Source organism: Planococcus halocryophilus, assembly GCF_022489025.1.
Taxonomy (GTDB): domain Bacteria; phylum Bacillota; class Bacilli; order Bacillales_A; family Planococcaceae; genus Planococcus; species Planococcus halocryophilus_A.
Window position 1 is genome coordinate 1 of sequence record NZ_JAKVTG010000008.1, and the last position, 57671, is coordinate 57671.

Consider the following 57671-nt stretch of genomic DNA (forward strand, 5'->3'; position numbering starts at 1 on the left):
TCGTCATGGCTAATTCAATAAAAGTCGCTAAAATTTCGAGCGCAGATTTTAATGAAGAAGCATTAACCTGGACAGTCGAAGAATTTACGGCACAAGATTTCGAGGCGTTTGGTGTAAAAGTAAACATTTGGTTTTTTTTCGATTCTACTGTTTTGAATATCCCGTATTCAGAAAAATCTTCATAAAAAATCACCATTTTAAATGCAAAGGCATTAAAATGGTGATTGAACAAAGCTCTTTATTTCTCGTTCTTAAAAGCTCTTTCATGAGTGAATAATAAAGGCAAACAATTTTACAACAAATCCGACTTGAATCGGCTAGTTAACAGGTGGTTTCGCAGCGAACAATAACGTTGGCTGTTTAGAAGTTATTTGAGAATTATTTGGGTATCTGACACCCAAACAATTCTTCAATCCACAGTGAAAAAGTCTTGAGAAATATCATACCCAAAAATAAAATATTCCTCTAGTAAAATAAAAAAATTATTATACCTTCTAATAACGTATTGTTCATTAATAAACGCTAATAAATAAAAAAATTCGGCCACAAGATACAATTTCCAACTACTATATACTAGTTATATTCCACTTTGAAAATGTAAAAAACTGCCCCATCATTTATCTCAACAGTCTCCTTACATAATTTTATTGCACATCTTAGGAGCCTGTTTGATACAAAGATTGAACTTAATGATTTATTAAATTCGTTCATTATACAAGAACTGTCCGACCTGTTCTTTTCTTTGTTAACAAAGAATCAGACCCAACAACTTCAGGTTGTTTGCCTGCAGGAACTGCTCTCTCTTTCCCCCATGTTCTAATACTCTCTATCTGTTCTGGACTTGTCTGGGAAAGCGGCACAATATTTTGAAAATAATCGATAAATGTTTGTTCAGTTACAGAATCATCTCCCTTTACTACCGCTTGTTTAACCACTTCCCTTACTGCAGCTTCTAAATCTGATCCAGCAAAACCTTCAGATAGAATAACTAATTGCTGAAGCAATTCATTGGACAACTCCAACTTCATTCCCTTTTTAACATAAATTTTAATAATTTGCTCTCGTTCTTCGGGAGTCGGCAAATCTACAAAGAATAGTTCATCAAAACGTCCTCTTCGCAATAATTCAGGTGGTAGTTGAGAAACATCATTAGCTGTAGCCACTATGAATACTCTTGCTAGACTTTCTTGAAGCCAATATAAAAATTGTCCTACTAATCGAGTCGAAGTTCCTCCATCTCCTCCGCCAATGGCTCCTGCCAAGCCTTTCTCAATTTCATCAATCCACAAGACACAAGGAGCGACGTGATCAGCAGTAGAGAGAGCCTCTTTCAACCTGGACTCGCTTTGTCCCAAATATTGTCCATGGATAGTAGATAGGTCTAACCGATAAAGTGGTAAATTCCACTGTGAAGCTATAGATTTTGCGGACAAAGACTTACCACAGCCCGGAACACCTACTAATAGTATTCCTCTTGGTGGGCGAATGCCTCTATCTCTTAAATCAGCAGTCAACAATTTCTCATTTGCGTGAAGCCACGTTTTAAGACCTTCTAATCCACCAATAGCATATTCTTCTTTAATATGAACACGTTCTATGCCGGATATATCTGAAAAAATACGATCTTTAGCATGCATCAATTCCTTTACATCCTCGTTGGTTATAGAACCATTTGCAAGAAGCGTTGCAATTACATTTTCAGCTTCTATTTGACTTATTCCTGCTAAAATGGCTGCAGCTTGTTTTTCTTCCTCAAGCTCCCATTCAATAAGCATTTCGCCACGATAGCTTGAAATTTGATCTTGAATAATTTGAAGCATTTCGTCTTCATTTGGCGGATTTAGTGCAATGGACATCCCCGATCTCTGTAGCGGTCCCCACACTGACTTATTTGTGATGACAATAATACTCCCTCCAGTTTCAATAGCCATCATAGCTAGATCTTGAAATTGACGAGCAAGGGGAGAATCATCCTCCAGATCTTGAACTTCTGTAAAGATAAAAGTCAAATTTTGCTGTTGACTGATTTTGTGATTAGCGTAATCTAGTCCACCCATCACTGAGCGATCTTCATTTACAACCCTATTCGAATGGATATCTCTTGTCCCCTGGGATATAGTGTGACTGAAAATTGGTAATGATAATTTATGAGCAATTTGTGTTGCTATTTCTAAAGCTCTTTTATGCTCAGATGTGCGAATAGTGATAAAAGGAATTCTTGCTTTCAAATATCTCTCAAGTGTTTCATAACAGCTGACTGCATCATTCATTTCCAAATCACCCTCCTTCTTTTACTCAAACCCATTTCCTTCGATTCTAGTTCCACTTTTAATGGCGTTTGAATCTTTTTAGGCATAGAGTTCCCATATGTTCGTTCCATCTTATGAAAATCTGTAATTGGATTATTTCTAATCGTCACCTTTGATTGACCCGTTCGATCAGTTTTCGCACTTTCCTCAAGTGATTTTTGAGCTGTATCTGCAAATTCCATAAGTATTTTTTTCAAAGCATCTCTTACTTCCTCAGGAAGAGCAGGTAAACTTGCCAGTCTCATAAGATAAGCTAATCTTTTACGCATTAATAAAATGGCAGTTACCAATAAGGTTTCGTCATTTCCGCTACGATTCAACCCCGTTTGGAATTGATCCGAAGCAATTTTCAGTCTAACTTCCATTGTCTCGTAAATTTTTTGCACGAATCGTTCCGCAACACCGGGTGTCCACTCAATACTGCCAAGTTCCATCGATAACATAATTTCCTCATCTGTAGTTTCTGATTTGATAGACTGCAAGCAATCCAACCATTGGGAATATGTTGTAGGTGGTGTCATGATAATTTCGTCCTTTTCCTTCTTATAATATTTCCTGGTGGCTTTAAATCCCATTCAGGAAATTGTGTAGCAAGTGCATTATTGACAGTTTCTTTTTCGATTTCATTCATAATTGCTTCCTCAGTGTTAACTGACTTTATTGGCGTCTTTTTTCTAACCAATACACCTGCTGAATTTTCATTTGTATTCACAATATTTCCCCCCTCAACTTAAGATAGCACGTGCGTTACCGTAGCGTGAAAACGAATATTGTTCTGGATTAACTGCTTCTAATAAATCACTCACTTTTGAAGCATTGGCATCTTCTTTAGCGTATTCTTGTCTCCAATCAACTACTTCCGCTAACGTAGCACGTAAAAGAATCTTATCGTTTTCGAATTGTTCCTTAGCGATTTGAGAGATTTTTGCTTTTCTCTTTTGCATCTCTTTATACCCTAAATAAACATAACCTGCAGAAAATATAGCTAAAAACAATAAAATAGGTGTACTAAAGCCCATATAAATAAACATTATTGTAGCAATCATTCCTATATAGTGTGCACCTTTAAACTTTACCTCAGAGAATAATAGTTTTTTCTCTCTGTCTACATGTCTTTCTAGAGACTTTACTAATTCTTCCTCATTTTCGCCTGTTTCAGTTACTCCATTCCACTGCTTAATTTCTATTGCTATTTCTGAGGGCACAGAAGCTCTATTGTCTGCGGTAATGTCATCGTGAGCATTCTTAATCCACTCTTTTGACCATGCAATTGAAAATTTTTGAGTTGTCAGTGATGCATTCGAAATTTCAGGTTGCATTGCAAAATTGGTTAACAATTGAGTAAATGATACTCTTTCTTCCAACGACTTTTCATTATTAAAAAGAGTCTGTGCATGTCCCTCGTTACCACTTTGTTCGATAATAAGGGATAAGAGTCTCTCTTCTTTACGAAGTGGTAATTCTTCTTCATCAAATTTTGTAATCAATGTGTCTAGCATTGCGTCAACTGCAAACGCAATAGTTTTAGAAGGACTTACTTCTTGGCTAAATATATCTTCAAAATAATCATGAATATTTTCATGAAGTTTTGCTCCTTCAAGACTAGATTTCAATTTTTCCCAGGTAGGACTGTAATCAGCTAAATAGGGATACATATCGATATCTTGTTCTTCAATTTTAGATTCCAATGCAACTTTCCATTGAGCATTTTGTTCTTCCACAAATCCTACTTTCTGAGACAATTCAGTAATCCAACTTTCAATCTGTTGTCCACATTTTGATCGAGCATCGGGACCAAAAATACCGTTTGTGAAACCATCGATCATCACAACAATTTCTCGTTCCAACTCTTCTGGATTCTGCAAGCCTAAATAATGATTTAACCATTCACTGCTGGCCTGGTATCGACCACCACGTCTCGTAACCAAAGTGAAAAATAGAGCTGTCTTCTCACTATCACGACGTAATGCCTCCATCATAGATTTATCTGCCAATTCTTTATTGTTACTCAACCAAGCAGATAGCGAAATAAGGCATGGAGCGAGCCAGTAACGTGGGGATGACAGCATGTGCTCTTCTGAAGCATTTGCTACTGTTTCTTTTTTTACTAAACCAACATCTACAGCTTGAAGAATTCCAGTTACTCGGCGTCTAACTTCTCCATAATGGCCAAAATCACTTTCTATCTCCTGACGAACTTTCACAATTCTTGTTTCTGCTAGTTGTAAATTTTTCCCTAAAAGATCTTTTTTTACGTATTCTTGGAATTCTTGAATTAGTTGCTCCAAGTTTGTTCGTACTTCATATAAATCAAGATTTACTGAGCTTACTTGATCTGTTAAATGAGAGACTCCACTATTTAATGCACTCAAACTGTTTTCAATGTAATCTAAATTAGCATAAGAAATTTGGCTATCTGACATTTTCTCACCCCTTAATAACTGCTACATCGCCGTTTGTAGAAATGGCACGCAGTTCATTGTTGTATACTTCTATAAACTCATAGCCTGGATGCAGAGCTAGGCTTCTTGCACGTTCCATCGAATCAGGCAAAACTTCGCCTCTTTTATAATGCTGTAGTATATCCAAACTCATATCAAGAGAATGTACAGTATAGGGATTTCCTAAATAACACTTTGATACTATACCAATTAGGTACTGACTTGGTGATAAATCTGGAAATTCACTTCGAATGGATTGTTTCAATTCATCTATATGCTGTTGTTTGCTTAGCATACTTCCTGCATCCAGTTTAGTCATCACCTCTATATATTCGGATGACCTCTTTTGCCTTAAACTCTTATCTAAAGCTAAACCAGATAATTCACTGACCCGGTTAGGTTGTTTGCTTAAAGAAAAAGTTTGATTCGCAGGTTGTTTAACTTTGGGATTAATAATTGATCTTCTCATCCGTACCCTCCTAGTCACTTCTTTTTTTGTACTATATCAAGCTCTACTGAATCTTTCTTTAATAAATAAGAAAACATAATAAACTTTCTATCCTTTTTTTCAAAGGAATTCTATACAAAGAAATGTTAGGATTATTTTTTAATATTCTTTATATTTCGCTTGCAGGAATTATTCTTACGCTTTTACTTATTATTAAGATAGGTTAAGGTTGGTACTATATTAAGGATTTAGTTAAGCACTAAAGTACCGTACTCAAAATTCAAAAAAAGATATTTCCATTTCTTGAACTGTATATTTCTTATTCAACATTTTAGTATAGTCAGTGTTACTTTAACTAAGAATAATTCTTTTTCTCTTACGTTAAAAAAACCTTTAAGCAGTTCTTATGTATGTTTCCAGTACTACGGTTTTCTTAACCCTGTTACAGTTTGATAAATTGCATGATCAGTTTGACTACAAAATATACTAGTCGATCAACTAATGGTAAGAGTAAAAACACATTTGGTGTGATTCGGTTAAGTCCACTCTATCCCCAAGAAATCCCTCCAAAGAAGTTCTCCCGAAGAGGAGCAGCCAGAACCCTGAGCGTCCTATATAACTATTAAATTTCCAGATAAATAGTGTACACTCCATAATCATCTTTTTAATGAATACTTTTATCTTAATACTCTGCTTAAATTGAAGTTATCGCAAATTAGATCGCCAAATTATCGGTAAATCCAAGACATGAAGCCTTTTGGCATTCGAAAGACCTCTAAACGGCATATACATCATAATGATCATGACATTTTATCTAGTACTCCTCCTCTCATTAATACTATTTTACTGTTAATTAATCTGAATTAAAAGATTTTTTTATACTAATGAGCATTTAAACTTATACTGACTTATTCACAATTCTAAGTCCCAAAAGCAAGTGCTAAGAAAATAGTAATCAAAAAAACAGACTGATTCGACTACAAATCCTATTTGATTACGCTATCAACAATTAGATGGAGAAAAGTCGTTGGTTGCGATAAATATACCCACTCTAACAAGCTTATCGTTAGGAGTTCAGTATCGGACAGGTAAGAAAGCAATTTTAGTAGTATCCGAGATGGCATCTTCACCAGCTATGGCATCTACCGACCTTAACACTCAATCAACAAATAAACCTGTAGCTATTACAAAAACTACGACATTTCCAGATGTGAATGCATTCAAAGGTGAAGTTAACTACCTGACAGGGAAAAGAATTATCTTGGGATTCCATGACGGAAAGTTTAATCCATCAGCTAGCATTAAACGGATCATGCAATCCGTATGATTATGCGTGAAATGAACTTTAAAGACATGTCTGCTCAAAATTCAGGATTTTCAGGTATGACAATAGCCTTGAAGTATTGGTACCCTATCCATTTCCATAACTACTTCATAGCTACTTCGCGAATGCAGTTGATTTGATGACAGTATTTGGCTACACAGAGTACTTTATTGAAGCTTTCGCAAAGATTAAAACTTTGTATTCCATCAAAACAATTTTTGAATTAGTTGATGTAATGTAACTAAAAGCATTTTTTAATAAAACTCCTTTATTTAGTTCTAAACAAAAAGACAACTAGCTTTTGAAAGCCGGTTGTCTTTTTGTAATTTCATGCTCCTAGTGAACCACACAATTCAGAATTGTATAGAATTCTTCCTTTCCTCGGACATAATCTCTTAAAATAATGCTGCATTCCATCCGCTTTCACCAACTCAAACCTGGACTTCTCCGACAACTCCCCAGCGCCCTTTGTCTTTCTTAAAATCTTTCAGCTTGCCATTCCAATACTCCACGTACCGCTTGTCCATATCAGTGGATGTGAAAAACTGGCGGTGTTGTTCCTGTGTTAGGTAATAGGCCGGCAGTTCCTTTATTCCCATACGCCTCGCTTTTGCTACGCGGTGGTTGCCGCCGATCAGCCGGAAAAATTCTGGACGCATGCGGACCATGATGATTGGCCGGGTCAGATCTGCTTTCGGCAGGAACTCTTCATCCAACTTTGATGAATCCGCTCCCAGCCCCGGCGGTCCAATCTGTACAACAGACCGTTCAACTTGATCCGGATTTTCTTGAATCCATTCAGTGGCACGAGTGACATGCCAGTTGAATGGAAAGCCGCCGAGCATCTCGTCCCCTTCAACTGCTATGTAAGGAATAAAGTCCGGATTCTCTTTTAGTTTCTTCATGCAGCGCACCTCATTTTTCTTCTATGATAATTTCAGAATAGCATATTTCCTGGATGAACGGATGGATTGTTAAGGAGTCCCTTTCTTAATTTCAGATTATTTAGACAAGTAACTCAACATCCCTTATACTGAAACGGTACGTAACAATTCCAAAGAAAAGAGGGGTTCTCATAAGCAATTACATTTACAGTGTCGGCATGAGCGGATTGACCGGTCAGGTGATTCGCGTCGAGGCGACTGTTCGGGAAGACAAAGAACAATGCATTATTATCGGCTTACCTGATGTGTCGATCAAAGAGTCGCGTGAACGGATTTTGAATTGCTTACACGCACTGAAAAAAGATATCGACATGAAGAAAATCACCATTCACTTATCCCCTGCCGATGTGAAAAAGCAAGGTACTTCATATGACGCGGCAATGCTTTTGGCGGTGCTGCAAGCGATGGCGAAAAAACCGTTGGACATCCCCGATAAGACTTGCTTTATTGCCGCATTGACGTTGAACGGTGAATTGACGACGTTTCACAGTATGATTCCAACAATCTACCAAGCCATATTACTCGGCTTTAAACGCATTTACATTCCACCCATTGAAATCTCCCTTTTTGCACAAGCTGCGGATGTCGCCTTGATTCGTATGCCGGACATGCCCTCTTTACTTTCCCACTTAGCTGGAAATACTTCCCTGTTTGATGAAGACCTCACACTGTTAACACCCGAAACGTTCTACGAAGATACTGAAAAAGTTCCTCACGTGTGCTTTTCCGCGATTCGCGGTCACGAGGAAGCGAAGCGCGCGCTATTACTTGCGGCAGCTGGTGGTCATCATGTGTTGATGAGCGGTCCCCCGGGTTGCGGGAAAAGTTTGCTCGCTAATGCCTTTCATACGATTTTGCCTGACTTGGCACATGACGAAATGTTAGAGGTTTATAGTATTTACCAGATGGCCAAGCAAGCTCGTTCGTTGTCAGAACGTCCACCATTTCGCAGTCCGCATCATTCATCTTCTGAAGGTGCGATTATCGGTGGCGGTCGTTTCCCGAAGCCTGGCGAAATGTCGCTGGCGCACCGGGGAGTATTGTTTTTAGATGAGTTAGGTCATTTTCCGCGTCGTGTGATTGATACGCTGCGTCAGCCCCTCGAAAGTGGGTTTGCCGTGGTGAATCGCGTTGAAGGATCCGATCAGTTTCCAGCAGCTATTAACTTGATCGCCGCAACCAACCCGTGTCCGTGCGGTTATTACGGCTCCCATGAAAAATATTGCACGTGCGGCGATAAAGCTCGCTTAAAGTATATGCAAAAAATCACAGGTCCGATACTTGACCGCGTGGACTTTGTGCTAGAAATGAAAAACCAAGGCGTGTTGGCTCAATTGACAGCTGTTACGTCTGATGAACTGCGCATGCTGACAACAGTTGCACGCACTCGGCAACGCGTTCGTTACGGCGCTAACTACACGAATGCCATCGTACCGATTAAGTTGTTTGAAGACAAAACGACTTTTTCACCGGCACAACTGGCACGGATCGAAACGGTGAGTTTTCAAGAAAAGCTAAGCAGTCGTGCCACGATGAAAATTCTTCGATTGGCACGAACCATTTCCGATGTCGCAGACGAAGACCATGTAACAGATGCCGCCATTGAGGAAGCACTCGACTGGAAAATCAATGCGTCTCGATCGCATCGTTCGTTGATGAGGTGAGCCATGACACGAAAACGAGCGTTCAACCCTCATTCTTATTACCATGTCATCATGCGCGGCAATAACCGGCAACCGATTTTCAAAACGAAAGAAGATATGTTTGAGCTCAAGCGGGCATTTCAACATATTTATGTAGATTACCCGTTTAAAATTTTGGCTTATTGTTTTATGACCAACCATTATCACATTTTGATCAAAGCCGAGCGTGATCCCCTCCATAAAATCATGGGACTGGTCAATCGCCGGTATTCCATGTCCTATGCCAAGCGTTATCGACACATTGGACGAATATACCAAAAGCGCTATTTCGCGAAAGAAGTCGATTCGCGTCTTGGCCTTCTCACGGTCAGTAGCTATATCCACCGCAACCCGATTCAAACCAAAAAGCCGATGGTGGAGCGATTGGAGCTATATCCGTATAGTTCGTTCCCGTTGTATTGGGACGAGTCACTTCCGGCTCCGGCTTTTTTAGACCGAGAGCTGTTGAAAAGCTTGCTGCCGGAGCCGTTCGAGAAAAACAACACAGCCTATTGTATGTATTGCCTGACTTATGCGCAGAACGCAGAAGAAGATTCGCATGTGGAGGATATGGAGCCGCCGGTGATGTAGCGTTGATCAATTGCTCTTCTGATGGCTTTACTGGAAAACATTCTCCAGTTGTTCCCTGTGTACGGCTCAGTTATAACTATTTAGTTTTCTCCATAAATACACAAATGCCATCTTCGAAATCGATTGATTTCATTGAAGGTGGCATTTTCTTTATGCAAGTTCTTTGTATAGGTGGAATTGTTTCGTTCACAGGGGCGCGGTTTTTCATGACTTAAGCGCAGAACGCAGAAGAAGATCCGCATGTGGAGGATATGGAGCCGCCGGTGATGTAACGTTGATTATTTGCTCTTCTGATGGCTTTACTGGAAAACATTATCCAGTTGTTGCCTGTGTACGGCTCAGTTATGACTATTTATTCCTCTCCATAAATACACAAATGCCATCTTCGAAATCCATTGATTTCACTGAAGATGGCCTTTTCGTTATTCAATTTCTTTGTATAGGCTAAATTGTTTCGCTCACAGGGGCGCGTTCTTCCCCGATATAGACGGGCACATTAAATTTCTTTAACATTCGATAGGTTTCTTCATACTCGTAAATGTATTCTTGCGGTAAGCGTCAAATAGTGAACACATTCTAATAGAAGATTCTTCGTGAGATACTCTTTCCAGATTTGAATTTCTGGGAGGAGTTTTTTTGAAAAGAAAAGAGAAAGAAATATATTGGACAGGTCAAATCAGCGAATACCGGCAAAGTGGAGAACCCTTGGTTCAGTGGTGCGAGAAGAATGACATCAAAATCCACACGATGAAATACTGGCTGCGCAAACAGTCGCCCGTATCCAAAAAATCGCAAGAGACCGCTTGGGTCTCCTGTCTGGTAGAAGAACCTTTGAGCGAGACGACGCTTACGTTGAAAATAAAAAATGTGGAAATTGAGGTGATGAGTGGCTTCCAGGACGAACTGTTACTGAAGGTCCTTCGGACACTTAATCAATTATGATGAATGGCCGAATTGTCGAGCGGGTGTATTTGGCTACCGGACCGACAGACCTCCGAAAGTCAATTGATGGGCTCGCGGTTATCGTCCAGGAATTATTTCAGCTCGATCCTTTTTCCAACGCGCTCTTTGTGTTTTGTAACCGGAAGAACGACAAGCTCAAGATTTTATTCTGGGATCACAATGGCTTCTGGCTCTACTATCGCCGATTGGAAAAAGGGTTGTTCGATTGGCCGGACCTTGGGTCCAACCAGCCCCTTCCAATCACGTCTCGGCAGTTGAACTGGTTGCTTGATGGCCTGCCGCTGAACCAACGTCAGGCGCATCCATCCGTTGCGGCGAAAAAAATCATTTAGGTCTATTTGAGGCAAAACTTTTGTGCTATTCTTAGACTTATGAAAATAATGGACGGAAAGACCTCACCCACAATTGAAGAATTGGAAAAGAAGAACGCGCAGCTAGAGAACCAGATGAAGACACTGGAGTTGAAGGTGCAGTGGTACGAAGAGCAGTTTCGATTGGCCCAGCAGAAACGCTTTGGTGTATCCAGCGAAAAGACGGACGAAAACCAGTTGACGCTTCAGCTTTTCAACGAAGCCGAAATCTCTTCTTCCGTCTTATTGGCGGAACCGACAATGGAGACCATCAACTACACGCGCAAAAAAATTGGCGGCCGTGCAGAAAAACTGAAAGACCTGCCGGTCGAAACCATCCATTACTACCTTTCTGATGCAGAGAAGGTCTGTTTGGCATGCAATCACGAACTTCATGAAATGAGCCACCAAACCCGGCAAGAATTGAAGGTCGTTCCGGCGCAGGTCAAAGTGGTGGAACACGTTCAGCACATTTACAGCTGCCGTCATTGTGAGAAGCATGCCATCACGACTCCCATCGTCAAAGCGAAGATGCCAAATCCAGTCATCCCAAAGGGATTGGCTTCACCTTCCGCAATCGCCTTTGTCATGACGCAAAAATTTGCGGATGGTCTTCCGCTTTATCGTCAGGAAAAGCAGCTGGAACGGATGGGCATCCCGTTGAACCGCCAGACCCTCTCGAATTGGATGATTTCAAGTACGACCCGCTGGTTGCGCCCGTTTTATGATTTTCTCCACCGTCAACTCCTGCAGGAAGAGCTGCTTCATGCCGATGAGACCAGCCTGCAAGTTCTCGATGAACCCGGCAAGACAGCACAATCCAAGTCGTACATGTGGCTCTATCGCACGAGTTCTGTAACGAAAAAACCGATGGTCCTTTTCGATTACCGAGCGAACCGATCGAGTAAAAATCCGAAGGATTTCTTGAAGGGATACGAAGGCTACCTCAACGTCGACGGATATGCCGGTTATGAATCGCTCGAAAATGTGGAGCTCGCGGGCTGTTGGGCACATGCCCGTCGGAAATTCGATGAGGCGCTGAAGGCATTGAAGAGCCCCTCATCAAGTTCCACCCGATCGACGATTGCCAAAAAGGGCCTCAACTTCTGTAACCAATTATTCGCGATTGAACGAAAAATCAAGAAGTTGGACGCCAAAGAGCGATTGAAAATAAGACAAAAAGACAGTCAGCCTGTGCTGGATGCTTATTTGGCTTGGCTCCATGAACAAAAAGAAATCATTGCGCCGCAATCAGCCACCGGGAAAGCCATCACCTATTCGTTGAATCAATGGCATAAGCTGACAACATTCATGAAAGACGGACGCATCGAGATCGACAACAATCGTGCGGAACGGTCAATTAAACCGTTCGTCATTGGACGAAAAAATTGGCTGTTCGCCGTTTCGACAAGCGGAGCGAATTCCAGTGCCATCATCTACAGTCTCGTAGAGACAGCCAAAGAGAATGGCTTGAATCCATTTTTCTACCTTCAATTTCTTTTCGAAGAACTTCCGCAGCTGGACATGACGGCGGACCTGAACCTCGAGCATCTCATGCCGTGGTCGAAGGAACTTCCGAAAGACTGTTATATCCAAAAGAAAAAATAAAAAATGCCTTTCCGACAAAAAATCGGAAAGGCATTTTCTTTTCTAAGAAACCAGGTGTTCATCATTAGACGCTTACCACCATTGAACTAAAGTTTCTCCACTTTCCCGATATTCACTGATTTGACCTGTCCAATATAATTCTTTCTCTTTTCTTTTCAAAAAAACTCCCCCCAGAAATTTAAGTCTGGAAAGAGTATCTCATGAAGAATCTTCTATTAGAACGTGCTCATTATTGGACGCTTACAAAACTAAACTGCCAATCCCCGATTGAGTATCGGACAATGGCAGCCTAGGTACTTTTTCTAGTGTCTCAAATCACTGGATCAGTTCAATATTATTCGGTGCCTCTCTATGCATCTACCGGCATAAATCTCCGCAACTGGTGGCTCAAAAATCCGCACAAGTGGCTTTTTCATTCCGCAATACTCATACTTTTAGTATCCTTCCGGATTTTCAACCTGCCACTTCCAAGAATCTTGACACATTTGCAATAATGTCTTTTCGGCCTGCCAACCTAATAGCTTTTCAGCTTTTTCTGTATCGGCATAGCAAATACCGATATCGCCCGGTCTCTTATCAACAACTTTATACGGAATATCCTTTTTAGACACTTCTTTAAAATTATTAACTAAATCTAAAACACTATAACCTGTTCCTGTACCTAAGTTAAATGTTTCTATACCTTCATTTTCTTCTAAGTATGAAAGAGCTTTTATATGTCCTTTGACTAAATCAACTACATGAATATAATCGCGAACACCTGTCCCATCTTCGGTATTATAGTCATCACCAAATACCTGAAGTTCTTCTCTATTCCCTATAGCCACTTGTGTTATGTAAGGCATTAAATTATTAGGTGTTCCTAAAGGATTTTCACCAATTCTTCCACTTTCATGCGCACCAACTGGATTGAAATACCTTAATATAGAAATTCTCCAAGAATCGTCTGAAACGTATAAGTCCTGTAAAATCTCTTCTATCATTAATTTAGTCTTCCCATATGGATTAGTTGCTGATAATGGAAATGATTCAGAAATTGGTACTTGATTAGGATTCCCATAAACAGTGGCTGAAGAGCTGAATACCAAGTTTTTAACATCATATTTCTTCATTACTTCGATTAAATTTAAGGTGCCTGTCACATTATTATTATAATAAAGAAGTGGTAATTCCACAGATTCTCCCACTGCCTTAAGCCCCGCAAAATGCATAACAGCAGTTATTTTTTCCTTCAAAAAAATCTCATCTAAAGATTGGATATCAAGTAAATCAATATCAAAAAACGGAAATTCTGTTCCTGTTAATTCTTTAACTCTATTTACAGATTCTATTTTACTATTAGAAAGATTGTCTAGAACTACTATTTCATAACCATCTTTTAATAACTCTACAGCTGCATGGCTTCCTATAAAACCTGCTCCACCTGTTATAAGTATACTCATCTCCAACCCCCTTTAGTATCAACTATTTTGAAAGTAATTCTAGATAGAACGATATGAATTATCAAAATGAATTGTTCGATATGCTTTATCTATTATTTCAATCTATTAACTTCTCTATTCACTTTTAATACTTTGCACTTTCTACAGTTCTTTTTTCCAATAACTTTTTCTCAAATAAATCCAGTAGTTGTTCTTTTAACTCTGGACGTTTCAATGCAAACTCAATCGTCGTTTCGATAAAGCCAAACTTTTCACCCACGTCGAATCGTTGACCATCAAAATCATAAGCATACACAGACTGCACTTCGTTAAGCTTTTGAATCGCATCCGTCAATTGGATTTCTCCACCTGCACCTAACTCATGTTCTCCCAAGTATTCAAAGATTTCCGGAGTCAACACATAACGCCCCATAATGGCATAATTCGAAGGCGCAGTTCCAGCTTGTGGTTTTTCAACAAATTTGTTTACTTTGATCAATTTGCCATCAACAGAAACAGGGTCAATAATGCCGTAACGGTCTGTGTCTTGTTCAGCCACTTGTTGTACACCGATTACACTTTTACCTGTCAATTCATGCTGATTCATCAATTGTGCTAAACATGGCTCATCATTTTCAACAATGTCGTCACCTAGTAACACGGCAAAAGGTTCGTCACCAATAAACTTACGCGCCGACCAAATCGCATGCCCTAATCCAAGCGGCTGCTTCTGACGAATAAAATGAATTTCCACTTTAGACGTTTCCAGAACAGAATCCAACATATCCATCTTGCCTTTTTTCATCAACGTATCTTCTAATTCAAACGCGTGATCAAAATGATCTTCAATTGCACGTTTACCTTTACCTGTTACGATGATAATATCTTCAATACCGGAAGCAATGGCTTCTTCGATTATGTACTGAATCGTCGGTTTATCAACGATAGGTAGCATTTCTTTTGGCATTGCTTTTGTGGCTGGTAGGAATCGAGTTCCAAGCCCAGCAGCTGGGATAACAGCTTTTTTTACTTGCATATTAACACCTTCTTTACTAATTTTCACTTCAATTTAATTTTCAAATAATAAATTAGAGATTTTATTATTAGCCCTATGTAATAAGAGGCACAATCATACAAATATATTTAGTTTTATGATTTATCTAATTTTTCAAAAAAATAATCTTCTTAAAAATTCTTTCTAACCTTTAAGCAAATTAATAAACAGAAAATATATCTCTAGTGTCATGATTTAGTTGTTAACACTTACAATAACTCACACATATTATTAGGTTCTATTATTTAAATTATTTTTAACACTTCAGAAACTTCTCGTCTAATTGACGCTGCTACATTTAAATTTGTTGGTAAATGACCAACTGCAATCATCATCATAAGAACTTCAGAGTTATCAATTCTAGCAACTTCCTTTAGTTTTTTTTCTGCATTATTAGTCAGTGCAAGATTTAATGGACACGTGCCAATACCTAATGAATGAAGAGCATATATTAGAGACATTGAATACATTCCACCATCAATATAGCTTTGATTGCGCTCTCCATGACCAATAAAGTGATCTAATTTACTAGTTACAATTATTATCTTATCAGCTAAGTGACCGAATCCTCTATTACCATTTTGATGTTTTAAAATTTCATTTTGGATTTCTTTATCACTATATACGTACACTCTACTCGATTGTCTATTACATACAGATGGAGATTTCTGTGCAATTAAAACTGCTTCTTCAATAATACTTAAATCTACCTCTTGATCAGCAAAATTACGTATACTATACCTACTATATGCAAAACTCTTAAAATCAATTCTATTTTTTTCAATATCCTCTTTCTTTATTTCAACTATGCCCCCCTGCATATTATTTAACCTGAGTGAGCTTTCTAATTTTAATATCCTATTTCCGAGATGGTTAAGTTCTACCCCGTTATTTTCATTATATTTCACGTAAGCTTTAAGTGTATTTAAAGCTACAATCGCCACTTTTTCCCAACCATATTTCCCAACGTAATTTTCTAATATTACTGTTAAATGTTCTACTGCTTCATAGCCGAATTTCAATCTTGTTTTAGGAAGAGATAACCCCTTTTCTATTTTATGATAATAAAAAATTAATTCAGATTCGGACATTGATCTATTTTTATTTTGTGAAATAGTAGCTGAATATTTACGATATTTATCTATATCGAGAAACGCTTCTCTTAACAATTGATAATTTTTATATATTTTAGTACTAGTAATTTTAGGTATTAAATTCTTTATATAAGAGTTCAAGAAAGATCACTTCTCCTGCTTTTAATTGATTTAATTTTTACATTCTTTTTATTTAGAATACTCTTCAGTATATTTTTTTCATCAACATTGAAAGCTGCAAAATATATAAATATCATGAAAAATAATGTGAAAATTAGTATCTTTAAAATCATATGAAGTATAGTGTCAGTAATAATAAAATTTAGAAACATTCCGAATGCTAGAGTTACTAACATAGGGATAGATATCCGAAAAATACTTTTCCAAAAATTCAAAATATCTAACTTCACTTTAACAAAATAGTAATAGTTCATAATTATTATATTCCCAATCAATAATGATCCTGCAGTTGAGTAAGCTACACCATAAATCCCGTATTTTAAAGCTAATAAATAGCTTATCACTATATTCAGCATTGCAATAACCAAGTATATTACTGACCTAAACATGTGTAAATCTAATGCTTGTAATATAGTAATTCCCACATTTTGAATCAATGGTATTGTTAGTGGAAGCATAATTATTAATATTATATAGTAAGCATCTTCATAGTTAGAACCAGCCCATATTGTTATAAAAGTCTTTCCAAACAAAATAAATCCACATAGAATGTACCCAATTATTATAAATTGCAATCTTCCAACACGAATCATAATATTACTGAGACTCTGTTTGGTAGCATTATTTGCAACCATAATAGACATTTTCGGCAGAAATAAATTACTAATTGAAGTAGAAAAAAGCATATATAAGTTTATTAATTGCATACCTATAGCATAAACTGCAACCGGTAGTGTACCAGCTACTGCACCTAAAATAAATTGATCTGTATTCCAATAAATAGTATTAACAATGACATTTAGAAAAATAAAAAAGGAATAGCCTAGTATCTCTCTTAATAAAGGAAAGTCTATTTTCCCAAAGTGCAAACTTATATTTAAGTACTTATAACAATAAAAAACATTGAATAGTAAACATGCAATGTTGATGCCACTAGTAATAATAACCATAGATATAGAGCCATGTCCTAAAAGTAATAATGGTACGGTAATGGCTGGGACTAATAAAGAACGTGCAATTGTAACCAATTTAGAAACTATAAATTTTTCATAAGCCTGCATTATTGAACCGAAGACTGCTAATGGAAAAGAGAGAGCAAAATTTACAATTAAAATTATTACCATTACTTTTGCTTTTTCTAATTCCATATCAGCTAAATTCGATCCAAATATGCTATCTATTTTATTATAAAGAAAAACACCAGTTATGATTGTTGCTAAACCAATCAACGAGTACAATATGAAAAACATTCCATTAAGTTTCGCTTCTGCGCTTCTATCTCCGATCGCCCTATTTCTAGCATTAAATCTAACAATTGTATTACCTAAACCCATATCCATTATGCTAAAATAAGCAGCTATAGAACCGATAAGTGCATAAAGACCATATTCCGCCTGTCCTAATGCCCTAATTATTAAAGGCGTATAAAATAGAGCAATTAAAATGGTAATGAACAATGACAAATAGGATAAAATAGCTCCACTTTTAAGTTGGTTCATACTTACACAACTTCTTTCATTTTACATTATTATCAGATAACAGTGAAATTTCATTGAGTGTTTTAAATATAGTATCCTGGGCTGAGTTGTTATTATTGCTCATTGTATCTTGAATTTTAATGTACTCACTTTCAATAGTACTAATAATATTTATAAATTTAGATTTCATTTCTTCATATCCTAGATGTCTAACATCTAGAATAAATTCATTTAAATCATATCTCTCACCAATAATTCCCCAATACTTAGAACTATAGGACAACGCTATAGCTGGTATTTCACACTGTATAGATGAAACAATTGGGTGCATCCTACTTGAAATTACAAATAGGGATTCTTGTATATAATCTCTTACTTCATAGGGATACATTTCATCATTTTCAACGAGAATACTCTCTTTGTATCTTCCTTTTACAAGATTAAATAGTTCATTAGTTATTATTCTGTCGTCTACTGGCGCAGGTTCCAATACATGAGCAAGTAATACTAACTTCTTGTTTGGATATCTATCCATAATTGTATCGATCATAAATAAATTAAAATCAATCCAATCTTCTCTATTACCTTCTTTTGAATATCTATATATGAGTTCACTAGGACAATATGTTATAAACTGTTTTGTTCTAATTTTTGGTTTTTGTCTTGTTAATGGAAGTAAAGCTAAATCGTCTGTAATGGATATATTTTTTAGACCTAAGCCTTTTAAATATTTATATGTTATTGGATCGCGCGGATACACTCTATCTATATTACTCAAAAGGTTTTTCATAATTGGTTTTCTGAAGGAATGGTATGGCCCCATAGTTTGACCTAACATTACTACTTTTAAACCCGCTTTCTTTAACAAGTTGAATTTCAATGCATGTATTACAGGTCCTCTCCAGCCATAGTCTTCTGTAAAATCATCTCCGCCTAAAACTATTACTAAATCAACTTTCTTAGCAAAATCTGATATAGTATTTTGTATTCCTGCATAAGTTAGTAAGTAGTTATATTTGTTACTGTTTTCTTTAAAAAGAGCATCAAAAGGTTTAGAATAAATATCATTTATTCCTGTCGCTTCTTTTAGCCGGTCTATATGTTTATCATTTAAAGTTTCCACAAAAAAATTATTTTTTTGTGGCGTTTCTTTATTGAAATAACTTATAAAATTTTCCCCCATCATCATTGATCCATAATTAAGTGTATTAGAACAGTTATATATATATATATTCATATTTACCCCTTTTTCATACTATAATTTTTAGCAGTTATATGATAATTACTTTCACAAAAGTTTTGTCAGTTGAATTAGAAGTGATACTTCAAAGGTTAATATTTAAAAGGGGAATTTAAATTTATCTTTTAAATATTTAAGAATTTTATAAAAAATGCCGTATATCAAAATGTTCTTACTGGCTATTTTACTTTCAATATCTTTAATTATAAAATAGCTCTTATAATTCTTCATCTTCTCTATAACACGTTCTTTAATACCTGGATAAGTAGTTTCTAAATTATTATATATTTGAGACATCTTTTTAGCAGAACCAGTTTTCAAACCAGACTTATAAACATATAAAAAGTTATCGATTATATATAAATTAATCGCTTTAATTAGTTTGGGTTCTGTATTAAATCGCTTTACTAACAAGGATTCAACATTCTCTAATGCTAAAACACTATCGAACTTTCTTTCTTTGAAAGTTGTACTAACAGAATTTTTCCTTATTAGATAAAAAGATAATGTATCAGCAATAAAATGGACTTTTCTAGCGTAAATCAGTGATGAAAATATAAATTCTTGATCTTCACCATTAATTAATTTTTCATTAAAGAGCAATTTGTTTTCAGATAGTAGTAATTTAGAGTAAACTGCACTACCTGTCCAAATCAATTGATTCTTTTCTATTAAAATTTCTTTCAAGACATCTATTCCGCTGTCATATTTTTTATTTTTATCCAGGTAGAAATCTAAGTACTTTCTTAAAGTATTATCATTGATATTAATGTTATTAAATGCCCAAAATACTATGTCTACATTATTTAAAAGTTCAGCTGAAATTCTATACATAAAATCAGTCTCTATAGTATCATCACTATCAAGAAAAAAAATATAATTGCCTTGAGCTTTTTCTATTCCTTTATTTCTCGCACTACTTACACCTGAGTTTGTTATATTAATTATTTGGTAATTGATATTTGTATTAATTAATAAATTTTCTGCAATTTTAGTGCTATTATCTATTGAACCATCATTGATAATTAACAATTCATATTCTAGCGTATTCTTTTTTTGCTGAATTATCGACTTTATACTTTTTTCAATATACTCTTCAACGTTGTAAACAGGCATAATAATCGTTAAATCTAATATACTCACTCACCACCATATCTTGAATAGAGAAAAACTTTGATTCTTCCGTTAATATACTTACGTTGTTCACTTGAAGATATGTAAGATAGTATAACAAAGAAGTATTTTCTCAAGAATATTTCATTACTACTTAGAAGGGCTTTCTGCAAAAAGACATTTGAATAATTAAACGCTTTTTGTTCCATTGATTTTGTTGCAACAAATTTGTTAAATTCTTTAATCATGAAATTGTCTTCTTTACCTTTTTGTCTTCTTAGAAATAATTTATAGGCATATCGATGAGCTTTTCGTTGAATTATTCCTGCATATGAAAATGTATTTCCCGGACGTAACCTTATAGAATAACCATAATAATCATCTATATTTGTATATTTTAAACCTAGTGAAGTCATTCTTAGTAAAAAATCGTAGTCTTCCACGTATGGTATATTTCTGTATCCATTCAGTTTTTCATATACCTCTCTTTTAGCCAGCCAAATATGAAATACTGGATTTGCCCACTTTAACGTTTTCATAATGAGTTTTTGTTTACTGGGCATAGTTTTAGTTTTAAATTCAAAACCATTTTCATCAATTGATTTAACGCTACATCCTACTAAAGAAAACTCTGGATTCTCTTTTAAAAAATGTAATTTTTTTTCTATTCTTTCCAAGTCAGAAATATCATCCCCATCCATGCGGCAGATATACTCCCCTTGACTTTGTCTGAAAGCAAAATTAAGTGTTTCTACTATTTTCATATTTTCAGAATTTTTATAAATTTTAATTCGATTATCTCTTTTTTGTAATTCATGTAGTAATTCATAAGTATTATCATTTGAACAATCATCTACAGCTATTATTTCTATATTTTTATAAGTCTGATTTAATATAGACTCTACAGCTTCAACTATATAATTTTCTACATTATATACTGGTATTAGGACTGATACTAACGTCAACTGATTTGCTCCCTTCAACTAAAAATGATTTATACTTAATCAATAAAGGAATAAATATCCAAAAATGCCTTGATGCAAAGTATTCAACCCCCATGGATTGGACTAAGTAAGCAACTAACCCCAATGACAAAAACATATATAATACATCATTATATTTATTCCAATTTAATATATACTTAATAAAGATTAGTGTGAACGCGAATAATCCAACTATCCCCATTTCTGAACTAATAGTAAGAAATAAATTATGGAAATGAGGATTGGGAATTAGGAGTTTTGAATTTATATACTGATCAAATACTATACTCGAATTTCCAATACCTACACCAAATATAGGATTTGAAAGTGTCATGTTAAGTCCTACTTGCCAAAGTTCATACCTGCTCATGGCAGAAACATCTGAATCAATAGCTTTATAAAAAGAAAAAGTTAAAGGGAATAATGATAATATAACTATAATTTTTATAAGTATTCTGCTATAACTTTTAGATTTATGAAATAGAAAGAATATTAAAAAAGCTACGGCACCCCCTAAATAAGCACTTCTCGACATAGTTAGAATCAATCCTAATAGCTGAATAGATAAAATTAAATACTTATATTTAATTGAAACATGACTGCTGAAAGCTATACCTAGAGTAATGAAAATACTTATAATTAGATACGTAGCCAAATTATTTGGATCTTCGAAGAAAATACTATTAGAAAATTTTAAAGTATAAAATTCTACTACACTTAAATTGTTAAATTCTAAAAGTGTCGATATTCCATTTCCATTAAAGAAGAAACTTAATATACTAATTATCGAAGAACTTGTTGCTGCAAATATCCATACTATAAGTATACTAAATATATCTTTTTTATTTTGTATAGATGAATATACAGCAATTCCTGTAAATATCGCTAAAAGAAATCTTAACAAATCTATTGAATTTTCTACAGAACTAAATCTAAATGCGTTTATTAAAAAACTTATTATTACAATTAATAAAAATATAATTATTGGGAGTATAGTCTTAATTTTGTGTTTCTTTTCTTTATTAGAAAGTATTTTTAAAATCCAAATGAGAAAAAATAGTATAGCAATAATATCAGTTATCCTTATTCCGATTCCATTTAGAGAAATTATCTCTAACCTAAAGGGGATTAAGAATATTAAAGTATAGACTAATCCCATATCTTTATATTTTGCAATAAGTAAAAAAGCGGCAAAGGAAATTGCTAATAGAATAATGAGCTCCATCATTTCACCTTAAATTTACTGTAGTATTCTAAATATTCATTCGACATCCTATGACTTGAGAGTTTAAATTTTCTAGTTGCTCCGCCTACATAATGATCTGATTTAACAATAGCTTCCCTAATGCTTTTTTTAATATCTTCATTTTTTTGTCCATCATACAAAAATGTTTTATCATCATATATACTTTTCACTTCTTTGTGTGGAGAAATATTCGACCCTACAATTACCAACCCTGTAGCCGCTGCTTCTAACATAGCCATAGGTAATCCTTCTGCTTTTGAATTAGATATAAATAAATCCGCTGACTTTAAATAATCACCTACATTTTGAACAGGTCCTAAAAATCTTATATTCGCATTCCTATACTTTTCTAACTTACTAGCTAATTTTCCATCACCTAGAACCAAAAAAAGAAAATTTTCTTCAGCATCGAATTCTGAAAATATTTCACATAGCTTTAAAGGTCTCTTCCTTTTAATTAAAGCTCCAGTAGATACTATTATTTTTTTATCAATTGGTAATCCCAGTATTTTTCTAAGTTCCTTTTTTTCATTTAGGTCAACTATTTTATATATATCCGTATTAACACCATTTTGAATAACCGATACTCCATTAATATTTGCTGATTTGTATTTCTTAGCAATAGAGTATGAACAAGCAACTTTGTTTTTAATCCTTCTGATAACTAGCATGTGATTAATAGCTAATAGTGTCCCCGGAACTACACCATAGTATTTAGGATAATCATCAAAAGGATAATTATGAAGAGTACTAGTATGGATAAATTCTTTTCCTTTATTTAAAATGTTAATGTATCTATCACTTCTAAAACCATGAGTATGAATTATATCAGGTTTTATTTTCTCTATAACTTTTCTAAGTTCTATCAAATATACATTTTTTGTATTTTTCCTATTAAAATTAAGTGAAATAATATTAATATCGAGCTTTTTAAATTCATCTATCATGGAATCTTCATTTTCTGGTGATAATGTAACTATTATGCATTCATGAATACGACATACTTCTTGAATAATATTATAGAGCACGTTAATTGGCCCACTTTTTTCTAAATTAGAAACTGTATACATAATTTTCATTACTATAATTCCCTTCTTAGAAGCTTTATATACACTTGCTTTCTAATTTTATTTGGTAAAAGCACTCGGAATACTATCCTTACAAAGAATCCTTTTATATATTCATAGTTCGAAATATAATTTATATCTCTCATATATTTATAAATAATATTCTGAATATAAAAATACTTCAGTCCACCTCGCCTCAAGTATGTATTATCATTAATACGCATTTTCACTAGTGGTTTATCAATATTCGCAAATGTGTATCCCTTTTCTACTAACCTAATCCATAAATAGTAATCTTCATTTAATTTAAGTTCAATATAACCGCCTACTTTTTTAACAATACTCTTTTTAAAAACAACTGTAGGGTGATTCATAGAATTTTTTTTCTTAAATGTTTTTTTTATTTGATTATCAAATAAAGGCACTTTTTTTATATATTTACTTTCTCCTTCATTGCCAATAAACTCTTCTACATAGCTACCTAAAATATCAACATTAGGGTTTTTTTGAAGATATTCTAATTGAATTCTCGCCCGATCTTTTAAAGATATATCATCAGTGTCCATTCGAAAAACTATTTCATTGTTACAATATTCTAATCCATAGTTAAGTGCTACTCCAAGACCAGAATTTTTCTTTAGGGCATAAACATTGAAGGTTGTATATTTTTTCACAAAAACCGCAATAATACTTTCCAATTCTTCTGTAAGAGGCCCATCTTTAATTAAAATTACTTCATCGGGCTCTATTGTTTGGTCATAAACACTAATTAAACTTTGTCGTAAATTCTCAGGTTTTTCTTTTTTATATACAGACATTAACACTGAGTACTTTTTGTAATTCATGGATGGGTCTCCTGCCTTATTTTTTTCTGTATTCTTCTTGTTCTACAACCAAATTACCGAAAATTTTATTTAGAATACCTATTCTATTTCCAAAAAGCTTTATTATATCTCCTAAAAATTTCGAAAGATATATATAATGACCATTTTTTTTTGCTATTTCTTTCACCATTTCACTAGTATTGACGTAGTTAGCGTCTTGCGGAAAGTAAAGTCCGCAAACTCCATTTTCAATGTATTCTTTAACAACATTACTAAGCTTGTCAATATGTATCATGCTTCTTCTATTTTCAATCATTGGAAAAACAGAAATTTTCAATGCCATTTTTTCAAGTTTCGAGTAATTTCCTGGACTATTTGGTCCGTATACCATCGGTATCCTCAATATTACAATATTGAAATTCACAGAATTAAGTCTATTCAAAAGCTCTTCGGCTTCTAATTTACTTTTACCGTAATTAGAATTTGGAACAGGCTGAGTTTCTTTAGTTATAATAACGTCTTTTTCTATATTACCTACTTGCCCATATACAGCAAGCGTGCTCAAGAAAACAAAAGATTTAACTCCTTCATCTTTCGCCTTTAAAGCTAACTGATGAGTCAAATCTCTATTAATTTTGTAATACACATTTTTATTTTCATTCGTTTCTTTCTTATGGACTATTCCAGCAACATGATAAATAGCATCATAGCTAGAAAAATCACTGGATTTCCACTCGTCGTTTCGAACTGATATAAAATCTATCTTCCAATTACAATTAAGTTCACTCATTCTCTTTTTAAATTGTTGACCTGCGTAGCTATTTTCACCAGTAACTAGAACACGCATATTTAGTACACCTCTTACTTTCCTTCTTTAACCCCATCACTCTTCAATACACTAAATACAGTCCCAAAAAAAACCTTGAAATCCAACATCGGACTCATCTTCTCAACATACTCTCCATCAATCCTAGCTTTCACTTCAATCCCCAATTCATCTCTACCACTAATCTGTGCAAGTCCCGTTAAACCAGGCAAAATATCATTAGCATTATACTTATCTCGTTCTGCAATCAAATCATACTGATTCCATAAAGCCGGTCGAGGACCAATAATACTCATTTCCCCTTTTAGGATATTAATCAATTGAGGCAACTCGTCTAAGCTCGTTTTACGTAAAAACTTGCCTGTTTTAGTAATATAAAAGTCAGGGTCTTCCAACAAATGTGTTGGCATATCATTTGGTGTATCAATTTTCATAGTTCGAAACTTCAATATGTGAAAATGTTGCTTATCTTTGCCAATTCGTTTTTGTTTAAACAGAATAGGTCCTGGTGAATCCAATTTAATCCATATGCACAAAAGCAACAGAATAGGTGATAAACAAATAGTAATAAATAAGGATAAGGAAAAATCGATTATTCTTTTCGTGAATGAGAACATGGTGTTCTCCTTTCTGTCTGCAATTTCTTTATATTTTATCAAGCACTGCCCACTTCTACTTGTGGTGTCGCTACATTCTTCCGATTAGCCAAAGTTACTAGTACTTCCTTAACCTCATCATTCCCCATCTCAGGCAACTTCTCCAAAAGATAAGTTAACTCGCCTTCACTGACTGGATTCGCCTTACCAATATAAATCTTAGGAAATACTTGCTCTGTTTGGATTTCGTTATCATTCAACAGTTCTTCAAATAACTTTTCACCTGGACGAATACCCGAAAAGTTAATACCAATTTCTCCTTCAGAGTATCCAGATAAACGAATTAAATTCTGTGCCAGATCGACAATCTTAACAGGCTCACCCATATCCAAAACAAACACTTCGCCACCTTCAGCTAAAGTTCCAGCTTGAATAACTAAACGTGAAGCTTCTGGAATGGTCATGAAATAGCGAGTCATGCGCGGGTCTGTTACGGTAATTGGACCGCCTGCTGCGATTTGTTTCTTAAACAATGGAATAACAGATCCACGTGAACCTAATACATTTCCAAAACGTACGGCTGCGAATTTTGTATCGCTGCGTTTTGCTAAATTTTGAACAATCATTTCAGCAAAGCGTTTAGTTGCACCCATAACATTTGGTGGGTTTACTGCTTTATCTGTTGAAACCATGACAAAATTAGCTACACCATTAATATGTGCAGCATCGGCAACATTTTTTGTCCCATACACATTGTTTTTAACAGCTTCCATTGGATTGCTTTCCATGAGGGGTACATGTTTATGCGCCGCTGCATGGTAAACAACATCTGGTTTATATGTACTCATGATGTCCATCATTCGTTCACGATCTTGAACGTCAGCAATAATCGGAATAATCTCTGTGTCCGGAGCAATTTTTTGACGCAACTCCATATCAATTAGATAGATCGAGTTTTCACCATGACCTAAAAGCAATAGCTTTTTCGGACCAAAGCGTGCGATTTGACGTGCGATTTCAGACCCTATTGATCCGCCTGCTCCTGTTACGAGAATTGTTTTACTCGTCAACTGATTGGCGATTTTTTTCATATCGAGTTTGACTTCGTCACGACCTAACAAATCTTCGATTTTGACATCTTGAATGTCTGTCACTGATACTTTACCGGTCATAATGTCTTCGATAAGTGGTATGGTCTGTGTCCGGATTCCGGAGTCCATACAAGTTTTGATGAGCTCGGCGGTTTCTTGCTTGCCGAGAGAGGGGATGGCAATGATGATTGTGTCGATCCGATTGTCTTTGGCGATCGCCGCTACATTTTGCGTGCCATCATGGACAACCCGAACGCCGTAAATATCGAGGCCTTGTTTATTTTTGTCATCATCAACGTACAATACCGGCAATAAGCCATTGTCCGGGTTCGTAAGCAATTGACGCGCTACGAGGCTACCGGCTTTACCTGCCCCAATGATAAGTGTGCGCTTTAGCTCGGAATCTTTATGGCTGATTTTTTTATCTCGCAACATGCGCCATGACAGACGCGAACCGCCGATTAATAAAAGGTGCAGCATCCACGTAATGATTAATGCACGGAACAATACATCGCCTCTATAAGCGTATTGGACGATACCGATGACAATGATCGACCATGTAACTGCCTTGAAAATCGACGTCAATTCACCGATTGAGGCATATTCCCAAACTTTCCGGTATAAGCCGTAGTACATCGCCAATGCATGATGCGCGATAAAAATCGTCAGCGCACTCGCTAGAAGAAATTGGTTTTGCATCAAATCGTTATACGGATAAAGCACATAATAGCCGACAAAAATGGAAAAGAAGACAATAAGTGAATCGACTGTGAGTAGTAATGAAACGCGGTTTTTTAATGACAAGAGGGTCAATCCTTCCGTTACCTAGTACTTTTGGCTTAATTGGTCAAAAATCTTCCCTCATTCTAACATACTAACAACTGGAAATGAAAGGATTTTTTAAACAAAATAATACTTTTTTATTATTAATCAAGTAAAAATATTCCACCATTTCCCATTCGAGATATCTTCTGGCTCTAACACATGGAAATGTTCATCCAATATTATGCGCTCGTTGTTTTCAAGAAAGATGTCGACCATGTCATGTCGATTCTTTTTCTCTAAGTAATCGAGTCCTTTGTTAAATAAGAATGGTCGCTTGTCTATACTATGAACATCAGATCCATATACATGGATCAAGTTCGCATCAATCAAGTTCATGGCCGTACGTTGAATGGCTTTACCGAAACTACCAGAAACTGAGCCTGCTGTTACTTGCGCCATCGCACCGTGAAGTAACAGCTTTTTCAAACGTTCTGGTTTTTCAATAATCCCTTGGTTGCGTTCAGCATGTGCAATGATAGGTACATAGTTTTTCGTAATTAATTGCTGGATAATTGGAACTGTGTATGCTGGAATGCCAGAAGAAGGCAACTCTAATAGCACGTAACGTGATCCTGCTAACGTTAATGCTTCTTGCACCGCTAGTTTTTCTGGTAATTTCTCACCTAAACGGCATTCTTGACCACTATAGATGGTGAGTGGTAGTTGCTCTTCTGCAATATAACTATTTACAAGCTCTAATTGTCTATTTAATGCTGCAAGATTGGTTTGGAAGTTCGGATGAAAAGCATGAGGAGTCGCTATAATTCCCGTTAACTGTTCCTCTACTGCTTTTTCTAACAGTCGTTTGGTTTGCTCCATCGTTTCTGCACCGTCGTCAAGTCCAGGCAAAATATGAGCGTGTGTGTCGATCATTGTTTCGTCCTCCTTTGGCGCTTGAAAAAAAGTAAAAAGGGCAAGCCTTTTTACTCGGTGTTTCCGTAATATTGATAGTAGTAGCTATCTTTTGGCAACTCAAAATTATTCAATACCGCACCGATTAAGCGGCTATTGGAAGATTCGATTGCTTCTTTTGCTTTTAATGCTTTGTCTTTTTCAGTATTTCCAGAGCTGACAACAAGAATCGTACCTTCGCATTTGTTCGCTAAAATCTGTCCATCCGTTACAGACAGCACAGGTGGTGCATCAAAAATGATTAAGTCATACGTATTTTTAAGCTGTTCAATCAATGTATCCATCGATTTAGAAGCCAGTAATTCTGCCGGATTTGGTGGAATCGGGCCGCATGTCATTAAGTCTAAACGTTCTATAGCTGTCGCACGAATAACTTCTTGAATCGAACTTTGGCGCGTCAAGACACTTGATAAGCCAATCGTATTCCCCATACGGAATGTATAATGTGTCGTTGGCTTACGCATATCGCCATCTATTAACAAGACTTTCTTGCCTTCTTGTGCAAATACTACAGCTAAGTTTGCTGCCGTTGTGGACTTTCCTTCTGAAGGTGCAGCTGACGTGACAACCATCGTACGGATTTCAGAATCTGGTGATGAGAAATTGATATTCGTACGCAATGTACGGAATTGCTCGGTCACTACTGAGCGAGGTGTTGTAAATGCGATGAGTTTACGCGCAGTTTCCTGCAGGACTTTTTTCTTTCTAGCCATTGCGTTATCCCGCCCTTCTCTTCGATGATGTGGTTTGCTCTAGTTTGGCTTCTTCTTTTATCGGAGAAATGACACCTAGTAAAGGAATGTCTAAAATTTCTTCGATATCTTGTTGGTCTTTAATCGTTGTGTCCAAATATTCAAGTAAGAATGCGATGCCGACTCCAAGCATCATTCCAATTACTGCAGCAATCGCCATGTTTAAATTAGGATTTGGTGCAAAAGGTGACGGATTTTCTTTTAATACAGCTGGAGACAATATTGATACGTTATCGACATTCATTAAGTTTTGAATTTCGCTTTCAAATACTTTTGCTGTTGTGTTGGCGATGTCTACTGCTAGTGCCGGGTTTTCATCTTGTACCGTAATATCAACCACTTGAGAATTCTGAGCCGTAGCAACCGTAATTTTGCTGTTAAGCTGTTCTACAGACATGTCGAGATCCAGTTGATTAGCTACTTCATCTAAAATAGCGGGACTTTTTATGATAACTGAATATGTATTGATTAATTGAAGATCGGTTTGGATGTTTTGGTTCGTTAATTGGGCAGCTTCCGATTGTTCTTGGTTCACCAAGATTTGTGTGGAAGTCTGATACATTGGTGTCAGGACTAAGAACGATACTACGCCTGCAATGGTAATAGCTAAAATAGTCATAAGTGCGATTAACCCAGCCCGTTTTTTCAGGGTCTTAAACAGGTCTTGTAAGCTGATGGTTTCTTCCATTTGGTGATTATCTCCTTTTATTTCATATTCTTATCATTTTTGATCCATAAACAACATAAAATAGTATAGCATAGGAAAGAGTCAAAAGAACTTCCAATTTTAAAAAGTTTAGTAGGCTAATAGGATGATTTATGCTATCTTTATTTGTAAGTATAGGTGCTTTTTGAAAGGAGTATTATGATGAAATTGTATAAAATTGGCGCTCTTCTAGCTGTTATTATTTGTATTATTATACTATTTTTTAGCTATTTAACGTGGCAGGACAAGCTTGAAAATGTGTTAGCTCCAGTAGAATCTGTGAGTGCTGAGAACGATGATCAGAAAGAGGACAAAACCGAAGAGGTAAAAAGTGACAAAAAAGTGAACATTGATGCACTTATCGCTAATATGGATGAACCCTCACAGAATTTGTTTGTTGAAAGAAATGAAAATGGTGAGAGTTTGAAGGTATTGATTGCGGGTTCTGCAGCTTTAGAGTCAGGTGATCCTGGTTATGCAGAACGTCTACAAGCTTCATTAGAAGAAGCATATGCCGACTTTATCGAAGTGGATATTCTTTCTATAGAAGGTACATCTGAATCCTTGCTTGATGTTGATCTTTCTTCAGGTTACGACTTAGTACTTCTTGAGCCAATGACTTTGATGAATAACGGCATTGTTGCGATTGAACAAGAACGCGAGCATATTAACGAATTTAGAGATAAACTGACTGACCAAGTAGAAGATGCGGTATTGGTTCTTCACCCTTCTCAACCGATATACGGTGCAGGTTATTATTTAGCACAAATCGTCGCTCTTAAAGAGTTTGCACAACTATATGATTATGCTTATATTAATCATTGGACCTCTTGGCCAGACACAGACAATGAGGTATTAAAAGACCACTTGACGGAAGATGGACTTCCTAACAGCAAAGGCGCAGAATTATGGGCAGAAGAACTAGAAGCGTATTTTATCGCTAACTAAAAGGAGAATCCTATAATGGGCAGAAAAGACAAGAAACTTAAAAAGAAGAAATGGCCATGGATTCTTGGAATACTCGGAGTCATCGTGATTGGTCTTGGGATTTACTTATTTACGATTTACAATAGCTTTACGAATACATTAGACGAAATTCACGAACCAATTGAACGTGAAGCTTCTGACAAACGAACAATTGATCAAGAAGTTGTATTAAGCGACCAAGATCCATTTTCTGTTTTGTTGTTAGGTGTTGATGAGCGTGAAGACGATCGTGGGCGTTCGGATACGATGGTTGTAATGACGGTTAACCCGGCTGATGAGTCGACGAAGATGGTTTCCATTCCTCGTGATACGTATACGGAAATTGTTGGACGCGGCACGACAGACAAGATCAATCACGCTTATGCGTTTGGCGGTATTGAAATGTCGATGGCGACGGTTGAGAACTTGTTGGATATTCCAATTGACTACGTGTTACAAGTGAATATGGAAGGCTTCGAAGAAATTGTTGATGCTGTTGGCGGTGTGGAAGTGAATAACACGTTAGCTTTTGATGAGTTTAAAGAAGGCCCGATCGAGTTGGATGGCGAAGAAGCTTTAGGGTATGTACGTATGCGTAAACAAGATCCTGAAGGTGACTTTGGTCGTCAAAATCGCCAGAAGCAAGTGATACAAGGGATTATGAAAAAAGGTGCATCGGTTAATAGTTTGTTGAATTATAAAGATATTTTTAATGCGCTGGGTAACAATGTGCGTACGAATATGACTTTTGATGAGATGATGGATGTGCAGTCGAATTACCGTGATGCGATTGGTACGGTTGATCAGTTGATGGTCGAGGATGGTACTGGTGAGACGATTAACGGGATTTGGTATTATATGATGAATGATGCGGAGTTAGCTGAGATTCAGTCAACGTTGAAGACGCATTTGAATATGTAGGATGATGAGCATGACCTGTGAGGGTTGTGCTTTTTTTGTTTTCTTAGATTTGCGGGTTCTAGAGTCGCTTCGCTCGCTTTGGGCGCGGCTCCCGCGATGAGCCGAGAAGAACACTCGTCTCATTGCTTCGCCTAGCCCTTGGCGCTCCTCAGCTTTTTTTGGGGGTAGATAGTTAGCTGGCTTATTCTTTTTGTGAATAGTAATTCTGGGCTTCTGAAGGCGCTTCGCTCGCTTTGGGCATGGCTTTCGCGATGAGCCGAGAAAAACACTCGTCTCATTGCTTCGCCTAGCCCTTGGCGCTCCTCAGCTTTTTTTGGGGGCTAGATTGTTAGCTGGCTTATTCTTTTTGTGAATAGTTATTGTGGGTTTCTGGAGGCGCTTCGCTCGCTTTGGGCATGGCTCCCGCGATGAGCCGAGAAAAGCACTCGTCTCATTGCTTCGCCTAGCCCTTGGCGCTCCTCAGCTTTTTTTGGGGGTAGATAGTTAGCTGGCTTATTCTTTTTGTGAATAGTTGTTGCGGAATTCTGGAGGCGCTTCGCTCGCTTTAGGCATGGCTCCCGCAATGAGCCGAGAAGTGCACTCGTCTCATTGCTTCGCCTAGCCCTTGGCGCTCCTCAGCTTGGGGTTTGGGGAGCAAGAATGCTTTTCTTTTTTGAGGATAGATAGATGAATGAGTGGTTCTGGATCGCTCGGTACACCTTCGCTGGAGTGATTGCCCTACTTATAGAGGAGCTTTTACCAGCTATTCTTGTAGTTATATGGGAAGTTTTTTTGCTTTTACATGAAATTTCATTACTCTTACGTGAATTTTTGAAGTCTTTACATGAACTTTTTTATTCTTTACCCGAACTTTTGGCGCTCTTACATGGATTTGTTATCACACCGTGTATTAAGGTCAACTCCCCTTATGAGTGGCTAGTTATAAAAGAGACACCTAGAAGAAAGAGCGTAAGACGGCGACTCCAGCGGGAACAGCACGGACCGGAGCCACTGGACTGAGCAGAGCGAGGGAAGCGGCAGAGGTCGTGCCCGCGGAAAGCGTCCGTCTGAAGCGTTTTCTTCTTGCTCCCCTGCTCCTGTCGCGCCAGTTGCATGACCCGCATCCTGCGGGCCTAAAGCGTCCGACTGAAGCGATTTCTTCGTTTTACACTCTTATTTTAACCAAACAAAAACCTGCTCAGGATTCCATGAGCAGGTTTAATCGATTATTTTATTAGATGAGTTCGCGTCTGGAGAAGGAGATGATTTTTTTTTTGTAATTTGCGAATTTCAATCTTTTCAAATCGTATAGGTTCACAAAGTAAATGAATGCTTGTCTCGGAATACCAAGCTTTTTGGCACTAACCGATGGTCCTAGATCCTCGTTGACGTAGAGGTCTTTTATCACTTCTACTATGGCTTTGTTATGGTTTTTTTCCACTTTTTCTTTATAAGAATTATACTCTGCCATAAACCATTCATCTCACTTTCGATTGTATTTTATAGGTCTGGTGCAACGCACATTTTAAGTTATTCCCAGTATAATACTTTTATATATGAAATACTAGTCAAAATGACACATTCATTTAGGCAATATTTTGGTAATTGATTCAGAATATACTATTATTTAAATATAACAATTGCAGCATCCCAAATTACCTACTATATTTCCTAGTGCAAACGAAATGCGAATTGATTGAACTCTGCTTCTTTGATAAAGTTCTCCATCACATGATTGCTTTCAAACTGGTTCGCTTTCACGCGCTCTTTTTTGGAAATTTTGTTGTATTCTTCTTTGCTCGATAGCAGCTTCATAATTTGTTCTTCGACGCTGAACAACTCGCTCTTTTCTGAGAAAGAATCTCCACTTTCATATGGTGGCAATTGGTGAAGAAAACCTTCTGTTAATCCGAAACGGTCATTTACTTTGCCGACAATTCCTGGAATGCCACAGCCCGCTGCTTCAATTAGCGGAACGCCCATGCCTACAAAACAAAACGTGTTTTGCAATGCTGCTTTTTTATCGCTCGATTTGAACTTCCCATGCATAAAGATATGATCACGTGCTGGGGAATTGGCAATCTTCTTACGCAAACTGTCTTCTCCCTGCCCTGTTCCATAAATATGATACGTAAATTCCGGATCAATTTGGATCAGTCTTTCCATAATGTCGATCATGTAATAGTTATAAGTACGGAAACGTGCCAATTGACCAATTGAGACAATGCGACGTGATTCAGAATTGCTTAGCGGATTCATCGCTGGGCAAAAATCTAGCGGCAATGGGAAGATCGTATTTCCTAATGGTTGCCCAATCGCACTTTCTGTTCTTTCTTTAATAGATGGTGTCATGAACATCAATTTTTGAGCAAATTTTGGATCGATCAACTTTAATGCTTTAACTGCTCCACCTATGCCTTTTTGTGCATAGCTGTCTGGAGAGTAAACACCCGACATCCGTTTTCTTGCTGGCAACAAGTAAGATAATAAGAATGACATTGGTCCAAACGAGTAAACCAAATCGAATTTCTCTTCGATACGTCTGCTCAACATTTTAGTCGCTAGCCAAAAGTTAATCGTTGGATCGCTCGTGTCTTCATCGACGACAATCGTTACGCCTTCAAGCGATTCCAATTCACGTAATAATGGTCCGCCACTGCTATACAAGAACAATGTTACTTTATAGCCATTCGCGCTAAACCATTTCACCATTTTTACGACTAACATTTCGACGCCACCTGGCTTCATGTTTTTATGAATAAGGGCAATCGATTTAATCGATCCTTTTGGTTTTTCGAAATCGAAAAATTGGGCATTATTGAATGTGTTCATATATTCACCTCATCTACTGGTTTATCTTCTACTACTTTTTTAGAAAATCCTCAGTTTTGTTTTTATTGGAATACCAATTAAACGTGATGCGTAATCCTTTTTCGAATGGTGTAATGGGCGTAATCCCAGGCAGTTTCTTTTGGGGTGGTTTCTCTATGTTGGTTTGTTTTTGATGTGAATAATTTCCCGGGAAATGAGTACCCATCAAGGATGTGATGCACCAAGCAAGCTCTCGGTCTCCCATGCGAGCGTTATAGCCAATTTCGTAACGCCCTCCAGCATCCCCTAAGTGAAACACCGTATCAATCGCTTCGCATAAATCACTAACGAACAACCAATTCCGGATATTTTCAGCTGACTCTTCAAAAATACCGAGTTTTCCTTTTAGTGCTTGTTCGATGTAAACCGGGATTAGCTCTTCCTCTTTTTGCATCGGTCCGAAAACTTCTGGGCTAGCAGTTGTGGTGACATTTAATCCCGTTTTCTTAAGGAACTCACAAATCATGGCGTCTGCTCTTTTTTTGCTGTTGCTGTATAAAGTCGCTTTGTAGGAATCTGTTAGCGAAATGTGATGGAAACACGATGCCGCGTATTTTTCTTTCGGCTGATGAGCTGATTCCATCCAAGCGTTTTGTGCCGCTTGCAATAAATTCATGGTACCGAGCACATTTGTTTGTTCGTAAAGTCGAATTTCTCCAACCCGTTCCTCGCTGCGTGTTTCTGCGGCGAAATGAATAATGTCGGTTATGTCATAAAGCTCGAATAAATGATTAATCGCGTAGGCATTTCGGATATCTACTCGGTGAAACGAATAACGAGCTGCTTGATCGGATCCAGAAGTGGTTTCTGAGCTAGTGGCTTCAGTATTGTAATCAATATTCACAAGTTGATACTCCGGATATTTATTTAAGTAATAGTGGATAAGATTAGATCCGATAAATCCGTGTCCTCCGGTAACAAGTATGGTTTTAGCATTCAAAGCCGTTCACCTCTCTTGCTTTTTTATTGAGTCCGGCGCGTTTCTAAGCATTTCAACTTAGACGAACAAGACTTTAGTACCACTCACAATTACTATGTTATGACATTCGAGTTAAATCTAGGTTAAAAGTTTTCATTTTCTAAATATTTAATTATTATAACCCCTAAATAGATATTTTGCATTATAAAACCAAAAAAAGATTGGTCAATAGTTGTGTTTTCCTTTTAAATAGTTATGATTATTTAATAAAATGGAATTTATTTGATTTATTTTTACATATTAAGGATACTAATTATGTTTCTGCATCACTTTTAGGGTCAATATAACCAGCCTAATTATACGATTTATTGTTATGAAAGTTATGCCTATATTTCAGAAAAATTACTTTTTTAGCTTATTTAAATAAAAAAGTTGCAACAACAAACGGCAAGCCGAATGTTGTTGCAACTTTTTAGTTAACCTACGAGTACGAATGCACCCGTAACAATCAGTAAAACACCGATTATTTTGCGCATACTGATTTGTTCTTTTAATAAAAGGTACGAAATTAACATTGTCCATATATACGTAATCGCCGTCAATGGAAAGACGACCGTATAAGGCAAAAATTTTAATGCGACGATGTTTAAGATGGCGCTGACGCCATATAAGAAAACACCGCTCAGCAAACGTAGCATAAATGCTTTTCGTTCCATATTAATATTAAATGATGATGCTTTCTTTAAGAAATAGCCACCAAATGCACCGATCCATGTCATGACGACCAATAAGAGAAGAAGCAATAGATTAATCGCTGTCACCCCCTATAACGATAACGCCAATTAAAATTAGCAAGGTGCCGATCGAAATATTAAATGTGATGGCTTCATCTAAAAACAAAGCTCCGTAAAAAATAGCAATCACGTAACCAAGGCTTAGTAATGGATGCAAGACAGACAATTTGCCAAAACGAAAAGCAGCGGTCATCAATACTGCCCCCAGGCCGTAAAGCATAAAGCCGGCTAGCATATGCCAATCGAGAAACGCATCAGACATTTTCCAAAATAGTTGTCCAGTTGCTGTAGATACAGCCGCCAAAATCATTAACAAGATGCCAATGGGTTGTGTTTTCGGCTCGTTACTCATGATAGGGTTTATCTTCTTTTTCGAATTTGATCAAACTAATCAATAATGCTGCATACATAAATAGCGAAGTGTTAAACAAATAACGGAAATCTTGTGCTGGCATTGTCGCCATTACCGCTGCTGTATTTAATGCGATTGGCAACAAAATCAACCAAACACGCCAATTATTACGCAAATACGCTACGTATATAAATAAGGTGATTAAGAACAAGTAAACAGCTGGACGCCATAAAAATTCTTCTGCTTCTGTATCGACTCTTAAAACTTTTTGAGCGACTAGCGTTACTTTAGAAGAAATAACTTTATTGAGTAAATTGAATTCATTGCCATAATAGATGTTGGTGACAAAGCGGTTCATATGTCCATCTTCTTCTAATCGCATTTGCCAAACAAGTGAAGTTTCATCTAAAAATGCTTCAACGGCAAGACCTGGATTTTGAAGAACGAGCTGCGACCAATGCTTAGCATATAGCTTGGGGTTGTCGTAAATTACCCAACGGTCGTACTCGCCCCACGAAAATTTAATCGGATCGACACTTGACGGGTTGTATTTCTCTGGCCAAAGTTCGAGTGGCATAAGCTGATTGATGTATTCACGTTGTTCATCCGTCATATCACCGTCTTTCGTAACGATGTTGGCAATTTGTTGTGTTGGAATGCTAAGTGCTTCTTGTGGGTCTGATGGGATTACGTCTAGTGACGTATAGACCGGACCGGTAATCACTTGATGAATAATAATAATGCCAAGCGTCATCGGCAATAATTGCTTCCACATTTTGCGATACATGATCAGCGCTGCAATCATGGTAATTAGAAAGACTGGGAAACCGTTATGACGGAAAAACACCAACATAAACGAACCTAAAAGAAATAACAGAACGAATGACACTTTTTTTGCTTCGAGTCCTTTTGTTTTTACGAGTACTAAGATTAATAACGAGAAAAACAATAAAGATGTGCTATATAGTATATCTTTCCAAATAATAATGGACATAATCGAATTTACTGGAATGATCGCAGCTGCTAATAATACAGTCCAGATAATCCATGGGTTAACATGGAAGCGTCTCATCAAATAACCCATATATCCCATTGTTAACGCCAAAGCAATAAGTTGAAACAACGCAATGCTGCCTGGGCTGTCCCATATTTGTCTAAGTAGCATAATGAGCCATGTAAACATAACGGGATGCCAATTGGTAAATTCTTTTGTTTCGGACTGTTCCCATTGTGATAATGAGTCGGGTGTCATCGCCGCTGGGTAAAACGCGATAAACATGAACAGTGAAGCTCCGAGCATCGGCAACATATACAATAGTACGTATAGTGGCGAAACATTGCGTTCCCCTTTTGGCGATTGGATGCTTAATAACAATTTGATGATTGCGAAGACAATGACTGCAGTCGTTAAAATCATACCGACATATACGGCAACTTTAATAACCCAATGGTTATCTGCTAAATATTGTTGGTCGCCTAATAAACTAAGTGCCACTAATACCGTAAATAATGGCATAAAAATAGCTAAACTATTTTTTTTAGCTCGTGGCCATTGTTTAACGATTTGAACTAACGAACGATTATAGAGTAGTAAACCAAACAATCCGATTGTGATTCCAATAAAGAGCAATGGATGCGCATTGCGAATAGGTTGGAAGTAAAAAATGGCAGTAAAAGCAAGGAAAAGTGCTGCAATCAAATATGCAGCACCTGTTAGGTACGTTTTTTTCATACTATTTTCTCACTTTTTATCCGGTCACTAATACGGATCAGTTCGAGTTCATACTGTTTCCGGTGCGTGCCAGCCACCGTATCGAGTATTAATCCACACGCAAATGCTAGCATCGACAGCATCATTAATCCGACTGCTAAAATAGCAGATGGAATGCGTGTCACAAAATCGGTTTGAATGTATTCGATAATGACAGGAACACCTGCAACCAAACCGAAAATAAAGAATAACGCAGCCCAGCCAGAAAAGAACATTAATGGCTTGTAATCTTTGAATAAGGTGAAAATCATTCGCAATACTTTAATGCCGTCTTGAATGGTATTCAGTTTAGACTCACTGCCTTCTGGACGGTCACGGTAATCAATCGCCACTTCTTTAATCAGAAAGTTATTGTCTAGTGCATGAATACTCATTTCAGTTTCGATTTCAAATCCAGGACTAGTTACTGGTAGCGATTTAACAAACAAACGGTCAAATGCACGATAACCTGTCATAATATCTGTGATATTGCTCTTGTACAAACCGTTGATTAAATTCTTGACAAGTGTATTGCCAAAACCATGGAATTTTCGTTTGTTTTCATTGAAATAAGTACCGTTTGATAAACGATCCCCGATGACTAAATTGGCTTCCCCATCAATAACCGGCTTGATGATATTATGCACAAATTCTGCAGGGTATGTATCGTCACCATCTGCCATAACATAAACATCTGCATCAATTTCGCGGAACATTGAACGCACTACGTTCCCTTTTCCTTGGCGTGGTTCTTGGCGAACAACTGCACCATGAGCAAGTGCTACTTCGGTCGTTTTGTCTTTTGAGTTGTTGTCATAGACGTATATGGTCGAGTCTGGCAGTTCTCGTTTAAAGTCCTCGATTACTTTTCCAATCGTCATTTCTTCGTTGTAACATGGTAATAATACCGCAATTTTCATAGAACCTGTTCTCCTTTTGAATTAAAACATTAACTGCATAACTATATCATATTCCCAACATTTAGTGAAACGAATCTTATTATTGGCAGTAAGTGCCTCACCTTAAAACCATATTGAAAATTCCCGTTGTTATATATAGAAGAAACTCGTTTCTATTTTGTGTTTTTTGAGTCTAATAGACCAGTAAATTTTCATGACAACTTGTTTTTCGCGAGTTATACTAGATTGGTTATGAAACTTTGCTAGACTAGTCTGGAATGAAATCGCTTTCCTGCTGATCTAACGGTATTTTTTTGAACAACCATTCTTTGTATAGTGAAGGTGTCTGAATATGATTTTCAATTCATTTGAGTTTATCTTTTTATTTTTGCCCATTGTTTGGGTTTTTTATTATGTTCTCGGACGCATCCATATTCCGTTTGCTAAAACGTGGTTGCTTGTGGCTTCTTTGTTTTTTTACGGATATTGGAATCCTTCTTATTTACCATTAATCTTGATTTCGATGTTGCTCAATTATGTGATTGGCGCATTTCTCGGGCGTAACCGCAGTGGGTTGTATCGAAAAGCTATTTTGACGATTGGTATTTTGTTTAACGTATTCTTACTTGGCTATTATAAGTACTACGACTTTTTTGTTGAAAACATCAATTTGGTTTTTGGCGAAGATCTTATCTTGAAAAATATTTTATTGCCATTAGCGATTAGTTTTTATACGTTCCAACAAATTGCGTATTTAGTAGACTCTTACCGTTTGGAAACAAAAGAATATAATTTTTTGAATTACGGATTGTTTGTATCTTTTTTCCCGCAGTTGATCGCAGGGCCTATTGTTCATCACCGACAAGTGATGTCACAATTCTCCTCGAAAGAAACCTATCGAATTTTTCATGAAAACATTTCAAAAGGTCTGCTGATTTTTGCGATTGGGTTGTTTAAAAAAGTCGCGATTGCTGATACTTTCGCAAAGTGGGCTAACCAAGGTTATGGCAATGTTGAATCACTCACATTTGTTGATAGCTGGTTGACAACGATGGCTTATACGCTGCAATTGTATTTCGATTTTAGCGGTTACTCCGATATGGCGATTGGACTGGCGCTCTTATTCAATATTCGCTTGCCGATTAACTTTAACTCTCCTTATAAAGCGCTAGATATTCAAGATTTTTGGAGACGCTGGCATATTACTTTGTCTCATTTTTTGACGACTTATATATACATCCCGCTGGGCGGTAATCGGAAAGGTCCCACTCGCACCTATATTCATATTTTGATTATCTTTTTCATTAGTGGAATTTGGCATGGTGCTGGGTGGACGTTTCTTATTTGGGGAGCGATGCATGGCTTTGCTAGTGTTATTTGCCGCTATTGGAAACTCTCTGGCTACCAGATGAACAAAGTATCTGCATGGATAGTGACGTATATGTTTGTTCACTTGTCATGGGTATTTTTCCGCGCGTTAACATTGGCAGATGCGGTTATCGTTTTAAAAGCGATGTTTGGATTTAACGGCTTTTTCTTGCCAAGCGGTTTTGTGCGATTGTTCCCAACGATGAATGAAAACTGGATCCTAACCTTGCCATTTACGACACCTACGTGGGAAATCATTGTAACGATGGTAGTCGGATTAATATTAGTATTCTTTACGAAGAATTCTGTTGAGATTATGGAACAAAAACTACGCGATACACGTATGGCGATTTTTGTAGCCGTTTTGCTTTTCTATAGTGTTATGCAATTGCAACAAGTTAGCGAATTTCTGTACTTTAATTTTTAGGAGATGATCCCATGTACGATAAAAAATTTAGCTTTACCGTCATGGCGATTTTCGCCACATTGACAATTACTGCTGCAACCTTTAACTTTTGGATTGACCCACTATGGCATTACGGACATGCGCATGAGTTGAATGATGTACAAGTTGTAACGGACGAACGCGAACAAAAAACCGCACAGCAATTTTATCAGCAAGTAGATGCGGATACCTTATTGCTTGGCAGTAGCCGAAGCACATATATACAACCATCTGGATTCCAAAACTGGCAAGTCTACAATTATTCCGTATCGAATTTATCGATGCGCGAGTATTACACGATGATGATTTATGCCTTTGATCATAATCCAGATTATCAACGCGTGTTACTAGGTGTCGATTTTTTCAAATCTAGTGAAGAACAAGCTGAAAATGCACGAGCAATTACAGGTTACGAAACAAAAGTAAAAAAACCTTTTTATCGCATCAAAAACTTATTGTCACTTGATGCTTTGGGGTATGCCATTGATAATGTAAAGTTATCAGCATCAAACAACATTTCTGAAGACCGGCTGTATAACCGACAAGGTGATGCATTTGCAAGGAAGTTGTCTGAAGAAGAAACAGCACAAGACACGGCAACTAAAATTACTCGTTTTGAAGATACGTTTTACGGAGATCATTATGTCTACTATTCACGCTATAAAGAAATTATGCAAAAGGTTCACGACAGCTATCCACAAGCAGAAAAGATCGTCTATACTACACCGATTTCTACAGAACTGTTCAAGTCTTTAGTGGAAACAGGCTTACTGGATGATTATGAAATATGGCTTCGCGATTTAGTGTCGGTGTACGGCGGCGTTTGGAATTTTATGTATCCGAATAGAGTAACAAATGATATTAATAATTATTATGACGGTCACCATTTTTATCCTGAAATTGGCGCATTGATTTCGAAGCGTTTAGAAAAAGGTGAAGATGCTGATGTGCCTGAAGATTTTGGTGTGTTGGTGACGGAAGATAATATTGACGAGCATTTGGCGATGGTTCGACAGCTTGTCGCGGAGTTTGAGTAAATAGATAGTAAGTATTTGGGGAGTTTGCTGAGTTAGAAAACCGCGTTGGTCGCTTTGGGGATGACTCTCGCAAGAAGCCAGGAAAACCACCTGTCTTCTTGCTTCGTCTACCCCGTGAACGCGCCAACGCTGGAGTCTGTAATAAATAGATAGATCTAGCTATACCTAAAGAAGTCAATAATAAGAGGTATTGGAAATAGTTGTTGCCAATATCTCTCCTGTCAACAAGCTGGAGTTCACGTTTATGTGGACTCTTTTTTATTATTAAAATGTGATTAATCATATTTGTGGAATGTTAACGGGTATACAGTAAGTATATAGCTGTGATTTGCACTTTTCATTATTACCGTAACATGGAAATGCGGTCGTTGATTAGGGATCGAAATGGGTAAGATTGGTAACATTGACTTTACACTGTTTGCAAGGATTGTAGTAGCCATAAGATATTAAGGCCTCCCAAAAAACTTCCTGTTTTTTTGATAATAATACCATTTATGTATATTTTATTGTTATAGTGGAGTTGCACATAAATTTAAGCGACGAAAGGATGAAACACGATGAAGAAGTTTTTATTTTTAACTAGCGGTGTTTTAGCTTTTAGTTTATTGGGATCACCAGCTCTAGCTGCTTCCGATTTACCTGAAAATCACCGTTTTTATGATGAGATCGACTATCTTGTCGGAAAAAAAGTCATTTCTGGATACGAGGATGGTACGATGCAACCGGATCGCGTTGTCACGCGTGCGGAAGCAGCTATCATGATTGGCAAATTGAAAGGTCTAGATGGCACGCAAAGAGCGACAAATTTCTCTGATGTCGGTAAATCAAGTAAAGCAAGCGGATATATCGCTTCTGCTCAAAAAGCTGGATATTTAAGCGGCTATCCTGATGGCACTTTCCATCCAGATGCGACGATTACACGTGGCGATATGGCAATTGTGTTAGCAAATGTTTTCACAACGCCACTTTCTCTGAATAGTGGTTTTAAAGATATTTCACCAAACATGAAAGCATACGCTTCAATTAGTGAAATTGTTGCTTATAACATTGCAGCTGGTTATCCTGATCGGACGTATCGCCCGTTAACTGATGTCACTCGCGGTCAATTTTCAGCCTTTTTAGCGCGTGGTTTAGAGCCTTTCTTTAAGAACGATACCCATATGAAAAACTCATATTTACGAGATAAAACAAAAACGTATTCTTACAAATCGGCAAACGGTGAGCAATGGATCAACTATTTCACCAATAACTCGCAATTGAATGATGAGCCACTTGGCTTTGTTTGGGCAACTAAAGCAAGTAATGGAACCGTATCCTTTTTTACAGAATACGAAACTTACGATTCCTATGACGTCTGCTACCCTTTTTCTGAATGTATAACTGACTTAGTTTACCCAATCCAAAAAGGAAAAGTCTTTAATATCGACAATCCTTTTGCTCCGGAAAGTACAATTACAGGTGTGAATGTTTCTGTAAAAACAGCTTATAAAACGTTCACAAATGCTGTAGAAGTGACGATTCCATACAATGAAACAAAAGATCGAGACACGGGCTATAAATATTACATGGTCGAAGGCTTTGGCACAGTTAAAGCACTTAAGCTCGATGGCACGGTTGTTTCAGAATTGGTTAAAGTAGAATAGTGATAGTTTTATTGAATATAAAATTTGAATAACGAGAGGAAGAAACCGTTTGAAAAATCCTTTGATACTAACCAGTACTTTATTAGCTCTTAGTTTATTGGCATCACCAGCATTAGCTGCTTCTGATTTACCTGAAAATCATCGTTTTTATGATGAAATCGATTATCTTGTCGGGAAAAAAGTTATTTCTGGATACGAGGATGGCACGATGCAACCGGATCGTGTAGTCACGCGTGCTGAAGCGGCTATCATGATTGGTAAATTGAAAGGTCTAGATGGCACGCAAAGAACTACTAAGTTTTCTGATGTAAGCAAATCAAGTAAAGCGAGCGGGTATATCGCTTCTGCTCAAAAAGCGGGATATTTGAGTGGCTATCCGGATGATACTTTCCATCCAGATGATGCAATTACACGTGGTGACATGGCGATTGTGTTATCGAATGTATTTACAACCCCTTTCTCATCTGAGATTGGTTTTACTGATATTTCTCGAAACATGAAAGCATTCGAGCCGATTAACAAAATGGTGAATTATAACATTGCTGCTGGTTATCCCGATCGAACGTATCGTCCATTAACTGATGTCACTCGTGGACAGTTTTCAGCCTTTTTAGCACGCGGCCTCGAGCCTGTGTTCCAAAACGACACGCATATGGAAAACTCCTATTTGCGAGACAAAACCAAGGAATATTCTTATAAATATTCAGATGGTAGTGTGTCAACTGAGCGCTATGCAGATGGCGGCAAAGTAGCTGGGTACCCAATTGGTTTCTCATGGGAAAGTGGCACTGACAAAAAATCATATCACTCTGAAAATGAAACATACGATCAATATTACATCGCCTATCCTTATTCAGAAGTTTTAACTAAATTGCCATTCCCAGTTGAAAAAGGGAAAAAGTTTAACGTTGATAATCCTTTTGCACCTGAAAGTAAAATCACAGGCGTTAACGTAACAATTAAAACAGCATATAAAACATTCACAAATGCAGTTGAAATTACTGTTGAAAATGACCTTTCTCCTAACGACACTGGCTACAAGTATTATATGGTTGAAGGATTTGGTCGTGTTAAAACAGTTGCGCTTGATGGCACTGTAAACATCGAATTGGTAAATGTTGAGTAATGAGTTTTAGATATATTTGATAGAAAAATCCGGAAGCTATGCAGCTTCCGGATTTTTCTGTTTACTTCTTATTCGGTTTGTCAGTTTTTCCTGGCTTGTCGGGTTTCCCTGCTTTTTTTGTGATGGTAAATGTTTTTTCGGTTACATGTCCAGCAAGATCAACAACTTTGAGTTTGATTTCGTTTTCTCCCTCATTTGGTACTGGTACCGTTGTCGTAATGTTTTTGCTGAAGTTTTTCAATTCATATGGTGCTGTTAATTTTTGCGAGAAAATCTTACTGTCGTAGAAATAAGCATGAATTTCATCAAAATTGTCTTTGACGTTGAACGTGATTTCCACTTCACCTTGATCAGCTTTAACTTTTTTCGGTACGTCTACTAATGTAATCACCGCTGGCTTTGTATCTACTAAAACTTGACGGCGGATTTCCATTTCGTTGCCGAATTCGTCGATTGCTTTAACTTTTACGTAGTTAGAACCATCTGCCAATGTTAAGCTGTGGCTAAAGTTTTTGCCATCAAATTCTTTTGCTGGTTCGCCATTGATTGTTACTGAAGCAATTTTTGAATCGTCTTCTACTTTTCCACTTACCGCTACTTCTTTTGTTTTATGAACCGATAACACATCAGGTGAATCAATATAAACAACTGGTTTTACCGTTTCAGGTGTTGAGGCTAATAAATCAAGCTCTTTTTTGTTGCCGGCAGTGTCATAAAATACGGCCGTTAGCTTGTCACCTTCTTTTACTTCTGTTGCTACTGCATAGCTCAACACATTAGGAGCTAATGATTCGTCTGCAGGAGTTGAGTCATCTTCAGTTAATTCTTTGCCATTTAAGAAAACTTCCCAACGATCTGCGCCTGCTCCTTCTGGGTTATCTGTGAAGCTTGCAACTTCTACAAGTTTTGCTGTTTTGTTAAAGCTTGCTTTTGCTGTTGGTGCAACTGTATCGACTTTTACTGGGAATGTAATAGACTGCCACTGGGCATTTTCATAATCAATTACAGCGCTCAATTGAATTTGATAGTCACCATCTGCAACAGCTTTTTCGAGAACTTTTCCATCCCATGCATTTTCTTTGTTGAAATTATACGCTTCATCTGCTGAGTAATTTTTCACTAATTCTTTATCAGTTTGGATGGTACGTAAAGTTTTACCCGCAGCATCCAACACTTTCACTTCAAATTCTTTTGCATTTCTCAACAATGAATAAACTGGAATTACTTGGTCCATTATGCCATCTCCATTAGGAGAAAATGCAAATCGTTCGGGTACGTAATTTGGTTGATGTGTGCCTCCTGTAATTGTGTTGCCTTTTTCATCTGCTAAGAATGTCATTCCGTAATAAGTTGAATCATTCCATGCAACATAATCGAAAATATTAGCATCGTCCCACCCGCCATTAAAGCCGAAGTACGGTATGACCAATTCTGGATTTCCGGTTACTTCTTCATTAGCATCTGTTAATGTTAAGAAACCATCTACGAAAAATCCATTTGTAAATGCTTGATGTGCTGCATCCGTTTCTAAAGCACTAACATCTACTGCTACTGTAATTTCTTTGCTACCATTTGCCGGAACTGTTACCGATTCTGGTACATCAATTATTACTTGATCTGTGACAACATTTGAACCTACGATGTTTGGAGCAGTTACTTGAACTCCGCTCGCTGTGATCGCTTTATCCGTTTGGACATTTACAGCTACATTATAATTTGCTGCTTGGTCAGAGAAGTTTTGTGCTGTTACTGTAAATGTGAATTTACTATCTGTAATTTCTTTCAATGCTACTTTTGATTCGCCTGTAGCTTTGTTTGTTGCTACGACATCTGTCGATAAGGCATCATGCAATTGCATTAAACCTGCACCTTGACGACGTGGTGAAACAAATTCGCCTGGAGTCAACTGGACTGGATTGGCTGTATTCATCATTAAGTTTTTAGCAAATTGAACGCGTTCTTTGCCAGTTAAGCCTAATTCATTAATACGTTGGAAGATTAATGCCGTACCACCTGAGACATGTGGTGCTGCCATTGATGTTCCGCTCATTAACCCATACTCATCATTATTTAATGTTGAGAAAATATTGCCACCTGGTGCCGTGATTTCAGGTTTGAAATCTAAGTTTGGTGTTGGGCCCCAAGACGTAAAATCACTCATTTTCCCAGCTGTCGGGCTTTGCGTTTCAACGTACTGTCCATCAAACTTAATTGTCACTTTTTTGCCAGCATCAATCAATGTCTTCATTGCCACGCCATCTGCTTGGAGGGCTGACATATATGGAATTTGAATCGCTGGGTCCGATGCCATATTGATGGTTCCTGTTGTGTTGTTGTAAACAATTACACCTGCTGCTCCTGCCGCTTGTGCATTTAGTCCTTTTTCTACAAACGAAATACTACCGCGTGAGATAAGAGCAAATTTCCCTGTAAAGTCTTTTCCTTCAAAATCAGTTGTTGTTCCAAATCCAGCGCTTGCCACTTCATAAGAAGCTGCAGGTAAATCACGCGGATCTTTGTCGTTAGCTAATAAGTACATTGCTCGTCCAGCATCTGCTCCGTCTGCTTGATAAGCGAAACTCATCGCTGTGATAAAATCATTTTCAAAAGATGCTACGCCAAACGAATCAAACGAAACACTCGGTGATCCCGTTAAGCCGTAATCCTGGTTTTCCGCATAAGGATAGAAATAACCCGAACCTAACATATCTGAGTTTCCTGCTGAAATCGAAACTAAAATCCCACTATTCGTTGCGCGTTCAACTGCTTGTTGTTCTGGGTTTTGAGAATCTACAAATCCAGATACAGAACCTAAAGACATATTGATAACGTCTGCGCCCAATTTGATAGAATCATCAATTGCTTTAATGTAAATATCACCATAAGTTGATGGATATAAAGGATCGTTACCAAACACTTTTAACGCTAATAACTGCGCTTCTGGTGCCACCCCTTTAATGCCGCCATTTTCTTCGTCGCCATTTGCACCTACAGTACCTGCTACATGCATACCATGCATTGAAGCTTCAGGTCCAAGGTCTAAAATTTCTTTGTTTCCGTCCATGTAGTTATAGCCAAATGGCACTTTCGGTGTGAAATATTGACCACCTTCGATTGAACCATCGTTAAGCAATACGCCGACTTCATCTTTTGTAATTTCTCCCGAAGTATCATCACTTAGCACCATGTCTTTATGGCTTGGATCGATTCCTGTATCAATAACGCCGACTACCATACCTTCACCTTTATACTTGTAATCAGTCCAAACTTGTTGAGCTTGCACAAGTTCTTTTGAATATTTCATTTCTGGTTTAATCTCTGGACGCTTGTATTCAGTTGATTCGTAAACTGCTTTTACACCAATTTGGGATGCAATTTCATTTACTTTTCCAGCTTCAACTTGAGCTGAGAAACCATTAAAAACCGTTGTGAAATTCTCTAAATATGTAATCTCTGGTGCGAGCTTTGTAATAGTTGATTGAACTGAATCTTGTTCTAAACTAACTGCTGCTTCTAATGTTTCTTTTTGTTTCTTAGGTAAATCTTTGTAAAGTACCCCTTTACGTGTTGCATTTTCAATCGCTGGTTCGCTTTCAAGTTCTACAATAATCCGAACTTCTTTTTTCGGATCTTTCGGATTTTTAAGCGTTTCTGGAATTTTTACTGTTGGTTTTTTCAACTGCACCTCTTGTTTTGCTTCACCTTTTTTATTTGGTGCTGCCGAAACACTTGTTATGCCTGTTGAAACTGAACCAAAGGCTAGTAAAAATACCAATGCCATCAATAAAATTGAACGTATCTTTCCCAAACTTTCTCCCCCTCAAAATATAATAGAATTTTCAAACTAAAGACAGTTTAAATTTACCATATTTCAACACTCTTGCCATTAAACTTATGATAGTTTTTCGTTACATTTACATTACAATTATTACAACTTATTACATGTAATGATGTATTCGGTCATCGAAAAAAGCCATACCATATTGGTAGGCTTTTTTGATTGTATATGAATTTATCGCTTGTACTTACATATTAGCAAGCCGGTAAATAAAAATTGCTAACTGACCTCGCGTGACATTTTGACTGACTCCAAACTTTGTTGTAGTTAAGCCATTTGTGATATTATTCGCTGCCAAAGCATTTACCGAGTCTTCATAGCGTTCTGAGACATCAGTGAATGGCAATTTCTCCTCATTTGGTTGTAGCTTATACCCATTTTTTAAAATTAACGCAATTTCGCCTCGTGTAATTTTTTGTGTAGCACCAAAGCTTGTTTTCGTTTTCCCATTAATATAGCCTGCATGTTTTAATGCATTTACCGCGGAAACTGCTCTTGCTGGCACGTCGGTAAATTCAGAAGCTGGAGCTGTTTCCATATCCAATTTGAGTTCTTTCGCTAGCCAAATCGCTGCGTCAACTCTTAAAATTGGGCTTTGAATACCAAATTTCGTCGTAGTTTCACCATTTGTGATTTCATTTCTTACTAAATAGTCTATTGCTGGAAAATACTCTTTTGGTACATCTGTGAACATATCCGCTGTTTGCGGGACTGTTACTTTGATAGAAATCGTTTTACTCCCTAAACTCGCAGTAATCGTTGTATTTCCAATTGACTTTGGAACTACTTTTCCTTTTACGACTGTAGCGACTGCTGGATTCGCAGAAAGCCATTTTGCCGTTTCCGTAGCGCTGATTACTTCACCTTTAGTGTAGCTCGCGGTCAGTTCAAGTTGAACTGATTTGTCAATTGCACTCGTTATCGATGTTTTATTCAAACTTAGTTTAACTAATGGATTGTTTACTTCAGAAATTCTCGGTGCTTTGTAGGAAGAGATCTGGATCAAGCCATTACCATAGCGGATATCTTTGCCTACTTCCCCTAAATCTTTTGCTTCTTCAGTCATGATTGCCCGTAATTCTTTGTTTGTTAATTCTGGATACGCCTGTTTCATCAAAGCCAATTGACCTGCGACATACGGCGTAGCCATAGATGTACCTGAAGACAATCCATAGCCATTATTTAATACAGTACTGTATACTTCGACTCCAGGAGCCATAACTTCAACAGTTGAACCAGTAGAAGAGAATTCTGCACGGAGCGATTTTTGTCCCAATGCACCAACTGCAATCACTGTAGAATAACGAGCCGGGTATTCAACATTGTCAGCTGTTCCATTAATATCCCCAACATTCCCCGCCGCTGCAACTATTAATAATCCATGTGCATAAGCTCGGTCAAAAACCTCTTTAAAAGCTGTGGAGTTTTGTGGCGACCCTCCACTCAAGTTGATAATATCCATACCATTTGTGATTGCCCATTCGACACCTTCAATCAAATCAGATAAATAGGCATTTCCTTCGTTATCAAAGGCTTTCACAGCGTACAGTTGTGCATCGTAAGCCACACCTTTTATGCCGATGCCATTGTTGCGTGCTCCGATAATGCCGGCGACATGTGTACCATGTCCTTGGTCATCTTTATAGGATGTCGTATAGTCAACAGTCGATACTCCTCCTGCCACCACCAAATCATTATGTGTCGCAATCCCTGAATCGAGAACGGCGATTTTCACACCTTTTCCTGTAAAACCTGAATCCCACGCTAATGGTGCTTTTATTTGAGGGATTCCCCATCCTTCAGTTTGCGAACTAAGTGAAAATATGATATCTTCTTCAATAAATCGTACAGTCGGATCCGCTAAAAGCTGTTGTGCTTCTGCTTCTGTCATGCTCGCAGAAACTACGGATATTTCGTCAAATGCTTCTACTTGAGAACCACCGAAATCTTCAGTCTTTTTAGCAATTGAGAAACCTTTTTGTTCTTCTTCATAAACAATAATCATGCGCTTTTCTTCATCTTCTTGTGCCATCGTTGTTAACTGGCCAAGTCCCAATGACAAGAGTATGGCGATTAATGTGCCGTATACTATTTTCATCAAAAACACCCCCCACTCGACTTCTCTTTGTTCATTTCAACTATTTTCAAAAAAACTTTCATACACAGTATCCAAAATTAGGTAAAAAGATGCTTTTTTTAGCTTTTAAGCCAATTTTATCAATTGTTTGATTACTTATATTGTACGCAATTCTGTGAAAGATAGAAAGGTCTATATTATATTTTTGCAAAAAGAAAACCAGCATTCACAACAGAATGCTGGTTTTCTTTTTATGGAACTAACCTGTTTATAATAGGTAGTTTTTGCATAACTAAAATGATACCAAATGAAATGCTGAAAATGAGGATCCACACAAGTGGCACACTAACAATCGGATTAAATGTAGTTTCATTGAGACCGAAAAATTTGTTTAAATAAATTTGGATAATCGGATGGATGATGTAAATACCAAATGTCGCAGTGCTGATGCGTGTGATCCATGCGTTTGGTTTAATCTTGTTCGCCATATGTTGGAAGCCAATAAAGATGAATAAAGTGATTAGTAAATTATTCGGTCGGTAATGTTCATAGAAAAATTCATCGAATTCGCCTACCGGTTGAGCCATATTTAAATAATAGGTGCCCCATACCGTTAAGATATAACTAATCAGTGCGAGTGTGCCAAGTGTCGGCAAGTATTTTTTCGGCACGGGGTATAAAACGAGATATGCGCCGAGTAAAAAGTACCCGATATACGGTTCAAATAATCCTGCCGAAAAAGCGACTTCAAAATCGAAGAATTTTGGAAGGAACGGCAAAAAGCTTGAGAAAATAATCCAAAACACCAATAACGCTTGAAAAGTTTTCTTGTCCATGTGTTGCACGAGTAGTTTTAAAAATGGAGCCATGAGATAGAGGCCTGTAATGGTATAGAGAAACCATAGGTGGTAATAGATATCATCAGTTAAGAACTGAACGAAAATTTCATAGGCAGTGTACGATTCTTCTAATTCGAATATGTTGTACAGGGTGTAGATGATGCTCCAGAAGATTAACGGAATGACTACTTTGGATAAACGCTTTTTGAGAAATATCAAAACGCTTTCTTCTTTGCCACGGGTTAGCAGCAATGCGCCACTTAGCATGAAAAATACAGGGACGCACCAGCGCAATCCTGCATCAAAGATGTTGGCAAAATGCCAAATCCAGTCGTCAGTTGTGGTGTTGTTGATGATTTTTGATACTACATGAATGCCGACGACGACGAATATCGATATCGCCCGCAACCAATCCATATAGTCGTATCTTCTGGTCATTATTGTGGCTCCTTTAAGTTGTCTTTTTAAAACGTAGACAGGCTTCTTCTAATCGTGCGGTGAGGAATAATAGAATGATTGCTTTGTGTTTTTTGTTTTTATCAGTAAAATAATTCGCATTATTATAGAAGAAAGATTTTATATTTTCTTTTATTCGCTTTCTTATTTTAGCTTGTTAATGCGATTAGAGCCACTACAATTTGATTGCAATTGTGTTACTCGACTAATTGTTTACATAGTTTGAGAATGTCTTCGCGCCGTGTGTCGAGTAGTTCTTGGCCGAGTTTGATGAGTGCGTTGATGTTTTCAGCAGAGCCATCGTCTAGTTTTTCGGTGCCCGGTTGGAGTAATTCGATTTGAAAGCGGTAATAGCGTTGACTTTCTTCTCGATTTGGCAGTACAAATTTTAGTTGATAGTCGACGACATCAGAACTTCCGTCAAGCAGGATATACCACAAAGGCTTTGCCCAGCCGAGCAATCCCCACGTTCTAAATTTCTCGAATTGAATGGTTAGTTGTGGATTTCCCGTGCCAAGCGATACAATTAATAGCTCTTCGTCTGGAAAAATTTCTTTTGCGTCTGCATAAGCACACATCGCTGGGTTATTGGCAAACACCCCTCCATCAATAAAGCTAGCTTTTGGATAGGCTTTGATTTTTTTCGGAATAAAGTAAGTGGGTGCTGCAGATGCCGCACGTGCAACGTCTCTCATCATGACATCTCGCTCAATCTTTTTCGTAAGAATGTCTCGACTTTTGAAAAAAGCAGTAAAGCGTCCATGAAGTTCGTAGCTAGGGACGACAACATGAACAATCGCTTCAGAAAGCATAGTGGATCCGAAATATTTTTTAAGCGCTTTTTCAAGTGCCATTGCTTGGTAACGACTCGTAAAAATACCACGAGTAATTTTAAAAAATAAGGATTTATTGAAAATTTCGTGTGATTCTTCTTTGTAAAATCCCAGAAACTGTTCTGCTGTATAGCGAGGCTTGGTCATATCTTTCGGATCTGGTGCGACCAGTCCGAGCGCTAAAATACCACCTGTCGATGCTCCAACGACCAAGTCGAATAGCTCTGAAACCGGTTTTCCACTTTGGGCTTCTAGTTCGGCAAGTAGCATTGCAGGAATCACTCCTCGTACGCCACCCCCGTCAATTGCTAAAATTCGTTTCATCTCCACACCTCTTTTCAGAATGTTCAGACTTTATTTTATTGTATGAAGTCTAGCTGTACTTGTCAAAATTGGCAAGTAAATCATTATTGTAATCTCATTAATTGCGCAATTAAGATAACATTTTGCTTTTTTACTAATCTATTGATAGGTAGATTTGCTACAAGATTTAGCACAGTGTTTTTTAGGACTGTATAGATAAAGTACAACTATGCTATTTATTTGATTTGTATTTATTTTACTTTTAATTGTAATAAAAACACCAATTTTTTCGATAAAAAGTAGTTTTTCATTGGAAAATTTGAGATTTCTAATTTTTTTCGACTCGCAAATGACTGGTATGAAAGGTTTTTAAATCTTTATTCCGTTTGTTATACAACTGTAATATAACTGCAATTGAATTGACGTTGTTTTTCAGTTGCTCTATCTATATAGTAAATTACAGAGCAAAATATTATTAATTCATATACTTGGATAATAAAAACTTGGAGGAACCAACAACAATGAAAAAGATATTCTTTACGTTATTTGCAGCAGGATCATTGCTATTTGCTAACTCAGTCACTGACACACAGGCAGCTCAACCCATTCAAAATGAAGTTACATCTTCTCAAGAAATTACAGTTTCAACTATAGAGCAAGTTGCATCAAGCAAAGCAACTGCCAAATCCGGTACATTTAAAACAAAATACAATTCAAATGTACGCGCTGATGCGAGTACAAAATACAAAGTTGTTACGGTTGCTAAAAAAGGCGCCGTTGTTACAGCAACTCACCAAAAGAAAGTCGGCAACTCGACTTGGTACAAAGTAAAAGTCAACGGCAAGTCTGGTTGGATTTTGAGCACATTGTTAACTTCTACAACGGTTAAGAAAGCTTCTGTTTCAACATCTTCTTCTGGAGTAGTTTCAGAAGCATTGGCATTGAAAGGCATTCCTTACAAATTTGGTGGCACAACAACTGCCGGGTTTGATTGCAGCGGATTTATCCAATATGCGTTCAAACAAGCTGGTAAGAGTGTTTCCCGCTCGACGTTAACGCAATTTGCGGAAAGCTATACAGTTAGCACTCCACAGCCAGGAGATTTGGTTTTCTTTGCTAATACGTACCGCGCTGGGATCTCACACGTTGGGATTTACATCGGTAACAACCAGTTCGTGCATTCAGGCGGAGCGAAAGCTGAAGTTAAGAGCATGGATGATCCATACTGGGGCAAGAAATTCCACAGCTTCAAACGTTTCTAATTCAATCTGGATTTCCAAAAGGGTGACCCGAAAGTCTGCTAATAGCAGGGTTTTGCTGGTCCCCTTTTTTATTTTGATTTTTGGATGGGAGAAATCGCTGCAGGTGGGCGCTTTCCTGCGGGCGAAGCGCTGAGCCTCTTCGTCGCAAGCTCCTGCGGGATCTCATCACTCGGCTTTCCCGCGGGAGTCGCCATCTTTCGCTCTTTCTTAGGTTTCTTCGCATAGTATCGAAATAGAATACTATGCGAACTTTTATATCAATATTAGAAGTACTACGTAGCTATTTGTACTATCGCGTTTCGCATGCGAAACGCTGGCATTTTATAGGAGCATAGCGGATTGCTTTTATGGGTTGGGGTTGAGAGTTTTTAGATGAACTTTTTTAGCTGTTACATGAATTTTTTAACCTGTTACACGAACTTTTGAAGTCTTTACATGACTTTTTGGTCTCCTTACATGAATGCAGTCCTCTTACACTAACTTTGACGCGTTTTACATGAACTTATTAACCTGTTACCTGAACTTTTGACATCTTTACCCGACCTTTTCAGCTCTTTATATGAACTCAAAAATTCTCAACCGGTGCACTACGTTTCAGAATCTATATTTGGTTTAACACAAGTTCAAAAAACTGATTGGAAGCTGTTCGCGTGGCGAACAGCCTAACATAGTAGCTATCGCTTTTTATCCAGTCTATTTCACAAATAAGATGTGACTTCTCATGAAATATCTGTATAACAGCAGAATGCTTTTGTAAAAACATGGAACTGCCAGATACCCCCTACTCTTTCTATCTCATTAACCAATTATCTAGCCGAGGAGCGCCACGGGCTAGACGAAGCAAGAAGACGAGTGCTCTTCTCGGCTTCTTGCGAAAGTCATGCCCAAAGCGAGCGAAGGCGATTTCTAAAAATCCACACTATCTACTACTCAAAAAGTACCTCCTACTCTATCAACCAACTACCCAGCCAAGGCGCGTCCAAGGGCTAGGCGAAGCGAGAAGACGAGTGCTCTTCTCGGCTTATCGCGGGAGCCATGCCCAAAGCGGCCGAAGGCGACTATTAGAACTTCACACTATCTACTAATCAAAAAAAGTAGCTCTTTCTATATCAACTAACTACCTATCCGAGAAGCACCATGGGCTAGACGAAGCAAGAAGACGAGTGCTCTTCTCGGCTTCTTGCGAAAGTCATGCCTAAAGCGAGCGAAGGCGACTCTAGAACATCACAAAATCTATCACCACTTCCCAGTACTTCTAAACACACAAAAAAGCAGACTCTTTAAGAGCCTGCTCCTTACTGATTGACAATACCCTCTATTTGATAATCTCCATATTCATCAATAACAATCGTATAGATTCCTTTATGCGAAATGGTAGACTTTTTGTCGCTTGTTTTGTCGTGATACGCGAACTCGGCTTCTGCTTCGACCAGTGCGCTGTCGCCTTCGATTTCGATGGCGGTGATGGTTGGCTGGACGATGTCGTAAATGCGATCCGGATCGCTGTATTCTTCAATTAGTCCAGTCGCTTGTTGTTCGGCGTTGCTGCCTGGAAAAATGTAAGACAAGTAAAAGCTCGATTCTCTATCGTTTAGTGAATACGGCAATAGCTCGTAATACGAGGAGATAAAGCTTTCGAGTAGGTCATCGGCGAAGTACGCGTCTTTAACGTCTTGCAGCACAATTTCCTGCTCTTCGGGTACGATTGGGTTATTAATCCATTCTGTTAACTGATTCCATACGGTGTAGATTGGGATCGCGTAGCCTGATTCTGGGTTTTCTTCAATAATAATGGAGTTGATGCCCAACAATTTTCCGTTATCCGCTGCGATTAATGGTCCCCCGCTCGAGCCTTGAGCGATTTCTGCGCTCATCTCGTATAGATTGGTGTATTCAAATTGATCGGAGAAATCTAGAGCGGTATCGGTGATTTCGCCTGTCGTAGCCGTGTTGCTTTGATCGTTCGGGCTACCGATGGCGACGACTGGAGTACCAATGTCGACGGATTTCATTTCGATTTCAAGTGGTTCTTTGCCGGCTAGTTCGTCGACGCGGACGATGGCTAAATCCTGTGTTTCAGACTTCCCGATAATATTGCCGTTAAATTCCTGGCCATCACTGTTTTTAACGGTGATATAGGAAGCATCTAACACCACATGAGCATTCGTTAAAATGTCACCTTGGTTGTTGATGAGAAAGCCCGAGCCCTGTTCGAGATCGGTATACAATGTGTAGACATGCGTTTTGGCATTAGCAATCATCGATATTAGGCTTTGTTCTTCTTCAACTAATTTTGTTTCTTCTTTGACCGGCGTAGTTTCTTCTGACGATTGGCAAGCACTCGTTACAAAGAGCAGAAAAAGAAAAAGCGGGAGTATCACTAGTATTTTTGTCTTGTTGTGATCTCGGTTCATTTGCGTCACTCACTTCTGTGTATTGTTGCTATGATTTGAGTTTATTATATCAATTAGAATCCAATAAATCTCTAGACAAAAAAGAAAAAGCACCCTTTCCGAACAGTATTCTTGCGAACACTGTTCGTTCTGGATGCTTTTGTTATTTACTTTTTCTTCATTTGACCTTTATTGGTTACAACGGTGTAGTTTCCTAGCTCGTTAATGCTAAGTGTAAATACGTTGCCGGCCAATTCGCCTTGGATGATTTTCCATTTGCCTTTGTCGTCTTCACGGGCACCAAACTGGATTTTGATGTCGCTTGTAGTGTCGAATGCCAGTGTTACCGATGATGCGAATTTCAAAGGAAGCTCGTTGCCCGTAGCATCGGTTAAGATCATGTTGATTTGATTTGTTAAAGTAGGGCGTTTGTCGACTTCTTTAGCGTCGTCAACGGCCAAGTTTAATACAAATCCTTCTCCAGCGGCGTTTGCGATTTGCTGCAGATTGCTCGCTGATAACGTTAAATCAG

The 57671-nt window shown here is 37.5% G+C and carries 48 protein-coding genes and 1 pseudogene (1 of these 49 running past the window's edge); 14 read left to right on the forward strand and 35 right to left on the reverse strand.

Going from position 1 to position 57671, the window contains the following annotated elements:
- Positions 1–185 (forward strand): annotated as a pseudogene (locus MLE13_RS10525) (hypothetical protein); the annotation flags it as partial.
- Positions 186–710: 525 nt separating this feature from the next.
- Here MLE13_RS10525 and MLE13_RS10530 read toward each other — a convergent pair.
- From MLE13_RS10530 to MLE13_RS10550, 5 genes are read right to left on the reverse strand one after another with little or no spacing between them, the layout of a single operon-like run.
- On the reverse strand, positions 711–2270 hold the full coding sequence (locus tag MLE13_RS10530; RefSeq protein ID WP_240749779.1) for an AAA family ATPase: 1560 nt from the start codon (positions 2268–2270) through the stop codon (positions 711–713).
- Positions 2267–2830, reverse strand: a complete 564-nt coding sequence (locus tag MLE13_RS10535) for a hypothetical protein (RefSeq protein ID WP_240749672.1) — start codon at positions 2828–2830, stop codon at positions 2267–2269. Before MLE13_RS10535 ends, MLE13_RS10530 begins: the two co-directional genes overlap by 4 nt.
- Positions 2827–3021, reverse strand: a complete 195-nt coding sequence (locus tag MLE13_RS10540; protein ID WP_240749673.1) for a hypothetical protein — start codon at positions 3019–3021, stop codon at positions 2827–2829. The genes MLE13_RS10535 and MLE13_RS10540 overlap by 4 nt, the downstream gene beginning before the upstream one ends.
- A 13-nt stretch (positions 3022–3034) precedes the next feature.
- Complete coding sequence (locus MLE13_RS10545) at positions 3035–4732, reverse strand: hypothetical protein (RefSeq protein WP_240749674.1); 1698 nt, start codon at positions 4730–4732, stop codon at positions 3035–3037.
- A gap of 4 nt (positions 4733–4736) precedes the next feature.
- Complete coding sequence (locus MLE13_RS10550; protein WP_240749675.1) at positions 4737–5219, reverse strand: hypothetical protein; 483 nt, start codon at positions 5217–5219, stop codon at positions 4737–4739.
- A 1006-nt stretch (positions 5220–6225) separates the two neighbouring features.
- Between MLE13_RS10550 and MLE13_RS10555 the strand changes: the two genes are divergently transcribed.
- Positions 6226–6525, forward strand: coding sequence for an S-layer homology domain-containing protein (locus tag MLE13_RS10555; RefSeq protein WP_240749676.1), 300 nt, complete (start codon positions 6226–6228; stop codon positions 6523–6525).
- Between the two features lie 428 nt (positions 6526–6953).
- Here the strand turns inward: MLE13_RS10555 and MLE13_RS10560 are convergent, their stop codons facing one another.
- Positions 6954–7427 carry a hypothetical protein gene (locus MLE13_RS10560; protein WP_240749677.1) on the reverse strand — a complete coding sequence of 158 codons (474 nt, stop codon included), beginning with the start codon at positions 7425–7427 and terminating at the stop codon, positions 6954–6956.
- A gap of 182 nt (positions 7428–7609) precedes the next feature.
- On the opposite strand from MLE13_RS10560, the gene MLE13_RS10565 reads away from it, so the two are divergent.
- The 5 genes from MLE13_RS10565 (at position 7610) to tnpC (ending at position 12660) form a co-directional block, all read left to right on the forward strand.
- Positions 7610–9130 (forward strand): YifB family Mg chelatase-like AAA ATPase, encoded by a 1521-nt coding sequence (locus MLE13_RS10565; protein ID WP_346429162.1) that lies wholly within the window; start codon positions 7610–7612, stop codon positions 9128–9130.
- 3 nt (positions 9131–9133) lie between these two features.
- On the forward strand, positions 9134–9739 hold the full coding sequence (locus MLE13_RS10570) for a transposase (protein ID WP_240749679.1): 606 nt from the start codon (positions 9134–9136) through the stop codon (positions 9737–9739).
- A 636-nt stretch (positions 9740–10375) separates the two neighbouring features.
- Positions 10376–10681, forward strand: coding sequence for an IS66 family insertion sequence element accessory protein TnpA (tnpA, locus tag MLE13_RS10575; protein ID WP_240749680.1), 306 nt, complete (start codon positions 10376–10378; stop codon positions 10679–10681).
- Positions 10678–11034, forward strand: a complete 357-nt coding sequence (gene tnpB, locus MLE13_RS10580) for an IS66 family insertion sequence element accessory protein TnpB (RefSeq protein ID WP_240749681.1) — start codon at positions 10678–10680, stop codon at positions 11032–11034. Before tnpA ends, tnpB begins: the two co-directional genes overlap by 4 nt.
- A gap of 39 nt (positions 11035–11073) precedes the next feature.
- The gene (tnpC, locus tag MLE13_RS10585) at positions 11074–12660 is read left to right on the forward strand and encodes an IS66 family transposase (protein ID WP_240749682.1); all 1587 of its coding nucleotides are present in this window, start codon (positions 11074–11076) and stop codon (positions 12658–12660) included.
- 434 nt (positions 12661–13094) lie between these two features.
- Here tnpC and galE read toward each other — a convergent pair whose 3' ends face one another.
- From galE to MLE13_RS10665, 16 genes are all read right to left on the reverse strand, one after another.
- Positions 13095–14102, reverse strand: coding sequence for a UDP-glucose 4-epimerase GalE (gene galE, locus MLE13_RS10590; RefSeq protein ID WP_240749683.1), 1008 nt, complete (start codon positions 14100–14102; stop codon positions 13095–13097).
- Between the two features lie 124 nt (positions 14103–14226).
- Entirely contained in the window at positions 14227–15117 is an 891-nt protein-coding gene (gene galU, locus MLE13_RS10595) for a UTP--glucose-1-phosphate uridylyltransferase GalU (RefSeq protein ID WP_240749684.1), read from the reverse strand.
- A gap of 263 nt (positions 15118–15380) precedes the next feature.
- Positions 15381–16370: a nitroreductase family protein gene (locus MLE13_RS10600; RefSeq protein WP_240749685.1), complete on the reverse strand. Its 990-nt coding sequence runs from the start codon at positions 16368–16370 to the stop codon at positions 15381–15383.
- Complete coding sequence (locus MLE13_RS10605) at positions 16367–17908, reverse strand: oligosaccharide flippase family protein (RefSeq protein WP_240749686.1); 1542 nt, start codon at positions 17906–17908, stop codon at positions 16367–16369. Before MLE13_RS10605 ends, MLE13_RS10600 begins: the two co-directional genes overlap by 4 nt.
- A gap of 16 nt (positions 17909–17924) precedes the next feature.
- Complete coding sequence (locus tag MLE13_RS10610) at positions 17925–19124, reverse strand: polysaccharide pyruvyl transferase family protein (RefSeq protein WP_240749687.1); 1200 nt, start codon at positions 19122–19124, stop codon at positions 17925–17927.
- Positions 19125–19226: 102 nt separating this feature from the next.
- Positions 19227–20270, reverse strand: coding sequence for a glycosyltransferase family A protein (locus MLE13_RS10615; protein ID WP_240749688.1), 1044 nt, complete (start codon positions 20268–20270; stop codon positions 19227–19229).
- Entirely contained in the window at positions 20267–21205 is a 939-nt protein-coding gene (locus tag MLE13_RS10620; protein ID WP_240749689.1) for a glycosyltransferase family 2 protein, read from the reverse strand. The genes MLE13_RS10615 and MLE13_RS10620 overlap by 4 nt, the downstream gene beginning before the upstream one ends.
- On the reverse strand, positions 21171–22448 hold the full coding sequence (locus MLE13_RS10625; RefSeq protein ID WP_240749690.1) for an O-antigen ligase family protein: 1278 nt from the start codon (positions 22446–22448) through the stop codon (positions 21171–21173). The genes MLE13_RS10620 and MLE13_RS10625 overlap by 35 nt, the downstream gene beginning before the upstream one ends.
- On the reverse strand, positions 22448–23548 hold the full coding sequence (locus tag MLE13_RS10630; protein WP_240749691.1) for a glycosyltransferase family 4 protein: 1101 nt from the start codon (positions 23546–23548) through the stop codon (positions 22448–22450). Before MLE13_RS10630 ends, MLE13_RS10625 begins: the two co-directional genes overlap by 1 nt.
- A gap of 2 nt (positions 23549–23550) precedes the next feature.
- A complete protein-coding gene (locus MLE13_RS10635; protein WP_240749692.1) occupies positions 23551–24381 on the reverse strand; it encodes a glycosyltransferase in 831 nt (276 codons plus the stop codon).
- A gap of 16 nt (positions 24382–24397) precedes the next feature.
- Positions 24398–25207 (reverse strand): NAD-dependent epimerase/dehydratase family protein, encoded by an 810-nt coding sequence (locus MLE13_RS10640; protein ID WP_240749693.1) that lies wholly within the window; start codon positions 25205–25207, stop codon positions 24398–24400.
- A 14-nt stretch (positions 25208–25221) separates the two neighbouring features.
- Positions 25222–25803, reverse strand: coding sequence for a sugar transferase (locus tag MLE13_RS10645; protein WP_240749780.1), 582 nt, complete (start codon positions 25801–25803; stop codon positions 25222–25224).
- A gap of 38 nt (positions 25804–25841) precedes the next feature.
- Positions 25842–27677, reverse strand: coding sequence for a polysaccharide biosynthesis protein (locus tag MLE13_RS10650; RefSeq protein WP_240749694.1), 1836 nt, complete (start codon positions 27675–27677; stop codon positions 25842–25844).
- A gap of 126 nt (positions 27678–27803) precedes the next feature.
- Positions 27804–28571, reverse strand: coding sequence for a tyrosine-protein phosphatase (locus tag MLE13_RS10655; RefSeq protein ID WP_240749695.1), 768 nt, complete (start codon positions 28569–28571; stop codon positions 27804–27806).
- Positions 28572–28621: 50 nt separating this feature from the next.
- Positions 28622–29323 (reverse strand): CpsD/CapB family tyrosine-protein kinase, encoded by a 702-nt coding sequence (locus MLE13_RS10660; protein WP_240749696.1) that lies wholly within the window; start codon positions 29321–29323, stop codon positions 28622–28624.
- 4 nt (positions 29324–29327) lie between these two features.
- Positions 29328–30050, reverse strand: a complete 723-nt coding sequence (locus MLE13_RS10665; protein ID WP_240749697.1) for a YveK family protein — start codon at positions 30048–30050, stop codon at positions 29328–29330.
- Between the two features lie 180 nt (positions 30051–30230).
- Here MLE13_RS10665 and MLE13_RS10670 point away from each other — a divergent pair, with 180 nt between their 5' ends.
- Both MLE13_RS10670 and MLE13_RS10675 read left to right on the forward strand, forming a co-directional pair.
- Complete coding sequence (locus tag MLE13_RS10670; RefSeq protein ID WP_240749698.1) at positions 30231–31016, forward strand: SGNH/GDSL hydrolase family protein; 786 nt, start codon at positions 30231–30233, stop codon at positions 31014–31016.
- Positions 31017–31031: 15 nt separating this feature from the next.
- Positions 31032–31955, forward strand: a complete 924-nt coding sequence (locus MLE13_RS10675; RefSeq protein WP_240749699.1) for a LytR family transcriptional regulator — start codon at positions 31032–31034, stop codon at positions 31953–31955.
- A 1213-nt stretch (positions 31956–33168) separates the two neighbouring features.
- On the opposite strand, the gene MLE13_RS10680 is transcribed toward MLE13_RS10675, so the two are convergent.
- From MLE13_RS10680 to MLE13_RS10710, 7 genes are all read right to left on the reverse strand, one after another.
- Positions 33169–33405: a hypothetical protein gene (locus MLE13_RS10680; RefSeq protein ID WP_240749700.1), complete on the reverse strand. Its 237-nt coding sequence runs from the start codon at positions 33403–33405 to the stop codon at positions 33169–33171.
- Between the two features lie 200 nt (positions 33406–33605).
- Positions 33606–34766 (reverse strand): glycosyltransferase, encoded by a 1161-nt coding sequence (locus tag MLE13_RS10685; protein WP_240749701.1) that lies wholly within the window; start codon positions 34764–34766, stop codon positions 33606–33608.
- Positions 34767–34797: 31 nt separating this feature from the next.
- Positions 34798–35745, reverse strand: a complete 948-nt coding sequence (locus MLE13_RS10690; RefSeq protein ID WP_240749702.1) for a GDP-mannose 4,6-dehydratase — start codon at positions 35743–35745, stop codon at positions 34798–34800.
- 455 nt (positions 35746–36200) lie between these two features.
- On the reverse strand, positions 36201–36545 hold the full coding sequence (locus MLE13_RS10695) for an EamA family transporter (RefSeq protein WP_240749703.1): 345 nt from the start codon (positions 36543–36545) through the stop codon (positions 36201–36203).
- Complete coding sequence (locus MLE13_RS10700; protein WP_240749704.1) at positions 36532–36870, reverse strand: EamA/RhaT family transporter; 339 nt, start codon at positions 36868–36870, stop codon at positions 36532–36534. Before MLE13_RS10700 ends, MLE13_RS10695 begins: the two co-directional genes overlap by 14 nt.
- Complete coding sequence (locus tag MLE13_RS10705; protein ID WP_240749705.1) at positions 36863–38602, reverse strand: DUF6020 family protein; 1740 nt, start codon at positions 38600–38602, stop codon at positions 36863–36865. Before MLE13_RS10705 ends, MLE13_RS10700 begins: the two co-directional genes overlap by 8 nt.
- Positions 38599–39540: a glycosyltransferase family 2 protein gene (locus MLE13_RS10710; protein WP_240749706.1), complete on the reverse strand. Its 942-nt coding sequence runs from the start codon at positions 39538–39540 to the stop codon at positions 38599–38601. The genes MLE13_RS10705 and MLE13_RS10710 overlap by 4 nt, the downstream gene beginning before the upstream one ends.
- Before the next feature lie 331 nt (positions 39541–39871).
- Here MLE13_RS10710 and MLE13_RS10715 point away from each other — a divergent pair, with 331 nt between their 5' ends.
- From MLE13_RS10715 to MLE13_RS10730, 4 genes are all read left to right on the forward strand, one after another.
- Positions 39872–41314: an MBOAT family O-acyltransferase gene (locus tag MLE13_RS10715; RefSeq protein WP_240749707.1), complete on the forward strand. Its 1443-nt coding sequence runs from the start codon at positions 39872–39874 to the stop codon at positions 41312–41314.
- Positions 41315–41325: 11 nt separating this feature from the next.
- Entirely contained in the window at positions 41326–42369 is a 1044-nt protein-coding gene (locus MLE13_RS10720; RefSeq protein ID WP_240749708.1) for a hypothetical protein, read from the forward strand.
- A gap of 557 nt (positions 42370–42926) precedes the next feature.
- The gene (locus MLE13_RS10725) at positions 42927–44012 is read left to right on the forward strand and encodes an S-layer homology domain-containing protein (RefSeq protein ID WP_240749709.1); all 1086 of its coding nucleotides are present in this window, start codon (positions 42927–42929) and stop codon (positions 44010–44012) included.
- Between the two features lie 49 nt (positions 44013–44061).
- On the forward strand, positions 44062–45138 hold the full coding sequence (locus MLE13_RS10730) for an S-layer homology domain-containing protein (RefSeq protein ID WP_240749710.1): 1077 nt from the start codon (positions 44062–44064) through the stop codon (positions 45136–45138).
- Between the two features lie 61 nt (positions 45139–45199).
- Here the strand turns inward: MLE13_RS10730 and MLE13_RS10735 are convergent, their stop codons facing one another.
- From MLE13_RS10735 to MLE13_RS10750, 4 genes are all read right to left on the reverse strand, one after another.
- Positions 45200–48946: a S8 family serine peptidase gene (locus MLE13_RS10735; RefSeq protein WP_240749711.1), complete on the reverse strand. Its 3747-nt coding sequence runs from the start codon at positions 48944–48946 to the stop codon at positions 45200–45202.
- A gap of 217 nt (positions 48947–49163) precedes the next feature.
- Positions 49164–51074 (reverse strand): S8 family serine peptidase, encoded by a 1911-nt coding sequence (locus MLE13_RS10740; RefSeq protein WP_240749712.1) that lies wholly within the window; start codon positions 51072–51074, stop codon positions 49164–49166.
- 230 nt (positions 51075–51304) lie between these two features.
- Entirely contained in the window at positions 51305–52330 is a 1026-nt protein-coding gene (locus MLE13_RS10745; RefSeq protein WP_240749713.1) for an acyltransferase, read from the reverse strand.
- Between the two features lie 215 nt (positions 52331–52545).
- Positions 52546–53505 carry a patatin-like phospholipase family protein gene (locus MLE13_RS10750; protein ID WP_240749714.1) on the reverse strand — a complete coding sequence of 320 codons (960 nt, stop codon included), beginning with the start codon at positions 53503–53505 and terminating at the stop codon, positions 52546–52548.
- Positions 53506–54005: 500 nt separating this feature from the next.
- On the opposite strand from MLE13_RS10750, the gene MLE13_RS10755 reads away from it, so the two are divergent.
- Positions 54006–54746 carry a C40 family peptidase gene (locus MLE13_RS10755; RefSeq protein ID WP_240749715.1) on the forward strand — a complete coding sequence of 247 codons (741 nt, stop codon included), beginning with the start codon at positions 54006–54008 and terminating at the stop codon, positions 54744–54746.
- Positions 54747–56041: 1295 nt separating this feature from the next.
- On the opposite strand, the gene MLE13_RS10760 is transcribed toward MLE13_RS10755, so the two are convergent.
- On the reverse strand, positions 56042–57160 hold the full coding sequence (locus tag MLE13_RS10760) for a S1C family serine protease (protein ID WP_240749716.1): 1119 nt from the start codon (positions 57158–57160) through the stop codon (positions 56042–56044).
- A 146-nt stretch (positions 57161–57306) separates the two neighbouring features.
- A protein-coding gene (locus MLE13_RS10765) for a DUF6359 domain-containing protein (protein ID WP_240749717.1) crosses the window boundary here: on the reverse strand, positions 57307–57671 show its 3' end. 3130 nt of this gene lie beyond the right edge of the window; 365 of the gene's 3495 nt are visible here — the last part of the coding sequence; its start codon lies beyond the right edge, outside the window — the gene reads right to left on this strand; the stop codon is at positions 57307–57309.

Coding starts and splice junctions, on each gene's coding strand:
- MLE13_RS10530 (WP_240749779.1), bottom strand. CDS start 2,270: ATGAATGATGCAGTCAGCTGTTATGAAACACTTGAGAGATATTTGAAA.
- MLE13_RS10535 (WP_240749672.1), bottom strand. CDS start 2,830: ATGACACCACCTACAACATATTCCCAATGGTTGGATTGCTTGCAGTCT.
- MLE13_RS10545 (WP_240749674.1), bottom strand. CDS start 4,732: ATGTCAGATAGCCAAATTTCTTATGCTAATTTAGATTACATTGAAAAC.
- MLE13_RS10550 (WP_240749675.1), bottom strand. CDS start 5,219: ATGAGAAGATCAATTATTAATCCCAAAGTTAAACAACCTGCGAATCAA.
- MLE13_RS10560 (WP_240749677.1), bottom strand. CDS start 7,427: ATGAAGAAACTAAAAGAGAATCCGGACTTTATTCCTTACATAGCAGTT.
- MLE13_RS10570 (WP_240749679.1), top strand. CDS start 9,134: ATGACACGAAAACGAGCGTTCAACCCTCATTCTTATTACCATGTCATC.
- tnpB (WP_240749681.1), top strand. CDS start 10,678: ATGATGAATGGCCGAATTGTCGAGCGGGTGTATTTGGCTACCGGACCG.
- tnpC (WP_240749682.1), top strand. CDS start 11,074: ATGAAAATAATGGACGGAAAGACCTCACCCACAATTGAAGAATTGGAA.
- galE (WP_240749683.1), bottom strand. CDS start 14,102: ATGAGTATACTTATAACAGGTGGAGCAGGTTTTATAGGAAGCCATGCA.
- galU (WP_240749684.1), bottom strand. CDS start 15,117: ATGCAAGTAAAAAAAGCTGTTATCCCAGCTGCTGGGCTTGGAACTCGA.
- MLE13_RS10605 (WP_240749686.1), bottom strand. CDS start 17,908: ATGAACCAACTTAAAAGTGGAGCTATTTTATCCTATTTGTCATTGTTC.
- MLE13_RS10610 (WP_240749687.1), bottom strand. CDS start 19,124: ATGAATATATATATATATAACTGTTCTAATACACTTAATTATGGATCA.
- MLE13_RS10625 (WP_240749690.1), bottom strand. CDS start 22,448: ATGGAGCTCATTATTCTATTAGCAATTTCCTTTGCCGCTTTTTTACTT.
- MLE13_RS10630 (WP_240749691.1), bottom strand. CDS start 23,548: ATGAAAATTATGTATACAGTTTCTAATTTAGAAAAAAGTGGGCCAATT.
- MLE13_RS10635 (WP_240749692.1), bottom strand. CDS start 24,381: ATGAATTACAAAAAGTACTCAGTGTTAATGTCTGTATATAAAAAAGAA.
- MLE13_RS10640 (WP_240749693.1), bottom strand. CDS start 25,207: ATGCGTGTTCTAGTTACTGGTGAAAATAGCTACGCAGGTCAACAATTT.
- MLE13_RS10645 (WP_240749780.1), bottom strand. CDS start 25,803: ATGTTCTCATTCACGAAAAGAATAATCGATTTTTCCTTATCCTTATTT.
- MLE13_RS10655 (WP_240749695.1), bottom strand. CDS start 28,571: ATGATCGACACACACGCTCATATTTTGCCTGGACTTGACGACGGTGCA.
- MLE13_RS10660 (WP_240749696.1), bottom strand. CDS start 29,323: ATGGCTAGAAAGAAAAAAGTCCTGCAGGAAACTGCGCGTAAACTCATC.
- MLE13_RS10665 (WP_240749697.1), bottom strand. CDS start 30,050: ATGGAAGAAACCATCAGCTTACAAGACCTGTTTAAGACCCTGAAAAAA.
- MLE13_RS10670 (WP_240749698.1), top strand. CDS start 30,231: ATGAAATTGTATAAAATTGGCGCTCTTCTAGCTGTTATTATTTGTATT.
- MLE13_RS10675 (WP_240749699.1), top strand. CDS start 31,032: ATGGGCAGAAAAGACAAGAAACTTAAAAAGAAGAAATGGCCATGGATT.
- MLE13_RS10680 (WP_240749700.1), bottom strand. CDS start 33,405: ATGGCAGAGTATAATTCTTATAAAGAAAAAGTGGAAAAAAACCATAAC.
- MLE13_RS10685 (WP_240749701.1), bottom strand. CDS start 34,766: ATGAACACATTCAATAATGCCCAATTTTTCGATTTCGAAAAACCAAAA.
- MLE13_RS10700 (WP_240749704.1), bottom strand. CDS start 36,870: ATGAGTAACGAGCCGAAAACACAACCCATTGGCATCTTGTTAATGATT.
- MLE13_RS10705 (WP_240749705.1), bottom strand. CDS start 38,602: ATGAAAAAAACGTACCTAACAGGTGCTGCATATTTGATTGCAGCACTT.
- MLE13_RS10710 (WP_240749706.1), bottom strand. CDS start 39,540: ATGAAAATTGCGGTATTATTACCATGTTACAACGAAGAAATGACGATT.
- MLE13_RS10715 (WP_240749707.1), top strand. CDS start 39,872: ATGATTTTCAATTCATTTGAGTTTATCTTTTTATTTTTGCCCATTGTT.
- MLE13_RS10720 (WP_240749708.1), top strand. CDS start 41,326: ATGTACGATAAAAAATTTAGCTTTACCGTCATGGCGATTTTCGCCACA.
- MLE13_RS10725 (WP_240749709.1), top strand. CDS start 42,927: ATGAAGAAGTTTTTATTTTTAACTAGCGGTGTTTTAGCTTTTAGTTTA.
- MLE13_RS10740 (WP_240749712.1), bottom strand. CDS start 51,074: ATGAAAATAGTATACGGCACATTAATCGCCATACTCTTGTCATTGGGA.
- MLE13_RS10745 (WP_240749713.1), bottom strand. CDS start 52,330: ATGACCAGAAGATACGACTATATGGATTGGTTGCGGGCGATATCGATA.
- MLE13_RS10750 (WP_240749714.1), bottom strand. CDS start 53,505: ATGAAACGAATTTTAGCAATTGACGGGGGTGGCGTACGAGGAGTGATT.
- MLE13_RS10755 (WP_240749715.1), top strand. CDS start 54,006: ATGAAAAAGATATTCTTTACGTTATTTGCAGCAGGATCATTGCTATTT.
- MLE13_RS10760 (WP_240749716.1), bottom strand. CDS start 57,160: ATGAACCGAGATCACAACAAGACAAAAATACTAGTGATACTCCCGCTT.